This is a genomic window from Enterobacter sp. kpr-6, from assembly GCF_900116015.1.
GTDB lineage: Bacteria > Pseudomonadota > Gammaproteobacteria > Enterobacterales > Enterobacteriaceae > Enterobacter_D.
In genome coordinates, this window is sequence record NZ_FOYH01000002.1 from 351,807 (window position 1) to 409,477 (window position 57,671).

51 protein-coding genes, 1 tRNA gene and 1 pseudogene (1 of these 53 only partly in view) are annotated in these 57,671 nt (G+C 56.7%); 17 read left to right on the plus strand and 36 right to left on the minus strand.

The window, feature by feature from the left end; translation table 11 throughout:
* The 14 genes from BM373_RS06375 to mngA form a co-directional block, all read right to left on the minus strand.
* Positions 1–76 (minus strand) — tRNA-Lys (locus tag BM373_RS06375).
* Positions 77–240: 164 nt separating this feature from the next.
* Positions 241–1,026: a cell division protein CpoB gene (gene cpoB / locus BM373_RS06380; RefSeq protein ID WP_090460598.1), complete on the minus strand. Its 786-nt coding sequence runs from the start codon at positions 1,024–1,026 to the stop codon at positions 241–243.
* A gap of 9 nt (positions 1,027–1,035) precedes the next feature.
* Positions 1,036–1,554 (minus strand): peptidoglycan-associated lipoprotein Pal, encoded by a 519-nt coding sequence (gene pal / locus BM373_RS06385; protein WP_090460599.1) that lies wholly within the window; start codon positions 1,552–1,554, stop codon positions 1,036–1,038.
* A gap of 34 nt (positions 1,555–1,588) precedes the next feature.
* The gene (tolB, locus tag BM373_RS06390; RefSeq protein ID WP_090460600.1) at positions 1,589–2,881 is read right to left on the minus strand and encodes a Tol-Pal system beta propeller repeat protein TolB; all 1,293 of its coding nucleotides are present in this window, start codon (positions 2,879–2,881) and stop codon (positions 1,589–1,591) included.
* Positions 2,882–3,009: 128 nt separating this feature from the next.
* A complete protein-coding gene (gene tolA, locus BM373_RS06395; RefSeq protein WP_090460601.1) occupies positions 3,010–4,293 on the minus strand; it encodes a cell envelope integrity protein TolA in 1,284 nt (427 codons plus the stop codon).
* 39 nt (positions 4,294–4,332) lie between these two features.
* Positions 4,333–4,761 (minus strand): colicin uptake protein TolR, encoded by a 429-nt coding sequence (gene tolR / locus BM373_RS06400; RefSeq protein ID WP_090460602.1) that lies wholly within the window; start codon positions 4,759–4,761, stop codon positions 4,333–4,335.
* Positions 4,762–4,764: 3 nt separating this feature from the next.
* The gene (tolQ, locus tag BM373_RS06405; protein ID WP_090460603.1) at positions 4,765–5,457 is read right to left on the minus strand and encodes a Tol-Pal system protein TolQ; all 693 of its coding nucleotides are present in this window, start codon (positions 5,455–5,457) and stop codon (positions 4,765–4,767) included.
* On the minus strand, positions 5,454–5,858 hold the full coding sequence (gene ybgC / locus BM373_RS06410) for a tol-pal system-associated acyl-CoA thioesterase (protein WP_090460604.1): 405 nt from the start codon (positions 5,856–5,858) through the stop codon (positions 5,454–5,456). The genes tolQ and ybgC overlap by 4 nt, the downstream gene beginning before the upstream one ends.
* A gap of 148 nt (positions 5,859–6,006) precedes the next feature.
* The gene (ybgE, locus tag BM373_RS06415) at positions 6,007–6,300 is read right to left on the minus strand and encodes a cyd operon protein YbgE (protein ID WP_090460605.1); all 294 of its coding nucleotides are present in this window, start codon (positions 6,298–6,300) and stop codon (positions 6,007–6,009) included.
* Positions 6,300–6,413 carry a cytochrome bd-I oxidase subunit CydX gene (gene cydX, locus BM373_RS06420; RefSeq protein ID WP_090460606.1) on the minus strand — a complete coding sequence of 38 codons (114 nt, stop codon included), beginning with the start codon at positions 6,411–6,413 and terminating at the stop codon, positions 6,300–6,302. Before cydX ends, ybgE begins: the two co-directional genes overlap by 1 nt.
* 14 nt (positions 6,414–6,427) lie before the next feature.
* A complete protein-coding gene (cydB, locus tag BM373_RS06425; protein WP_090460607.1) occupies positions 6,428–7,567 on the minus strand; it encodes a cytochrome d ubiquinol oxidase subunit II in 1,140 nt (379 codons plus the stop codon).
* A 15-nt stretch (positions 7,568–7,582) separates the two neighbouring features.
* Entirely contained in the window at positions 7,583–9,187 is a 1,605-nt protein-coding gene (cydA, locus tag BM373_RS06430; RefSeq protein WP_090460608.1) for a cytochrome ubiquinol oxidase subunit I, read from the minus strand.
* A 671-nt stretch (positions 9,188–9,858) separates the two neighbouring features.
* Positions 9,859–12,477, minus strand: a complete 2,619-nt coding sequence (gene mngB, locus BM373_RS06435) for a mannosylglycerate hydrolase (RefSeq protein ID WP_090460609.1) — start codon at positions 12,475–12,477, stop codon at positions 9,859–9,861.
* A 16-nt stretch (positions 12,478–12,493) separates the two neighbouring features.
* Complete coding sequence (gene mngA, locus BM373_RS06440) at positions 12,494–14,410, minus strand: PTS 2-O-a-mannosyl-D-glycerate transporter subunit IIABC (RefSeq protein WP_090460610.1); 1,917 nt, start codon at positions 14,408–14,410, stop codon at positions 12,494–12,496.
* A 169-nt stretch (positions 14,411–14,579) separates the two neighbouring features.
* Here mngA and BM373_RS06445 point away from each other — a divergent pair, with 169 nt between their 5' ends.
* On the plus strand, positions 14,580–15,296 hold the full coding sequence (locus BM373_RS06445; RefSeq protein WP_090460611.1) for a GntR family transcriptional regulator: 717 nt from the start codon (positions 14,580–14,582) through the stop codon (positions 15,294–15,296).
* A 71-nt stretch (positions 15,297–15,367) separates the two neighbouring features.
* Here BM373_RS06445 and sucD read toward each other — a convergent pair whose 3' ends face one another.
* From sucD to sdhC, 8 genes and pseudogenes are all read right to left on the minus strand, one after another.
* Complete coding sequence (sucD, locus tag BM373_RS06450) at positions 15,368–16,237, minus strand: succinate--CoA ligase subunit alpha (protein ID WP_090460612.1); 870 nt, start codon at positions 16,235–16,237, stop codon at positions 15,368–15,370.
* Positions 16,237–17,403 (minus strand): ADP-forming succinate--CoA ligase subunit beta, encoded by a 1,167-nt coding sequence (sucC, locus tag BM373_RS06455; RefSeq protein WP_090460613.1) that lies wholly within the window; start codon positions 17,401–17,403, stop codon positions 16,237–16,239. The genes sucD and sucC overlap by 1 nt, the downstream gene beginning before the upstream one ends.
* An 84-nt stretch (positions 17,404–17,487) precedes the next feature.
* Complete coding sequence (gene odhB / locus BM373_RS06460) at positions 17,488–18,717, minus strand: 2-oxoglutarate dehydrogenase complex dihydrolipoyllysine-residue succinyltransferase (RefSeq protein WP_090460614.1); 1,230 nt, start codon at positions 18,715–18,717, stop codon at positions 17,488–17,490.
* 14 nt (positions 18,718–18,731) lie between these two features.
* Positions 18,732–21,539, minus strand: coding sequence for a 2-oxoglutarate dehydrogenase E1 component (gene sucA / locus BM373_RS06465; protein ID WP_090460615.1), 2,808 nt, complete (start codon positions 21,537–21,539; stop codon positions 18,732–18,734).
* 267 nt (positions 21,540–21,806) lie between these two features.
* Positions 21,807–22,523 carry a succinate dehydrogenase iron-sulfur subunit gene (locus tag BM373_RS06470; RefSeq protein ID WP_090460616.1) on the minus strand — a complete coding sequence of 239 codons (717 nt, stop codon included), beginning with the start codon at positions 22,521–22,523 and terminating at the stop codon, positions 21,807–21,809.
* A 15-nt stretch (positions 22,524–22,538) separates the two neighbouring features.
* Positions 22,539–24,305, minus strand: coding sequence for a succinate dehydrogenase flavoprotein subunit (sdhA, locus tag BM373_RS06475; RefSeq protein ID WP_090460617.1), 1,767 nt, complete (start codon positions 24,303–24,305; stop codon positions 22,539–22,541).
* Positions 24,305–24,652, minus strand: coding sequence for a succinate dehydrogenase membrane anchor subunit (gene sdhD / locus BM373_RS06480; RefSeq protein ID WP_090460618.1), 348 nt, complete (start codon positions 24,650–24,652; stop codon positions 24,305–24,307). Before sdhD ends, sdhA begins: the two co-directional genes overlap by 1 nt.
* Positions 24,646–25,049: pseudogene (gene sdhC / locus BM373_RS06485) on the minus strand (succinate dehydrogenase cytochrome b556 subunit). Before sdhC ends, sdhD begins: the two are co-directional and overlap by 7 nt.
* 634 nt (positions 25,050–25,683) lie before the next feature.
* On the opposite strand from sdhC, the gene BM373_RS06495 reads away from it, so the two are divergent.
* From BM373_RS06495 to BM373_RS06515, 5 genes are all read left to right on the plus strand, one after another.
* The gene (locus BM373_RS06495) at positions 25,684–26,970 is read left to right on the plus strand and encodes a citrate synthase (RefSeq protein ID WP_090460620.1); all 1,287 of its coding nucleotides are present in this window, start codon (positions 25,684–25,686) and stop codon (positions 26,968–26,970) included.
* 195 nt (positions 26,971–27,165) lie between these two features.
* The gene (locus BM373_RS06500) at positions 27,166–27,690 is read left to right on the plus strand and encodes a fimbrial protein (RefSeq protein ID WP_090460621.1); all 525 of its coding nucleotides are present in this window, start codon (positions 27,166–27,168) and stop codon (positions 27,688–27,690) included.
* A gap of 78 nt (positions 27,691–27,768) precedes the next feature.
* On the plus strand, positions 27,769–28,464 hold the full coding sequence (locus BM373_RS06505; protein ID WP_090460622.1) for a fimbrial biogenesis chaperone: 696 nt from the start codon (positions 27,769–27,771) through the stop codon (positions 28,462–28,464).
* Between the two features lie 3 nt (positions 28,465–28,467).
* Positions 28,468–30,894 carry a fimbria/pilus outer membrane usher protein gene (locus BM373_RS06510; protein ID WP_090460623.1) on the plus strand — a complete coding sequence of 809 codons (2,427 nt, stop codon included), beginning with the start codon at positions 28,468–28,470 and terminating at the stop codon, positions 30,892–30,894.
* A 6-nt stretch (positions 30,895–30,900) separates the two neighbouring features.
* Positions 30,901–31,878 (plus strand): fimbrial protein, encoded by a 978-nt coding sequence (locus tag BM373_RS06515; RefSeq protein ID WP_090460624.1) that lies wholly within the window; start codon positions 30,901–30,903, stop codon positions 31,876–31,878.
* Positions 31,879–32,076: 198 nt separating this feature from the next.
* Here the strand turns inward: BM373_RS06515 and nei are convergent, their stop codons facing one another.
* The 11 genes from nei to BM373_RS06570 form a co-directional block, all read right to left on the minus strand.
* On the minus strand, positions 32,077–32,868 hold the full coding sequence (gene nei, locus BM373_RS06520) for an endonuclease VIII (RefSeq protein ID WP_090460625.1): 792 nt from the start codon (positions 32,866–32,868) through the stop codon (positions 32,077–32,079).
* A gap of 14 nt (positions 32,869–32,882) precedes the next feature.
* Positions 32,883–33,527: a pyroglutamyl-peptidase I gene (gene pcp / locus BM373_RS06525; RefSeq protein ID WP_090460626.1), complete on the minus strand. Its 645-nt coding sequence runs from the start codon at positions 33,525–33,527 to the stop codon at positions 32,883–32,885.
* An 8-nt stretch (positions 33,528–33,535) separates the two neighbouring features.
* Entirely contained in the window at positions 33,536–34,543 is a 1,008-nt protein-coding gene (locus tag BM373_RS06530) for a DUF979 domain-containing protein (protein ID WP_090460627.1), read from the minus strand.
* Complete coding sequence (locus BM373_RS06535; protein WP_090460628.1) at positions 34,543–35,265, minus strand: DUF969 domain-containing protein; 723 nt, start codon at positions 35,263–35,265, stop codon at positions 34,543–34,545. The genes BM373_RS06530 and BM373_RS06535 overlap by 1 nt, the downstream gene beginning before the upstream one ends.
* A 53-nt stretch (positions 35,266–35,318) precedes the next feature.
* On the minus strand, positions 35,319–36,053 hold the full coding sequence (pxpA, locus tag BM373_RS06540) for a 5-oxoprolinase subunit PxpA (protein ID WP_090460629.1): 735 nt from the start codon (positions 36,051–36,053) through the stop codon (positions 35,319–35,321).
* Positions 36,043–36,975: a 5-oxoprolinase subunit PxpC gene (gene pxpC, locus BM373_RS06545; RefSeq protein WP_090460630.1), complete on the minus strand. Its 933-nt coding sequence runs from the start codon at positions 36,973–36,975 to the stop codon at positions 36,043–36,045. The genes pxpA and pxpC overlap by 11 nt, the downstream gene beginning before the upstream one ends.
* Positions 36,969–37,625 carry a 5-oxoprolinase subunit PxpB gene (gene pxpB / locus BM373_RS06550; protein WP_090460631.1) on the minus strand — a complete coding sequence of 219 codons (657 nt, stop codon included), beginning with the start codon at positions 37,623–37,625 and terminating at the stop codon, positions 36,969–36,971. The genes pxpC and pxpB overlap by 7 nt, the downstream gene beginning before the upstream one ends.
* A gap of 14 nt (positions 37,626–37,639) precedes the next feature.
* Positions 37,640–38,383, minus strand: a complete 744-nt coding sequence (locus BM373_RS06555) for a type 2 GTP cyclohydrolase I (RefSeq protein ID WP_090460632.1) — start codon at positions 38,381–38,383, stop codon at positions 37,640–37,642.
* Between the two features lie 12 nt (positions 38,384–38,395).
* Positions 38,396–39,814, minus strand: coding sequence for a deoxyribodipyrimidine photo-lyase (gene phrB / locus BM373_RS06560; protein WP_090460633.1), 1,419 nt, complete (start codon positions 39,812–39,814; stop codon positions 38,396–38,398).
* Positions 39,815–39,826: 12 nt separating this feature from the next.
* Positions 39,827–40,783, minus strand: coding sequence for a YbgA family protein (locus tag BM373_RS06565; protein ID WP_090460634.1), 957 nt, complete (start codon positions 40,781–40,783; stop codon positions 39,827–39,829).
* Positions 40,784–41,091: 308 nt separating this feature from the next.
* Positions 41,092–41,298 (minus strand): YbfA family protein, encoded by a 207-nt coding sequence (locus BM373_RS06570; protein ID WP_090460635.1) that lies wholly within the window; start codon positions 41,296–41,298, stop codon positions 41,092–41,094.
* Positions 41,299–41,604: 306 nt separating this feature from the next.
* Between BM373_RS06570 and kdpF the strand changes: the two genes are divergently transcribed.
* From kdpF to speF, 7 genes are all read left to right on the plus strand, one after another.
* Positions 41,605–41,694: a K(+)-transporting ATPase subunit F gene (gene kdpF / locus BM373_RS06575; protein WP_042392117.1), complete on the plus strand. Its 90-nt coding sequence runs from the start codon at positions 41,605–41,607 to the stop codon at positions 41,692–41,694.
* Positions 41,694–43,373 (plus strand): potassium-transporting ATPase subunit KdpA, encoded by a 1,680-nt coding sequence (gene kdpA / locus BM373_RS06580; RefSeq protein WP_090460636.1) that lies wholly within the window; start codon positions 41,694–41,696, stop codon positions 43,371–43,373. Before kdpF ends, kdpA begins: the two co-directional genes overlap by 1 nt.
* A 10-nt stretch (positions 43,374–43,383) precedes the next feature.
* On the plus strand, positions 43,384–45,432 hold the full coding sequence (gene kdpB, locus BM373_RS06585) for a potassium-transporting ATPase subunit KdpB (protein ID WP_090460637.1): 2,049 nt from the start codon (positions 43,384–43,386) through the stop codon (positions 45,430–45,432).
* A 13-nt stretch (positions 45,433–45,445) separates the two neighbouring features.
* Positions 45,446–46,024, plus strand: coding sequence for a potassium-transporting ATPase subunit KdpC (kdpC, locus tag BM373_RS06590; protein ID WP_090460638.1), 579 nt, complete (start codon positions 45,446–45,448; stop codon positions 46,022–46,024).
* Positions 46,025–48,712, plus strand: a complete 2,688-nt coding sequence (gene kdpD, locus BM373_RS06595; RefSeq protein ID WP_090460639.1) for a two-component system sensor histidine kinase KdpD — start codon at positions 46,025–46,027, stop codon at positions 48,710–48,712.
* A complete protein-coding gene (gene kdpE, locus BM373_RS06600; RefSeq protein ID WP_090460640.1) occupies positions 48,709–49,386 on the plus strand; it encodes a two-component system response regulator KdpE in 678 nt (225 codons plus the stop codon). Before kdpD ends, kdpE begins: the two co-directional genes overlap by 4 nt.
* Before the next feature lie 264 nt (positions 49,387–49,650).
* Positions 49,651–51,813 (plus strand): ornithine decarboxylase SpeF, encoded by a 2,163-nt coding sequence (gene speF / locus BM373_RS06605; protein WP_090460641.1) that lies wholly within the window; start codon positions 49,651–49,653, stop codon positions 51,811–51,813.
* Between the two features lie 60 nt (positions 51,814–51,873).
* Here speF and pgm read toward each other — a convergent pair whose 3' ends face one another.
* Positions 51,874–53,514, minus strand: a complete 1,641-nt coding sequence (pgm, locus tag BM373_RS06610; protein ID WP_090460642.1) for a phosphoglucomutase (alpha-D-glucose-1,6-bisphosphate-dependent) — start codon at positions 53,512–53,514, stop codon at positions 51,874–51,876.
* A gap of 24 nt (positions 53,515–53,538) precedes the next feature.
* Positions 53,539–54,072 carry a replication initiation negative regulator SeqA gene (seqA, locus tag BM373_RS06615; protein ID WP_090460643.1) on the minus strand — a complete coding sequence of 178 codons (534 nt, stop codon included), beginning with the start codon at positions 54,070–54,072 and terminating at the stop codon, positions 53,539–53,541.
* A gap of 185 nt (positions 54,073–54,257) precedes the next feature.
* Here seqA and ybfF point away from each other — a divergent pair, with 185 nt between their 5' ends.
* The 4 genes from ybfF (at position 54,258) to fur (ending at position 56,879) form a co-directional block, all read left to right on the plus strand.
* On the plus strand, positions 54,258–55,031 hold the full coding sequence (ybfF, locus tag BM373_RS06620) for an esterase (RefSeq protein WP_090460644.1): 774 nt from the start codon (positions 54,258–54,260) through the stop codon (positions 55,029–55,031).
* Positions 55,032–55,164: 133 nt separating this feature from the next.
* Positions 55,165–55,458, plus strand: coding sequence for a LexA regulated protein (gene ybfE, locus BM373_RS06625; protein ID WP_090461075.1), 294 nt, complete (start codon positions 55,165–55,167; stop codon positions 55,456–55,458).
* Between the two features lie 150 nt (positions 55,459–55,608).
* On the plus strand, positions 55,609–56,139 hold the full coding sequence (gene fldA / locus BM373_RS06630; RefSeq protein WP_177220123.1) for a flavodoxin FldA: 531 nt from the start codon (positions 55,609–55,611) through the stop codon (positions 56,137–56,139).
* 290 nt (positions 56,140–56,429) lie between these two features.
* Positions 56,430–56,879 carry a ferric iron uptake transcriptional regulator gene (gene fur / locus BM373_RS06635; RefSeq protein WP_090460646.1) on the plus strand — a complete coding sequence of 150 codons (450 nt, stop codon included), beginning with the start codon at positions 56,430–56,432 and terminating at the stop codon, positions 56,877–56,879.
* Between the two features lie 70 nt (positions 56,880–56,949).
* On the opposite strand, the gene BM373_RS06640 is transcribed toward fur, so the two are convergent.
* Positions 56,950–57,671 carry the 3' portion of an acrylyl-CoA reductase (NADPH) gene (locus BM373_RS06640; protein ID WP_090460647.1) on the minus strand. It continues 265 nt past the right edge of the window, so the window shows 722 of its 987 coding nt (coding positions 266–987); the start codon falls outside the window, past its right edge; its stop codon occupies positions 56,950–56,952.

The following is a 57,671-nucleotide window of genomic DNA, read 5'->3' on the forward strand; positions in this document are numbered from 1 at the left end:
TGGTGGGTCGTGCAGGATTCGAACCTGCGACCAATTGATTAAAAGTCAACTGCTCTACCAACTGAGCTAACGACCCACTTTTTTGCAGCTTTCGGGATGGTTGATATCCCTTGGCAACGGCGGCATATATTACTGATTTAAGAATTCAGCGCAACTAAAATTTCGATATAGATCACTTAACTGCTTATCATTCATGCGACAAGACCAGAAATACATCGATTTCTGGTCGAGCAGCATTCATTACATCGCACTGAGTCGTTTTTGCGCCTGTTTTGCGCCTTCGGTGCCGGGATATTTGCTAATCACCTGCTGATAAACTGCTTTGGCTTTCGCACTGTCCCCTTTGTCCTGCATGATGACGCCGACCTTGAACATCGCATCCGGCGCTTTAGGTGATTTCGGGTAATTTTTTACCACGGAGGCAAAATAGAACGCCGCATCATCCTTTTTCCCCTTGTTGTAATTCAACTGTCCCAGCCAGTAATTGGCATTTGGCTGGTAAGTAGAATCAGGGTACTTCTTGATAAAGCTCGCAAAAGCATTAATCGCTTCATCCTGACGGGATTTATCCTGCACCAACGCAATTGCCGCATTGTAATCGGTATTTGCATCACCGCTTTGCACAGGTGCCGCCGGAGCCTGAGCCCCCGCGTCCGGCGTGGCGGTAGCGTCGCCGCTTTGATCGCCTGCTGCAGGTTGCGCCGCAGCCGCTCCCCCGCTTCCCAGACTATCAATCTGAAGCAGGATTTGCTTCTGACGTTCGACAACCTGATTAAGCTGGTACTGGCTTTCCTGAATCTGACCACGCAAAGAATCAATATCTGCCTGGTTATCAGTAAGCTGCTGCTGGAGTTGAGTTAAAAGCTGGCTGTGAGCGTTAGAAATACGCTCAAGTTGAGTGACGCGGTCTTCGACCGAGCCTGAGCCGACACTACTGATTGGCGCCTGAGCAAAAGCGGCCCAGGGGGCCGCTATGCCAACCAGTAACGACAGACTCAACAGATGATGTCTGAAGTTACTGCTCATGCAATTCTCTTAGTAAACCAGTACGGCGCGACGGTTTTTAGCGTAAGCTGATTCGTCGTGACCCAGTACGGCAGGTTTTTCTTTACCGTAAGAAACGATAGAGATCTGGTCAGCAGTAACGCCTTTACCTTGCAGGTACATTTTAACAGCGTTAGCACGACGCTCACCCAGGGAGATGTTGTATTCCGGGGTACCACGTTCGTCAGCGTGACCTTCTACGGTGACTTTGTAAGACGGGTTGCTACGCAGGAAGTTAGCGTGAGCATCCAGCATCGCAGCGAAGTCAGAACGGATATCGAATTTGTCCAGATCGAAGTAAACGATGTTGTTCTGCTGCAGCTGTTGCATCTGCAGACGTGCCTGCTCTTCAGAAGACATGTTGCCGCTGCCATTCGCATCCATACCAGTGCCGGCACCCAGCATGCCTTCGCTGCCGTCATTGCTGGCGTTCTTGTTAGAAGAACATGCCGCAATTGCCATAACAGGCAGAGCAATCATCAGCCCTTTCAGCACTTTGTTCAGTTGCATTTCTTTGATTCCTTTATTAATCAATTATTTATTATCACAGATACGGCGACCAGGCAGGTGATTTTACCTGTCCGTCGGTTGCCGGAAGACGCGCTTTGAAACGCCCATCTGTAGAAACCAGGTTCAGCACGGATCCCATCCCCTGAGAAGAGCTGTAGATAACCATAGTGCCGTTAGGTGCCAGACTTGGCGTTTCATCCAGGAACGTTGACGACAGAACTTGTGTGCCACCCGCTACCAGATCTTGTTTGGCAATGTGCTGCTGACCACCATTGGAGGACACCATTACCATAAATTTACCGTCAGAGCTGACGTCAGCATCCTGGTTCTGAGAACCTTCCCAGGAAATACGCTGCGCTGCACCGCCGTTGATGTTCACTTTGTACACCTGAGGACGACCCGCCTGATCGGAAGTAAACGCCAGGTTCTGGCTATCAGGGAACCAGGTAGGTTCGGTGTTATTGCTACGTCCGTCGGTCACCTGACGCATTTGACCCGAGCCCAGATCCATCACATAGATATGCAGGCTACCGGTTTTAGACAGGGCAAATGCCAGCTTCGTACCATCAGGAGAGAACGCCGGTGCCCCGTTGTGACGCGGGAAGGACGCAATCTGACGCGTTGCGGTGCTGGCCAGGTTCTGTACGACCAGCGCTGAACGACCGCTTTCGAAGGTGACGTAAGCCAGTTGGTTACCATCCGGCGACCAGGCAGGAGACATCAGCGGCTGCGGTGATTTGTGTACGACAAACTGGTTGTAGCCATCGTAATCAGAAACGCGGATTTCATACGGGAACTGGCCACCGTTGGTCTGTACCACATAGGCCAGACGCGTACGGAACGCCCCTTTAATACCGGTCAGTTTTTCGAAGACTTCATCACTGGCGGTGTGAGCGCCAAGGCGCAACCACTGTTTGGTCACTTTAAAGGTGTTCTGTGACAGTACGGTACCAGGTGCCGCACCCGTGTCAACGAGCTGATACGCGACGCTGTAGCTGCCGTCCGGGTTAGGTGAAACCTGGCCGACGACGACTGCATCAATACCCAGCGCAGACCAGGCAGCAGGCTGAACTTCCTGTGCGGAGTTCGGCTGCTGCGGCAGGCGCTGTTTGTCTAATGGGTTAAACTTACCGCTGTTACGTAAGTCAGCGGCAACGATACCACCGATATCTTCAGGCGCAGCGCCCGGGCCTGCCCAATGGAACGGAACGACACCAATCGGGCGCGCCGAATCCACCCCCTGGGTGATTTCAATGCGCACTTCTGCATGCAGCACCGCTGCCCACAGCACAAGAAAACCAAACACTACACGTAATGCCTGCTTCATCATATCTCCCTTATCCGGGCTGAAAACCCACGATAATTTAGCAGAAGGTTAACAAACTCAAATAGTCAAAACTACCCAAACGCTGTCACAACAGTAGACTGTATTTCCCCACTTTTGCAGGGAACTTGTTACAGTTTAAAGTCCAGTTTGGCATCTTTTACTTGTTCGTAAACAGCCTTGCTGGGCGGTTTAGGAATTTTAGCCGTTTTTGCCGCCGTCAATGCGGCCTGGCAAAGAGCAGGATCGCCCCCCTCTTCCGAGATATCCAGCAGCAAACCATCCGGTGCGAGCTTAATGTGCAGCACACAGGATTTACCGGCATAGAGGTCAGCACCATATAAGCGGCTCTCAATTGCCACTTTAATCTGGCTAGCATAAGCACTGATATCAGCGCCAGATGCTCCGCCATTCGCACCGCTTGTACCACTATCTTTAGACGGTTGCCCGCTTCCTTTCACTCCACCACCTGCTTTCGGCGCATTCTTACCGTCGCTTAAGTCGCCGAAAAGATCATCGACGTCAGAGGCAGCGGCTTTTTCCGCAGCGGCTTTTTTGGCGGCAGCCGCTTTCGCAGCGGCGGCTTTATCAGCAGCGGCTTTCTTATCAGCCGCAGCTTTGTCGGCGGCAGCTTTCTTATCTGCAGCAGCCTTCTCAGCGGCAGCGGCTTTGGCAGCAGCCGCTTTTTCAGCCGCGGCTTTCTCGGCTGCAGCAGCTTTTGCGGCGGCGGCTTTTTCGGCGGCAGCGGCTTTTTTCGCAGCCTCAGCCTGGGCTTTCTTCTCAGCGTCCTGTTGGGCTTTTTTCGCCGCTTCCGCTTCCGCTTTTTTCGCAGCATCAGCGGCAGCTTTTGCGGCTTCAGCTTCTGCTTTCTTCGCGGCAGCGGCAGCCAGTTTCGCTGCGTCGGCTTCTGCTTTTTTCGCGGCGTCAGCGGCGGCTTTTGCCTGAGCATCTGCCTGCGCTTTGGCATCAGCGGCAGCTTTCGCCGCAGCTTCTTCAGCCTGTTTCTGCTGCTCCTGCGCTTTCTTCGCGGCTTCTTCCGCCTGCTTCTGCGCTTCGGCCTGTTCGCGGGCGTTTTCCTGCGCCTGCAAACGCTCTTTCTCCAGCTGCTTCAGACGCTCCTGCTCTGCGGCCTGCTTCTCACGAAGCTCTTCCGCCTGCTGTTGCGCCTGTTTTTCTCGCTGTTCTTCTGCGCGTTTAGCGCTAGCCTGCTGGGCCTGCTCACGGTTGTACTGTTGTACCACCGCGCCAGGATCAACCATGACCGCCTCAATGGACGAACCACCGCCGCCGCCAGAAGCGTCTATATGCTCATCGAACGAACTCCAGATCAGTGCTGCAAATAATATTACATGCAGCACGGCTGAAATAATTATCGCTCGTTTAAGCTTGTCGTTTTGCTCGGTTGCCTTTGACACTCTCGGTTCCCAAAAACTGTGTGCCTGTTAAACAGATGATTAAATAGGCTGCGTCATTAAGCCAACCGACTTCACACCTGCGCTGTGTAACAGGTTCAGCGCTTTAATTATTTCATCGTACGGCACGTCTTTCGCGCCACCGATTAAGAAGACCGTTTTCGGGTTGGACTGCAAGCGACGCTGCGCTTCTGCAACGACCTGCTCAGGAGGCAGTTGATCCTGACGATCTTTTTCAACCACCACGCTGTACTGTCCAACGCCGGAAACTTCAATAATGACCGGAGGATCATCATTGGTGCTCACGCTTTGTGAGTCTGTCGCATCCGGCAAATCAACCTCCACGCTCTGGGTGATGATCGGTGCTGTTGCCATAAATATGAGCAACAGCACGAGCAGCACGTCAAGCAGAGGTACGATGTTGATTTCGGACTTTAGTTCGCGACGACCTCGTCCATGCTTTCTGGCCATGGTTTACCCCTTGTTGCTCTCGCTGCTGGTAAACGCCTGACGGTGCAGAATCGCGGTGAACTCTTCCATAAAGTTGTCGTAATTCAGTTCCAGTTTATTAACGCGCTGGTTCAGACGGTTATACGCCATTACCGCCGGGATCGCCGCGAACAAACCGATAGCCGTTGCGATAAGCGCTTCCGCGATGCCTGGTGCAACCATTTGCAGCGTGGCCTGTTTCACCGCGCCAAGTGCGATAAAGGCATGCATGATCCCCCAGACGGTACCAAACAGACCAATATACGGGCTGATGGAGCCCACAGTGCCGAGGAAAGGAATGTGCGTTTCCAGTGTTTCCAGTTCGCGGTTCATGGAGATGCGCATTGCACGGGAAGCCCCTTCAACAACGGCTTCCGGCGCATGATTATTAGCGCGGTGTAAACGGGCAAACTCTTTGAATCCGCTGTAGAAAATTTGCTCCGAGCCGGTTAGCGTTTCACGGCGTCCCTGGCTTTCCTGATACAGGCGGGAGAGTTCAATGCCGGACCAGAATTTATCTTCAAAGGTTTCTGCCTCACGCCCCGCCGCGTTAAGAATACGCGTACGTTGAATAATGATGGCCCAGGATGCGATTGAAAAACCAATCAAAATCAACATGATAAGTTTGACCAGAAGGCTAGCCTTCAGGAACAAATCAAGGATGTTCATGTCAGTCACTGCTTAAACTCCGCGACAATAGACTTGGGAAGCGCACGAGGCTTCATTAAGAGTGGATCAACGCAAACAATCAGTACTTCAGCTTCGTTCAGCACGATGTTTTCTGCATTGACGATCCGCTGCGTGAAAACCAGAGAGGTTCCGCGCATTGATGTAATTTCCGTTTGGACTTCGAGCATATCGTCGAGTCTGGCGGGGGCAAAATAATCCAGCGTCATTTTACGCACCACAAAAGCGACCCGTTCTGCCAACAAAACCTGCTGGCTAAAGTGATGATGACGCAGCATTTCTGTGCGAGCTCGTTCATAAAATGCGACGTAGCTGGCATGGTAAACCACCCCACCGGCATCCGTATCTTCGTAATAAACCCGAACCGGCCATCTAAACAGCGTTGTATTCACTTTACATCCCGGTAATGCAAGAAAGGTTAGAGCTTTAAAACGTTGCTACTATACGCGCGGGGAAGGTGCTTTGGAATGGGTTCAGGTAAACGGAGAGTAAAAATTTATGGGCTTTTGCAAGCCCATATCGTTAACGGACAGTTCTTATTCAAAAGAAGAAATAAAATAGCGCGGTCGCCAGCACAATGTCGGCGATCAGCGGGCAAAATACGCCCTGCCAGTGAATCGCTTTAGGCCGGAATCCTACGCCGTGGATCACGCCTGCACAGACGGCCCACATCATCAGAAAACCGTGCCAGATTTCAAACTCGCTGGTCTTCGCCGCAAAGCGGGTGGGATCCCAGAACATGCAGCCGGCGAGCAGTAATGCCATCACTAAGGAAAGGGCCCGAAGCGGGCCCTTATCCATTACCGCATACATCTTAGCGATAATGGCGTTCATTAGTGTTCTTCTTTACCGGCTTTAGTTGCTTCAACATGCTCGAACGCCAGCGCGGTGATGATGCCAAATGCACAGGCAAGAAGCGTTCCTAAAATCCATGCGAAATACCACATTGTTTGCTCCTTACTTAGTACAGAGAATGAGTGTTGCTTTCGATGTCTTGTTTGGTGATGCGTCCAAACATCTTCCAGTAACACCAGGTGGTGTAGAGAAGAATAATCGGCACAAACACCAGAGCAACATAAGTCATCAGGTTCAGCGTCATCTGGCTGGAGGTCGCATCCCACACGGTCAGGCTCGCATTCATCATTGTGCTGGACGGCATAATGAACGGGAACATGGCGATACCAGCGGTCAGAATGATGCACGCCAGTGTCAGTGAAGAGAAGACGAACGCAAACGCCGGTTTCTCTAAACGAGACATCAGGGTGGTCACCAGCGGCAGCACAACGCCCAGCGCCGGGATCAGCCACAGAATCGGGGTGTTGTTAAAGTTAACCATCCAGGCACCCGCCTGAAGCGCCACTTCTTTGCTCAGCGGATTAGACGCCGCGTGGTGGTCAATCACAGACGTCACCACATAGCCATCAATACCGTAGACCACCCAGACGCCTGCCAGCGCGAAGCACACCATCGTGACCAGCGCGGCAATCTGCGCGGTGCTGCGCGAACGCAGATGCAGTTCACCAGCGGTACGCATTTGCAGGTAAGTCGCGCCCTGGGTGATGATCATTGCCACGCTGACAATACCGGCCAGCAGACCAAACGGGTTCAGCAACTGGAAGAAGTTACCGGTGTAGAACAGACGCATGTACTCATCCATGTGGAAAGGTACGCCCTGCAACAGGTTACCGAACGCCACACCGATGACCAGCGGCGGCACAAAGCTACCGATGAAAATGCCCCAGTCCCACATGTTGCGCCAGCGGTTGTCTTCAATCTTCGAGCGGTAATCAAACCCGACCGGACGGAAGAACAATGACGCCAGCACCAGGATCATCGCCACATAGAAGCCGGAGAACGCAGCCGCGTAGACCATCGGCCAGGCCGCGAACAGCGCGCCGCCTGCGGTGATGAGCCACACCTGGTTACCGTCCCAGTGCGGGGCGATGGTGTTAATCATCACACGACGCTCTGTGTCGCTGCGACCCAGCACGCGGGTTAACATCCCCACGCCCATGTCGAACCCGTCGGTGACCGCAAAACCGATCAGCAGAATGCCAACCAGCAGCCACCAGATAAAACGTAATACTTCATAATCGATCATTTAATGACTCCTGTCTTAACGTGCTGGCTGAGAAGACACGGTAGACTGCTCATAGCGTTCTGACTGAGACGGTACATTAGACTGCTCATAGTGATAGCGACCCGTCTTCAGGCTGCTCGGCCCAAGGCGAGCAAATTTGAACATCAGGAACACTTCCGCCACCATAAACAGCGTATACAGACCGCAAATCAGAATCATCGAGAACAGCAGATCGCCAACGGTTAATGATGAGTTAGCCACCGCGGTCGGCAGCACTTCACCAATCGCCCACGGTTGACGGCCATATTCAGCCACAAACCAACCGGCTTCGATCGCAATCCACGGCAACGGCATACCGTACAGCGCAGCGCGCAACAGCCAGGATTTCGACCCAATGCGGTTACGGCAAACGGTCCAGAAGGACGCCCCGATAATCAGCAGCATCAGGATGCCGCTACCCACCATGATACGGAAGGCGAAGTACAGCGGCGCAACACGCGGGATAGAATCTTTGGTCGCCTGTTGGATCTGCTCTTCAGTCGCATCAGTCACGTTCGGGGTGTAGCGTTTGAGCAGCATCCCGTAGCCGAGATCTTTCTTCATGCTGTTGAACTGGTCGCGTACGCTCTGATCGGCCGTACCCGCACGCAGTTCTTCTAACAGCTGATACGCTTTCATACCGTTACGGATACGCTCTTCATGCTGCACCATCAGGTCTTTCAGACCGATAACCGGGGTGTCAACAGAACGCGTGGCGATGATGCCCAGTGCGTAAGGGATCTGAATGGCGAAATTGTTTTCTTGCGTATCCTGGTCAGGAAGACCAAATAGGGTGAACGCGGCCGGAGCCGGTTGCGTTTCCCACTCGGCTTCAATCGCTGCCAGTTTGGTTTTTTGCACGTCGCCCATTTCGTAGCCGGATTCGTCACCCAGTACGATAACAGACAGAATTGCCGCCATGCCGAAGCTGGCTGCAATAGCAAAGGAGCGTTTAGCAAAGGCGACATCGCGACCGCGCAGCAGGTAGTAGGCGCTGATACCCAGAATGAACATCGCACCACAGGTGTAACCGGAGGCCACAGTGTGAACGAATTTCACCTGTGCAACAGGGTTAAGCACCAGCTCGGAGAAGCTCACCATTTCCATACGCATGGTTTCGTAGTTGAAATCCGAAGCGATCGGGTTTTGCATCCAGCCGTTAGCAACAAGGATCCACAATGCAGAAAGGTTCGAGCCGAGCGCCACCAGCCAGGTAACGGCCATATGCTGCACTTTGCTCAAACGATCCCAACCGAAGAAGAACAGACCTACAAAGGTGGATTCGAGGAAGAAGGCCATCAGACCTTCAATGGCCAGCGGCGCACCGAAAATATCACCCACATAGTGAGAGTAATAAGACCAGTTAGTCCCGAACTGGAACTCCATGGTCAGACCGGTCGCCACACCCAGCGCAAAGTTGATACCAAACAACTTGCCCCAGAATTTGGTCATATCTTTATAAATCTGTTTGCCGGAAAGGACGTAGACCGTTTCCATAATGGCCAGCAGGAACGCCATACCCAGCGTCAGCGGCACAAAAAGGAAGTGGTACATCGCGGTCAAGGCAAACTGCAAGCGCGACAGTTCGACTATATCTAACATTATGACTCCTTGCTCATCGCATGAAGACTCCGGGAGTAAACCTCGTTAGCGAAGGTTCACACACATGCCCCAAAACAAATGATTCTGACTTTTCTTTGTTAGTGCGGTTATGAATAACAGTAACGTGGCAAAGTAAAGTTACAGATACGTTAATAAAACCCTAAATTGATCTCGCAGTATATTACGCCGCAATTCCCTTACAATAAACAGGTTTTTATTGAACCTCTTTTACGTTTTTCGACAGGGATCAATTTATGAGCATTGTACGACTTTTTGACCAATTTGATCGCGAACAATTTAACGCTTTTTATGGTCTTTTTCCACGAATTAAATATTGATTTAAATCAATTTTCTCAAGTTATGTTAATTTTGTATCCGCATGGTCGCGATGGTAAAAATTATGTTAACAGCTTGTATTAACTATGGTCCTGATAGTTAATATGCCCGCATTAAATATTCATTAAGGTGATTTTATTTAACCCGGCTGGCGTATGAATTTACAAAAGTGTTTTAAAAATAAAGGAAGCAAGCGCAATGACAGCATGAAAAAAAAGCGGCGGCAGTGATTATTATCACAAATAATTCACTTTTGAATTTAAACCTTTTAACACTGAAATTTATTCAGAAAGTAAAAAGCCACGCGAACGTGGCTTAAGGTAAATCTAATAAGGTTATTTAAATGTAACGCACAGGGTTTGTGACTGGCATGGCCGTAACATTCCCGATCGGTTTTTTTCCGCCGTTAGTCGTTGTTCATCCATACCCACTTCCGTAACCTCAGTCAGCCGGTTAAACGTCACCGTGGCATCACAGGCAGAGGCGAGCGACGGGTTGAACAGACGCACAATCAGCGCATCCTTATCCTCCGCCTTTTTCAGAACGCTGAGCGGGCAACTCGCCGGGGATATCGTCAACAGGCTGTAGCGCAGCGGTGTGGTGATCGCCGCCGGATTCAGTTTCATCGCATTCCACGGAATTTTGTTATAGCACTGCACCGGCGTCAGCCAGCTCCGGGCCTGTTGCGCCACCCCTGCCCCTTCCGGTGTTCCGCTAAACGCAAACAGACTAAAGCGGCAGGAGCACTTGCCACGCATCTGCGAATCCGGCACCGGCATTTTAATGCCCGACGGCCTGCCGGGACGCAGGAGCAGATCTTCTTTACCCAGCACGCCCACACCGCGCAGCAGCGTCAGGGCGAAGGTTTTCTCTTTCTCACCGATGATTTCAAATTCGCGCAGCCCTTCGGTGAACAGTGCCATGCCGTGCCGTCCCTCCTGCAATGCCGCATAGTTAAGCAGATTCCACACCGGCACCGGCGCTTCCTTCCAGCCCTCTTCCTGCCAGCCTGCCATGGCGCTGTCACGCACCGGACGCGTAATCGCGCCAAACTGGGTATCCGCCAGCACCTCATCGGTAACAAACGGCGTGGGAATGCGCACCCGCACGCGATGGTCGTCGGCCTGATTATCCAGCCGCACCTCAATATCGATGCGGCGACTGTGGTGCGCCAGCGTGATTTCCATCTCTACGCCAAGCGTGCCGCTGGTTTTCCCCGCCGCCCGTTCCGCCAGGTCGCGCGGCACCGCGAGGCGGTAGCGGATCAGCGCCCTGCTCTGCCAGGCCTCGTGGATTATTTCCCGGGACGGTGTTACCCCGGCGGAGGTGAGCACCCACTCCTCACGCGCCGGAGAGTAATCATACTCGTCGCCGTCGTCCGAACCCTCTTCCAGCTCCAGCACCCGGTCATAGATCAGTCCGCGCTCTTTATCCCGCAGCCGCAGCGTGCCGTCATGATTGATATCAATCTGCCAGAAAGCGTTCTCCAGCCCGTTTTGCGTGGCGTTCACCGCCTGCTGTTGGCCTGCCACGCCCGGCTCGATAAACAGCGTGCTGAAGCCCATCGCGGGTAGCGTCTGATTAAGCTGGATATCGTATTCCATAAACGGCTCGTAATTGCCATAGTGCACAATCTGGCGGTCAATCAGACCCGGATCGATTTCCCGCTGACTGCGGATGAAAAACGGCACGTCACGCCCTTCGCCGTCGCACACGCGAAACTGGCTGGCGCGCAGCCGCACGGTGGTATTTACCACCTCTTCACGGGGAAACGGCATCAGGTTAAAAAGCACCAGCTTATCCGCCTCGCTGTGCGGCATGTTGTCGGTGATTTTGCGCAGATAAAAACGCGTCAGATTGTCGGCCATGTCCTCCGCCAGCGCAAAGCGCGACATAATTTCCCGGTGGACCTGATCGCTACAGCAGCAGCCGATGCTGTCGTGGGCGTGATTTTTTAAGATCTCCTTCCACATTTTTTCCAGCAGGCCGTGGTGGTACTCAAAGCCCAGCGTCCAGGCGATAGCGGCCAGCGGCTCCAGCAGGTTAACTATTTTATTCTCGATGCGGGCATGGGCGATTTTGATATCCATCCGCGTAGACCCGATGGTGCGGTGCACGCGCATATATTTACCGTCAATGAACTCGCCTTTTAGCGTGGCGAGCTTCCCGCGCTGCGCCTCGATGCGCTCAAAGACCTCTTCAAAGCGGCTCATGAGAAACTCGCGCTGCGGGTAGATTTTGCGCAGCATCGCCATCACCGCAAAAATATTTTGCTGGAGCGGCATCTGGTCATGGCCATTGGGCAGCAAAATGTCTCCGGTGAGCGAGGCTTTTTCCAGCACGGTAAAATAGTCATCAAGGCGCTTACGCAGCCCCGCCTCGTCCTCCGGTAAGTACTTACCAATCGCGTAGCCCAGCGGCAGCACCTGCGCGGTCACTTCGCTGCCATCTGTGCTTTGCCAGAGAAATTCGGTTTTGTTAGTGCCATGACGCTCAGAACAGCCGCGCCAGAACATCGTGCGGGTGATGCCAAAACCGTTATAGATGTGCGGCAGTTGCGCCGACATGCCGAACGAATCCGGCAGATAGCCGATTTTCATCGGCTCGCCAAAGGCCAGGCAATCGCGCATACCGTACAGCAAATTACGCACGATCGATTCGCCCGCCACGATGGTGGTATCGGTCTGGGTATACCAGGGGCCGATAATCAGTTTTCCGGCGGCAACCAGCGCTTTTACACGCGGTCTGCTTTCCGGCTTCACCGCAAAATAATCCTCCAGTACCGCCGTCTGGCCGTCGAGCACGTAATATTTGTAATCGGCGTCCTGCTCAAGGCGCGTCAGGATCTCTTCCATATTGTTGACCAGCAAAATGCGCGACTCTTCGGTGGTGAAATACCACTCCCGATCCCAGTGCATATGCGGCGTGATGTGAACACGGGATACAGCTTTCATCGTCGTTTCCTCATCGTTACGGTAAAAGGGTTTCGATAACGTATTTGCCTTTTTTCACGGCAACACCACGCCAGAGGATCAATATGCAGGTGGAAATGGCCGTGCCAATTAACGCCGCGCCAAACCAGCTACCCGCCGCCAGCAGGCCGCCGAGTCCGTTATCGTGCAGTAAAAAGAGGGAGAAAATCCCCGCGCCCGGCGTCGACAGACCAATGCCCGCCGCGCCAACGAGGGCCCCCGTGACCAGCGAGCCAAGCACAAAAGAGCCAATCACCCGCAGCGGATCTTCAATCGCCATGGGAATCGCGCCCTCTGTGATCCCCGCCAGCCCCAGCAGCCAGGTTGATTTGCCGGTTTCGATTTCAAACTCTTTGAAGTAGCGCGGCGCGATCAGCGTCGAGGCGGTGACGGTAAAAGCCGAGACCATTTTGACCGAGGCGAAAATGGCGTAAGGGCCGTAAACGCCGTTAGCCATCGCGCCGAGACAAAACGCATAGGCGGCTTTATTCACCGGGCCGCCCAGATCAAACGAACACATAAAACCGAGAATTGCGCCGAGCAGCAGCGCATTCGCGCCGGACAGACCGTTAAGCCACGCTGTCAGGCTGTTGTTGATCCACGCCACCGGTTCACCCACCACAAACAGCATCAGACTGCCCGCGCCGAGCGTGCCGATGACCGGGTAGAGGTAAAAGGTCAGAAAACCGTTAAACCGGCTGCTCAAACGCAGATGACTTTTTACCCAGCGCATCAGATACCCGGCGATTAACCCGCCCGCAATTGCCCCCAGAAAGCCGGAACCAATCATGTTAGCGGCAAGACCCGCCGCAAAACCGGGGGCCAGCGCGGGTTTATCCGCCAGCGAATACGCGGTGTAGGCCGCCAGCACCGGCACCATCAGCGTGCCGAGCATCCCGCCGCCCAGTTTGCGGTAGAGCCACAGCCAGGAGTTTTCCATATCAAACAGATGCTGAAGGCCGAAAATTTGCGCCAGCAGCACCGCGACCGCCAGCACCGTGCCCCCGGCGACAATCAGCGGCACGGCAAAAGAAATGCCGCTTAACAGCGCCTGTTTTAATTCGGCTTTAACGCTTTTGGGCGCATCTTCCTGACTCTGTGCCGCGCGTTCGGCGGTCACCGGCGGCAGCGCCAGCGCACGGGTGATCAAACTTTCCGCATGACGAAGCGGTTCCGCCACCGGAACACGCAGCGTGGGCAGGCCCGCAAAACGGTCGGCGTCTTTAATCGCCACGTCGGCGGCAAAGATACAGGCCCGGGCACGGTGAAGCTGTTCGGCGGTTAAACGCCCTTCAATGCCATTCGCGCCCTGCTTTTCCACTGCCACCTGCACACCGAGTTTTTGCCCGGCTTTTTCTAAGTATTCCGCCGCCATGTAAGTATGCGCGATGCCCGCAGGACAGGCGGTGACACAGACGACCAGCGGCGCGTCGGCGGCCAGTTCCGTCTGGTGACCCATCCGGTCACCCGCGAGGATCGCCAGCAGCGCGTCGGGGGTTTCTGCCGCCATCACCGCCGCCCGCACGCTATCGTCGACCAGCGCAGAGGTAAGTTCCGTCAGCAACTGCATATGCGTGGAACCGGCCTCGGCGTGCGGGATCGCCAGTAAAAAGATCAGCGAGACCGCTTCCGGGCCATCCACGCCCTGCCAGCTTAACGGCTCGCGTAAGGTCGCCACCGCAAACGCCGCCTCGTTTACCGCCGATGATTTGCCGTGCGGCACCGCCAGCCCTTCACCGAGCGCGGTGGGGCCAGCAGCTTCCCGGTCATACACGTCCTGTAAAAAAATCTCGATATCACTCAGCTTGCCCTGCGCCTTCAGCCGTTCCGCCAGCGCACGAATGGCATCAGTGCGGCTGGTAAAACAGGTCTGAATCAGGCAGGCATCCGGGTGGGTTAACGCCGTCAGCTTCATCACGTCCTCACAGTGTCAGTCAATTTACAGCGCATTGTGCCTGACGGAGTAATACCATTACGTGATCAATTTCACTTATAGCGATTATTTGTATTTGATTTGTATTATTTACAATGGCGCTGTGACGGGCATAATCGGCTTAATTTGTGTGATACAAACGCAGGCCGCTATGACCAATAAACCGATGTACCGCCAGATAGCCGACACCCTCCGCCTGCAAGTGCAGAGTGGTGAACTCAAACCCGGCGACGCGCTGCCCACCGAATCCGCATTACAGGCGCAGTTTGGCGTCAGCCGCGTCACCGTGCGCCAGGCGTTAAAACAGCTCACTGCCGAAGCCATTATCGAAAGCATCCAGGGCAGCGGCTCATATGTGAAAGCGGAGCGGGTGAATTACGACATTTATCAGCTCACCAGCTTTTATGAAAAACTGGCCGATCGTGAAGTCGAGACGCACAGCGAGGTGCAGGTTTTTGAGGTGATCAGTGCCGATGAAACGCTGGCCGAACGACTGGCGCTGAAAGCGGATGACAAAGCCTGGCATGTGAAGCGGATACGCTTTATCAAACAAAAAGCGGTGACGCTGGAAGAAACCTGGATGCCGCTGGCGCTGTTTCCCGATCTCACCTGGGAAGTGATGGAAAATTCCAAATACCAGTTTATCGAGCAGGTCAAAAAGATGGTGATCGATCGCAGCGAACAGGAAATTGTCCCGGTGATGCCGGGCGCAGAAGTGATCGCCGCCCTGGCAGTCGATCCGGCGCAGCCGGTGCTGGAGAAAATCTCACGCGGATTTTTGCAGGATGGTCGGGTGTTTGAGTACAGCCGCAACACCTTTCGCAGCGACGACTATAAATTCACCCTCGTGGCGAAACGACGCCATTAAAAAAGGCCATCGTATGATGGCCAACCATGTCAAGACTCATTTATTATTGCGCCCCTTTCAGGGCGCAGTACTTATTTAATGATGCTTTTCAGCGCTTCGCCGATGTCTGCCAGGCTGCGAACGGTTTTCACGCCTGCGGCTTCAAGGGCAGCGAATTTCTCATCCGCCGTGCCTTTACCACCCGCGATGATTGCGCCCGCATGACCCATACGTTTGCCTTTCGGCGCGGTCACACCTGCGATGTAACCCACAACCGGCTTGGTGACGTGCTCTTTGATGTACGCCGCCGCTTCTTCTTCCGCGCTGCCGCCGATCTCACCGATCATTACGATCGCTTCGGTCTGCGGATCTTCCTGGAACAGTTTCAGGATGTCGATGAAGTTGGAGCCAGGGATCGGGTCCCCGCCGATGCCCACACAGGTGGACTGGCCGAAGCCGTAATCGGTGGTCTGCTTAACCGCTTCATAGGTCAGCGTACCGGAGCGGGAAACGATGCCCACTTTGCCCGGCTGGTGAATGTGGCCCGGCATGATGCCGATTTTGCATTCGCCCGGGGTGATCACACCTGGGCAGTTCGGGCCGATCATGCGCACGCCCGCTTCGTCGAGCTTCACTTTCACAGTCAGCATATCCAGCGTCGGGATGCCTTCGGTGATGGTGATAATCAGCTTAATGCCCGCGTCAATCGCTTCCAGAATGGAGTCTTTGCAGAACGGAGCCGGAACGTAAATCACGGTTGCCGTCGCGCCCGTCGCTTCCACGGCTTCGCGCACGGTGTTGAATACCGGCAGGCCGAGATGGGTGGTGCCGCCTTTGCCCGGCGTTACGCCGCCGACCATTTGCGTACCGTAGGCGATCGCCTGCTCAGAGTGGAACGTCCCCTGACTGCCGGTGAAACCCTGGCAGATCACTTTGGTGTTTTTATCGATTAAAACAGACATTATTTCCCCTCCACTGCGGCAACAACCTGCTGTGCTGCGTCCGTCAGACTTTTCGCTGCAATAATATTCAGGCCGCTATCAGCCAGTTTCTTCGCGCCCAGCTCGGCGTTGTTCCCTTCCAGACGCACCACTACCGGCACGTTAACACCCACTTCTTCCACAGCACCGATAATGCCGTCAGCGATCAGGTCGCAACGTACGATACCGCCGAAAATGTTCACCAGTACGGCTTTCACATTGTCGTCAGAGAGGATGATTTTGAACGCTTCGGTTACGCGCTCTTTGGTCGCGCCGCCGCCCACGTCAAGGAAGTTTGCCGGTTCGCCGCCATGCAGCTTAACGATGTCCATGGTGCCCATTGCCAGGCCCGCACCGTTAACCATGCAGCCGATATTACCATCGAGCGCCACGTAGTTCAGTTCCCACTGTGCCGCCTGAGCTTCACGCGGATCTTCTTGAGACTGATCGCGCATCTCACGCAGATCCGGCTGGCGGAACAGCGCGTTGCCATCAGCGCCCAGTTTGCCGTCGAGACAAATCAGATCGCCCTGTTTGGTGATGACCAGCGGGTTGATTTCAATCAGCGCCAGATCGCGCTCAAGGAAAATGTTCGCGAGGCCCATAAAGATTTTGGTGAACTGCTGAACCTGTTTACCTTCCAGCCCCAGTTTGAACGCCAGTTCGCGACCCTGGTACGGCATCGGGCCTGCCAGCGGATCGAGCGCCACTTTGTGGATCAGGTGCGGGGTTTCTTCCGCCACTTTCTCGATTTCCACGCCGCCTTCGGTGGAGGCCATGAATACAACGCGACGGGAGCTACGATCGACGACCGCGCCCAGGTACAGCTCTTTATCGATATCGGTCGCGGATTCGACCAGAATCTGATTTACCGGCTGACCGTTTGCGTCCGTCTGGTAGGTCACCAGGCGCTTACCAAGCCAGTGTTCTGCAAAGGCGCGAATTTCTTCTTTGCTGTTAACCACTTTCACGCCGCCTGCTTTACCACGGCCACCCGCGTGTACCTGACATTTCACTACCCACGGGCCAGCACCAATTTTGGATGCCGCTTCTTCAGCTTCGCGCGGGGTGTTACAGGCGTAACCTACCGGCGCTGGCAAACCATAGCGGGCAAACAATTGTTTGGCCTGATATTCATGTAAGTTCATGTGTTCTATCCATCCTTCAGGTAATCGTTAGGTCATGCTTTTGTAGGCCCGGCAAACTGTGCTGCCGGGCATTACAACCAAAAACTACACGTCCAGCAGCAGACGGGTCGGATCTTCAAGCAGCTCTTTAATGGCCACGAGGAAGCTCACGGATTCACGACCGTCGATCAGACGGTGATCGTAGGAGAGCGCCAGATACATCATCGGCAGGATCTCAACCTTGCCGTCCACCGCCATCGGACGATCTTTAATGGCATGCATGCCGAGGATCGCGCTCTGCGGCGGGTTGATGATCGGGGTGGACATCAGCGATCCGAAGACGCCGCCGTTGGTGATGGTGAAGTTACCGCCGGTCAGATCGTCAACGGTCAGCTTGCCGTCGCGCCCTTTCACCGCCAGCTCTTTGATACGTTTTTCGATGTCGGCCATGCCCAGCGCATCAACGTCACGCAGCACTGGCGTTACCAGGCCACGCGGCGTGGAAACCGCCATGCTGACGTCGAAGTAGTTGTGGTACACCACATCATCGCCATCGATGGACGCGTTCACTTCCGGGAAGCGTTTGAGTGCTTCAACCACCGCTTTCACGTAGAACGACATAAAGCCCAGACGGATGCCGTGACGTTTTTCAAACGCGTCACCGTACTGCTTACGCAGATCCATGATTGGCTTCATGTTGACTTCATTGAACGTGGTCAGCATGGCAGTGGAGTTTTTCGCTTCCAGCAGACGCTCGGCCACGCGCTTACGCAGACGGGTCATCGGCACGCGTTTTTCAGAACGGTTGCCAAGCGCAGGTGCAGACTGAGCCGGTTGAGCCTGCGGCGCTGGCGCTTTCTGCTCGCCCTGAGCAGGCGCTTTCGCCAGATGCTTGTCCACATCTTCACGGGTCAGACGACCGCCCACACCGGTGCCTTTGATGGCGCTGGCGTCAAGATTGTGTTCAGCCAGCAGGCGACGGATCGCCGGGCTTAACGCGTCATTGTTTTGCTCTTCCAGCGACGCCTGCTGGCGCTGCGCCGGCGTAGAGTCTTTTTCTTCGGACTTCACGCTGCTCTCTTTGCCCGCGCTGTTACCTTCGCGCAGGCGGCCAAGGATCTGGCGAGAGGTGACGGTCGTCCCTTCATCTTCCAGCACTGCATCCAGAATGCCGTCCGCTGAGGCCGGTACTTCCAGTACCACTTTGTCAGTTTCGATTTCTACCAGCACTTCATCGCGTTGCACGCTATCGCCTGGTTTTTTGTGCCAGGTCGCGACAGTCGCATCAGCAACGGACTCAGGCAGGTCGGGAACAAGAATATCTACGCTACTCATTATTTATCCTTTATTTAATCGACGTTCAGCGCGTCATTAACCAGATCTTGTTGCTGTTTCTGGTGAACGGACAGATATCCTACCGCCGGAGAGGCGGAGGCCGGGCGACCTGCATAACGCAGAGCAGACCCAAACGGAATCACTTCACGGAAATGATGCTGACTGCAATACCATGCGCCCTGGTTAAGCGGCTCTTCCTGGCACCAGACAAAATCATGTACGTGGGCATACGGTTTTAACGCTTCCTGCATCGCCTGATGCGGGAACGGATAAAGCTGTTCGATACGCACAATGGCGACATCTTTCTGGTCATTCTTACGGCGCTGTTCGAGCAGGTCGTAATAAACCTTACCAGAACACATGACTACGCGCTTAACCCCTTGCGGATCAATGTCATCAATCTCACCGATAGCGGGCATGAATGTACCGTTAGCCAGTTCATCAAGCGTAGACACTGCCAGCGGATGACGCAGCAACGATTTTGGTGACATGACGATCAGCGGGCGACGCATACCGCGCAGCGCCTGACGGCGGATCATGTGATACACCTGCGCCGGGGTGGACGGTACGCACACCTGCATGTTCTGTTCAGCACACAGTTGCAGGTAACGCTCCAGACGCGCGGAGGAGTGCTCCGGGCCCTGACCTTCGTAGCCGTGCGGCAGCAGCATTACCAGGCCACACATCCGGCCCCATTTCTGCTCGCCGGAGGAGATGAACTGGTCGATCACCACCTGCGCGCCGTTAGCAAAGTCACCGAACTGTGCTTCCCAGATGGTCAGCGTGCGCGGCTCGGCGGTGGCGTAACCGTATTCAAACGCCAGTACCGCTTCTTCCGACAGCACGGAGTCCCAGACCTTGAACGGGCCCTGAGAATTGTGCACGTGGTGCAGCGGCGTATATGTTGAACCGTTAGCCTGGTTGTGGATCACTGCATGACGGTGGAAGAAGGTACCGCGCCCGGAGTCTTCACCGGAAAGACGCACGGAAATGCCTTCGTCAACCAGGGTGGCGTAAGCGAGGTTTTCCGCGCCGCCCCAGTCAAACAGTTTCTCGCCTGCGGCCATCGCCTGACGGTCGCCGTAGATTTTCGCCACGCGGGACTGCATCTCAATGGCGTCCGGCACCGTGCTGATGCGCTTCGCCAGTTCCACCAGGCGCTTCATTTCCACTTTGTTCGGGTAGCTTTCGTCCCACTCGTGGTTGAGGTACGGCGACCAGGTGAACGAATGCATGTTCATTGGGCGGAACTCTTTCACCACGCACTGCCCTTCGTCGAGCATGTCGCGGTACAGATTCACCATTTCGGTGGCATCTTCCAGAGTGGCGATTTTTTCCTGCTCCAGACGGTCAGCGTAGATTTTACGCGGCGTCGGGTGCTTTTTGATTTTCTGATACATCAGCGGCTGGGTTGCACTCGGCTCGTCGGCTTCGTTATGCCCATGACGGCGGTAGCAGACCAGGTCGATAAACACGTCGCGTTTAAAGGTGTTGCGGAATTCCAGCGCAATGCGGGTGACAAAAGCCACAGCTTCCGGATCATCAGCGTTAACGTGGAAAATCGGGGCCTGTACCATTTTGCCGATGTCGGTGCAGTACGGCGTCGAGCGTGCATCCAGAGGGTTCGATGTGGTGAAGCCCACCTGGTTGTTGATCACGATGCGCACGGTACCGCCCACTTCGTAACCACGGGCTTTCGACATGTTCAGGGTTTCCTGAACCACGCCCTGCCCGGTCACCGCCGCGTCACCGTGAATGGTGATCGGCAGAACTTTATTGCTGCTCGGCTCGTCCAGACGATCCAGACGCGCACGCACAGAACCCATTACCACCGGGCTGACGATTTCAAGGTGCGACGGGTTAAACGCCAGCGCCAGGTGCACGAGGCCGCCTTCGGTTTCCATGTCTGAGGAGAAGCCCATGTGGTATTTCACGTCACCCGTTCCCAGGTGCTCTTTGTGTTTACCGGCAAACTCATCAAACAGGTCCTGGGTTTTCTTGCCCAGCACGTTAATCAGCACGTTTAAGCGGCCGCGGTGCGCCATACCCAGCACCACTTCACGGGTGCCGTTTTTACCGGCGTGGCGAATCATCTCTTTGAGCATCGGCACCAGCGCGTCGCCGCCTTCCAGCGAGAAGCGTTTTGCACCAGGGAATTTCGCGCCCAGATAGCGCTCCATGCCTTCCGCCGCCGTCAGTTCACTGAGGAAGCGTTTTTTCTCTTTCGCGGTAAACGAAGGACGACCCGCCACGGATTCGATGCGCTGCTGGATCCAGCGTTTCTCTTCCGTTGAGGTGATATGCATGTACTCAGCGCCGATGGAGCCGCAGTAAGTTTGCTTGAGGGCGTCCAGCAGATCGCCGAGCTTCATGGTGTCTTTGCCGATGGCAAATGACCCCACGTTATACGTTTCCTGGAGATCCGCTTCGGTCAGATCGTGGTAATCCAGATCGAGATCGGCGACGCGCTCCTGTTTCCACAGTCCCAGCGGATCGAGATTCGCATGCTGGTGACCACGGAAGCGGTAAGCGTTGATCAGTTGCAGGACTTTAACCTGCTTCACATTGGTATCGGGATCGGAAACGGAGGAGGTATAACGCGAAGCATCTTTCGCCAGACGCCGGAAATAATCACGCGTTTTAGAGTGGAATTGATCCGGTTTCACACCGGTCACCGGTAGCTGCTGGAACATAGAGCGCCAGTTCGCATCTACCGAATCAGGATCGGTTAAGAAGTCTTCATAGAGCTGTTCTATCCAGCTCTGATTCGACCCAGAGAGGTAAGAAGAGTCCAGCCAGGCTTTCATTGCGCCGTTCTGCATCGTGATCCCTTAAGCATTTATCTGCTTATTCGCCGTGGATAACTACACCGTACACCGTGAGGAGCACGTACCAGGGTTCACTTGCGAGCTCTTTTCGTTGAGTTGGCCCGCGAAGGAACCTTTAAAAACTGTCAACACATCAGGGCAGTTTTTAGAGGTTTCCTGCGATTCATTTCATCTTTACCCTCACCCTAACCCTCTCCCTGAGGGAGAGGGAATTTTCCCCCCTCTCCCATGGGGAGAGGGCCGGGGTGAGGGGTAACTTACTTAAGCACTGCGCTGCAACAACATCGACTTAATATGGCCGATGGCGCGCGTCGGGTTCAGCCCTTTCGGACACACACTGACGCAGTTCATGATGCTATGGCAGCGGAATACGCTGAAAGCATCGCTCAACCCTTCCAGACGGTTATCGGTTTCCGTATCGCGGCTGTCGATCAGGAAGCGATAGGCGGCGAGCAGACCCGCCGGGCCGATAAACTTATCCGGGTTCCACCAGAATGACGGGCAGGACGTCGAGCAGCAGGCGCACAGAATACATTCGTACAGGCCGTCGAGTTTTTCACGCTGCTCGGGCGACTGCAAATGCTCGCGAGCGGGTGGATTTTGCCCATTATTCAACAGGTAAGGCTTGATCTTCTCATATTGGGCATAGAATTGCCCCATGTCCACCACCAGATCGCGCACTACCGGCAGGCCTGGCAGCGGACGGATAACGATTTTCTTCGTTCCGTTGCCGAGTGCGGAGATCGGCGTGATACAGGCCAGACCATTTTTGCCGTTCATGTTCAGGCCGTCGGAGCCGCAAACCCCTTCGCGGCACGAGCGGCGAAACGCCAGCGTCGGATCTTTTTCTTTGAGCTGCATCAGGGCATCCAGCAGCATCATGTCGCGCCCTTCTTCGCCTTCCAGGGTGTAATCCTGCATGCGCGGAGCGTCGTCGACATCCGGGTTATAACGATAAATCGAAAATTCGAGTTTCATTTTCCTGTCTCCGCATTAGTAAGTACGAATCTTCGGCGGGAATGCCGGACGCAGTTTCGGTTCCATATTGACACTACGGCGCGTCATGGACTCCGATTCAGGCAGATACAGGGAATGGCACAGCCAGTTTTCGTCGTCACGATCCGGGAAGTCAAAGCGACTGTGCGCTCCACGGCTTTCGGTACGGAAATTCGCCGAAACCGCCGTGGCGTACGCCGTTTCCATCAGGTTATCCAGCTCCAGGCACTCGACACGCTGGGTATTGAAGTCGCTGGAGGTGTCATCCAGACGGGCATTTTTCAGACGCTCGCGGATCACCTTCAGTTGCTCCAGCCCTTTCGCCATCGCATCCCCTTCACGGAACACCGAGAAGTTATGCTGCATACATTCCTGAAGCGCTTTACGGATGGTCACCGGATCTTCACCGCTGCGGGTGTTGTTCCAGCGATTCACGCGTGTCAGTGACGCTTCAAGGTCGGACTCGCTGGCATCACGCAGCGGACCCTGTTCAGCGATAGATTCCTGCAAGTGCAGACCCGCCGCGCGGCCAAATACCACCAGGTCGAGCAGCGAGTTGCCGCCGAGACGGTTGGCACCGTGCACCGATACGCAGGCGATTTCGCCCACTGCGAACAGGCCCGGGATCACCACATCTTCGCCCTGCGCGTTCACCGTCAGCGCCTGGCCGGTCACTTTGGTCGGAATGCCGCCCATCATGTAGTGACAGGTTGGGATCACCGGAATCGGCTCTTTCACCGGGTCAACGTGAGCGAAGGTGCGGGAGAGTTCCAGAATGCCCGGCAGACGGGATTCAAGAACGTCTTTACCCAGATGGTCGAGTTTCAGTTTCGCGTGCGGACCCCATGGGCCGTCGCAGCCGCGACCTTCACGGATTTCGATCATGATGGAACGCGCCACCACATCACGACCCGCGAGGTCTTTCGCATTCGGCGCGTAACGCTCCATAAAGCGCTCGCCGTGTTTGTTCAGCAGATAACCGCCTTCACCACGGCAGCCTTCGGTCACCAGCACGCCTGCGCCTGCGATGCCCGTCGGGTGGAACTGCCACATTTCCATATCCTGCACCGGTACGCCTGCGCGCAGCGCCATACCGACACCGTCGCCGGTGTTGATGTGGGCGTTAGTGGTGGACTGGTAAATACGGCCTGCCCCGCCGGTCGCCAGCACGGTTGCGCGGGCTTTGAAGTAGACCATCTCGCCGGTTTCAATACACAGCGCGGTGCAACCGACGACAGCGCCATCCTGGTTTTTCACCAGATCGAGCGCATACCATTCGGAGAAGATGGTGGTTTTGTTTTTCAGGTTCTGCTGATAAAGGGTGTGCAGCAGGGCATGGCCGGTACGGTCAGCCGCTGCCGCCGTGCGTGCCGCCTGCTCGCCGCCGAAGTTTTTCGACTGGCCGCCAAACGGACGCTGATAAATTTTGCCATCGTCCAGACGGGAGAACGGCAGGCCCATATGCTCCAGCTCCAGAATCGCTTCCGGGCCGGTTTTACACATATATTCGATCGCGTCCTGGTCACCGATGTAATCGGAACCTTTCACGGTGTCGTACATGTGCCATTCCCAGTTATCTTCGTGGGTATTGCCCAGTGCGACGGTAATACCGCCCTGTGCTGACACGGTGTGGGAACGGGTAGGGAAAACTTTAGAGAGCAGCGCACAGGTCTGGCCGCTCTGGGAAATTTGCAGCGCCGCGCGCATACCTGCGCCGCCAGCACCGATTACGACAGCATCAAACTCTCTGACTGGTAAATTCATCACACACCCCACACCACAACAAATCCATAAATAACGTAAACCAGCAGCGCAACCACAATCAGCAGTTGCAGGCCAAGACGCGCGGCCACCGGTTTAACGTAGTCGGTCAGTACCTGCCACATGCCAATCCAGGCATGGATCAATGTCGAGAACAGCGCCAGCAGGGTAAAGACTTTGGTAAAGGCGGAAGAGAAGAAAGCCGTCCAGCTTTGATACGTCAAATCACTACTAATGGCGAAGAAACCCACCATATAGATGATGTACAGCGTCAGAACGATGGCGGTCGCACGAACCAGAATGAAGTCATGTACGCCGTTGCGTCCGAATGCGGAGGCGTTGCTTACCATACGAGGACTCCTGCGAGAAGTGAAAGCACGACAGTGATTGCAATTGAAATCCAGGCGGAACGTTTTCCGGCTGCAAAGGTTTCTTCAAGATAGCCCACATCCATCAATGCGTGGCGAATACCACCGACTGCGTGATAAGCCAGCGCCGTCAGAATGCCCCACATAATGAATTTGGCGAAGAAGCCGCCCATGATCGCGGATGCGCTGGCGAACCCTTCTTCAGATGACAGCGACAGCCCCAGCAGCCACAGCAGGAGCCCGATCGCCACAAAAGTAATGACGCCAGACACACGGTGGAGGATGGACGCAACAGCCGTAACAGGAAACTGGATCGTTGTCAGATCCAGATTGACAGGTCTTTGTTTTTTAGCATTTTTTATCATTAATACGCCCACATGCTGTTCTTATTGTTTCCTTCCTCCGGGCTGCGTGCGGGTCAGACAGCGTCCTTTTCTATAACTGCGCGTCATGCAAATTACATTGCTTCCAGATGCGAAACGACACGTTACAACGCTGGTTGGCTCGGGACTGCAGGGTATTCCGGAGACCTGGCGGCAGTATAGGATGTTCACAAAATCATTACAATTAACCTACATATAGTTTGTCGGGTTTTATGCTGAACAGTGACCCACATCACGATAACAACATATTTTTAAAATTTAACCATCGGATTTGACAAAAGTTAAACATTATTGTTACAAACAACATCCGAAAAGGCATATAATTCGTAAAAGTTATGGGGTCTCTCTTTCACCTGAGATTTAGTTATGTAACAGTGTGAGTGATTGACCGACGTTATCAGGACAGTTATTAGTGATATACAGGTTTGACAAATTCGGACTGCTAAAACCCTGATTTGCTGTTATTTCAATGGTTTTCAATGTTTGCCCGCAAGCGCCCATCGCTCTGTACCCTGGTTCTTCTTTTTCACAGAGCCGCGAGCCAAATAACAAACCGGTAACATTGATTTTCACTATGAATGCAAATCCGGCTTCCGGCAGTCTTAAGCTAAGGCGCTAAGGAGACCGTAAATGGCTGATAAGAAAGCAACCATCACCTACAATGGTGACGATGCTATTGAACTGGATGTGCTAAAAGGCACGCTCGGTCAGGATGTTATTGATATCCGTAGTTTGGGTTCAAAAGGGGTATTTACTTTTGACCCTGGTTTTACCTCCACCGCTTCCTGTGAATCTAAAATCACCTTTATCGACGGTGACGAAGGTATCCTGCTCCATCGCGGTTTCCCCATCGATCAGTTAGCCACTGAGTCTAACTACCTGGAAGTGTGCTACATCCTGCTGTACGGCGAAAAGCCAAGCCAGGAAGAATACGACGATTTCAAAGTTATCGTGACCCGCCACACCATGATCCACGAGCAGATCACCCGTCTGTTCCACGGTTTCCGTCGTGACTCTCACCCGATGGCCGTGCTGTGCGGTGTGACTGGCGCGCTGGCGGCGTTCTACCATGACTCGCTGGACGTGAATAACCCGCGTCACCGTGACATTGCCGCCTTCCGTCTGCTGTCGAAAATGCCGACCGTTGCCGCGATGTGTTACAAATATTCCATTGGTCAGCCGTTCGTTTATCCGCGTAACGACCTCTCCTATGCGGGCAACTTCCTGCATATGATGTTCTCCACGCCGTGCGAGCCGTATGAAGTGAACCCGGTGCTGGAACGCGCCATGGATCGCATCCTGGTACTGCACGCCGATCACGAACAGAACGCCTCCACCTCGACCGTGCGTACCGCCGGCTCGTCTGGCGCTAACCCGTTCGCCTGTATCGCTGCGGGTATCGCTTCCCTGTGGGGACCGGCCCACGGCGGCGCGAACGAAGCTGCGCTGAAAATGCTGGAAGAAATCAGTTCCGTTGAGCACATTCCTGAATTTGTGCGTCGCGCGAAAGACAAAAACGACTCTTTCCGTCTGATGGGCTTCGGTCACCGTGTTTACAAAAACTACGACCCGCGCGCCACCGTGATGCGTGAAACCTGTCATGAAGTGTTAAAAGAGCTGGGCACCAAAGACGATCTGCTGGAAGTGGCGATGGAGCTTGAGCACATCGCGCTGCACGACCCGTACTTCATCGAGCGCAAACTCTACCCGAACGTCGATTTCTACTCCGGCATCATCCTGAAAGCGATGGGCATTCCGTCCTCCATGTTTACCGTGATCTTCGCGATGGCGCGTACCGTGGGCTGGATTGCACACTGGAACGAAATGCACGACGACGGCATCAAAATCGCCCGTCCTCGCCAGCTGTATACCGGCTACGAGCAGCGTGATTTTAAATCCGAATTAAGCAAGCACTGATTATTGCCTGCTGAATAAAAAGTCCTGGCCCCAGCCGGGACTTTTTTTATTTCACGCCCTCACAATCTCTCTTTTCACCTCATTTCCCGCCGCTGATTATTATTGATTACCCCTTAAAGCCGCCTCCTGATTATTATCGGGCTCGCTCTCTGTGAGCAGATCATGTTTAAGGAACGCTTTTAAAAGGAATATGTAATGGATAATACACTCAAGGCCACGCTTATTGCGGGCGCGTCACTTTTCTGTTTTCACCCGGTCGCGCAGGCGGCTGACGGCACGATTAATTTCACCGGCGAGATTATCGCCTCCGGTTGTGATGTGAATGGCGGCCCGGCTCCGACCATTAACGTTAATTTAGGGCGCGTCGCGGCCTCAACGTTTCACGCCGTAGGCGATACCGCCTCTCCCACCCCGTTTACCATTTCGCTGACCGACTGCCCACCGGCACTGACCAGCGCCTCGGTAAAATTTGATGGCAACGTTGATTCGGTAAACAGCGATCTGCTGGCTATCACCGGCACTGCCACCGGCGTCGGCGTGCTGATTGCCGACGATCGCGCCGTTAAGATCCCGGTTTTTGGCGAATCACACACTTATGCGATCGACGCCGAATCGCACAGCGTGGATATGAACTTTACCGCCCGGTTAGAATCCACCGATGCGGCCGTCGGGGAAGGTCTGATCACCGCCGTTTCTCAATTTACGATTAACTACCAGTAAGCCGCTATTTCTCTTGCGCTGACAGGACGTTATTAACGCGGGCAAGGATGCCCATCATAAATAGATAAAGAGGGAAATATGTCTGGCCGGGTAAAATATATTTACACCATTATTCTGTTATTAATGATCGCCACGTCTGCCCGTGCAGGCGTGGTGACTCAGGCCATCCGGGTTATTTATTACAGTAATAACCGGGAAGAAGCCGTCTTATTAAAAAACACCGATCAACGCGAGCCGTTTCTGGTGCAATCCTGGGTCGATAATAAAGGCGCGGACGGCACAGAAAAAGAACTCTCAAAGCCACCGTTTGTCGTCACGCCGCCGTTATTTCGCCTCAATCCCGAAGCGGAAAACAGTTTGCGCCTCGTCTATACCGGCGCGGCATTACCCACTGATCGCGAGTCGGTGTTCTGGCTGAATGTCAAAGCCATTCCCCGCGCGGTGGAGGGCGAGCAAAACCTGCTCCAGGTGGCGGTAAAAAGCCGCATCAAGCTGTTCTGGCGGCCCGAAGCGCTGCGCAATGTGCCAGAATCTGTCCCCGCCTTTCAGCGTGACGGGCAGATGCTGAAAGTCACTAACCCCGGCCCACGCTTTATCACCTTTCAGCATCTGGATATCGGCGGCGTCAGTGTGGACACCACCAATCAGATGGTGCCGCCGTTTGGTTCGGCGCGCTACGCGCTGCACGGCGACGTAGCCGGGGGGGAACTGCACTGGAAAACCATCAATGATTCCGGCGGGGCAACCGCCATGCAGACCGCGACCCTGCGCTAAACCATGTCCGGATACCCTTACGCCGCAGCGGGGCTGATGATCGCCCTGCTGCTCGCCCATGACAGCAGCCGGGCCGCCGATCGGTTTAACGCGGCGGCGCTGGAGATCGACAACCCGCAGGACACCGGGGTCGATTTATCCGCCTTCAGCCAGCCGGACAGCCAGGCGGCGGGCGTCTATCGCGTGGACATTGAAATCAACGGCACGCTGCGCGGGCATGAAGACGTGCGCTTTGCCCGCAGCCAGAGCGGTGCGCTCCAGCCGCAGTTCAGCGTGGAAAAATGGCAGGCGCTGGGCCTCAACACCGCGCTCATTCCCGGCCTGCACGATCGCGCCGCGACGGAGATCCTCACCGAACCGCAGCAGGATCTGCCGGGGGTGATCCCGACGTTTGATTTTGCCCGCCAGCGCCTGTGCATCACCATCCCGCAGGCGCTGATCGATTTCGCTGCCAGAGGATCGGTCGATCCGGCCTTGTGGGACGATGGCATCCCCGCCCTGCTGCTCAATTACGCCATGAGCGGCACCCGCACCCGCTACACGCGCGGCGGAACGGAGGACAATCACTTTCTGGCGTTGCGCAGCGGAGCCAACCTCGGCGGCTGGCGCTTGCGCAACGCCAGCACCCTGAGTGACACCACGGCAGGCAGGGATTTCTCCACCAGCTACAGCTACGTGCAGCATGACGTGCGCGCGCTGCGCGGGCAGTTTATCGCGGGCGACAGCAGCACGCCGTCCGAAGTGTTCGACAGCGTGCCGCTGCGCGGGGTGCAGCTTGCTTCCGATGACACCATGCTGCCGGAAAGTTTGCGCGGCTATGCGCCGACGATTCGCGGCATCGCCCGCACCAGCGCTACCGTCACCGTGCGCCAGCACGGAAACCTGATTTATCAGACCTCAGTGCCGCCCGGCGCGTTTGTGATCGACGATCTCTATCCCACCTCCGCCTCCGGCGATCTGGCGGTGACGATTGCCGAAAGCAACGGTGAGTCGCGCACCTTCAGCCAGCCGTTTTCCGCAGTGCCGGTGATGCAGCGGGAAAAGCGCCTGAAATACGCCTTCAGCGCCGGGAAATACCACGGCCAGACCTTAGACGCGCCGACGCTGGCGCAGGGCACCCTGATTTACGGTCTGCCGCACGGGATGACGATTTTCGGCGGCAGCCAGACGAGCGCACTGTATCAGGCGCTGGATCTCGGCGTCGGCGCGATGCTCGGCGCGCCCGGATCCGTCTCCTTCGATGCCACCTGGGCGCACGCGCAGACAGCGCAGGGGCAGCAGTTCCGGCTGCAATACGCCAAAACCCTGGCGACCACCGGCACCACCTTTAGCGCCGGGGCGAGCCTCTACGGAGGCGATTTTTACAGCTTCACCGACGATCGCGAGACGGACGCCGACGCGCCGACGGCGAAGAAAAGCCAGGTGCGGATGAGCCTGACGCAAAGCCTGAACGACGGCCAGGCGGGAAACCTGTCGCTGGCCGGATATCAGTCGCGCTACCGGAACGCCAGCAACGATGAGCGCACGTGGAGCCTGAGTTATAACCTGAGCCTGCATGACATTAGTTACGCCCTGACCCTCAGCGACAGCCGTTCGCAGGAGAGCGGCGATGACCGGCAACTGGCGCTCTCCGTCAGCATTCCGCTTGCGCCGTTCCTGCCCGACGCCTGGGCGACGATGAGCACCAGCGGCGCACAGTACCAGGCGGGGATCAGCGGCAGTCTGCTTAGCGATAACAACCTTTCCTACAGCCTGACCGAAGGCAACAGCGCCGATGGTCAGGGCAGGAGCGGCAACCTCAACGCAACCTGGCTGAACAGCGCCGGGCAACTGGGCGGCGGCTACAACTATTCGCGGGATAACCGCCAGGTGAACTACAGCCTGCAGGGTTCGCTGCTCGCGCACGCCGATGGCATCACCGCGGGCCAGCCGCTGCCGGGCGAGATGTCGGCGCTGGCGCTGGTAAAAGCCCCCGGCGCGGCGGGCGTTAAAGTCGCCAACAGCACGGGCCTTTATACCGACCGCAACGGCTATGCGCTGGTGCGCTATCTCAGCCCCTATCAGGCCGGGCAGGTGGCGCTGGACACCACCACCCTTGCCAGCAATGTCGATCTCACCAGCAGCGTGACGTCGGTGGTGCCGTCAGCCGGATCGGTGGTGCTGGCGACGTTTGACACCCACACGGGGGGACGGATGCTGGCGACGCTGCGCACCTCCGGCAGCACGGTGCCCTTTGGCGCGCTGGCAACGCTTGCTGGCCGCCCGGACATCAGCGGCATGGTGGATGAACAAAGTCAGGTGTACTTAAGCGGCCTGCCCGCGAAGGGACAATTACGCGTAACCTGGGAGCAAGGCGAGTGCATCGCGCCCTTTGCCCTCCCGGTTGCAGAGAATAACCGCGTGGTGCAGCTCACCGCGCTCTGTCAGTGAACAATCATGTTAATCAGAATGCTTTTTAGCGCCGCGCTGCTCCTGCTGGCGTCCGGTGCGCAGGCCGCCTGCTCGTCCACCCCACCCACGCCGCAGACCTGGGATTTTGGCATGCTGGAAGTGACCACCGCCCTGCCGGTCGGCAGCGTGATCCCCGGTTCGGAGCATACGTTCAGCTTTAACGGCCAGTGTGACAGCGACGGCCAGGAGAAGCCGGGCGATGTGATTACCGCCTGTTTTTATGGCCTGGGGGCGGAGATATCCACGATGCCCGGCGTCTATGCCACCGGCATCAGAGGCGTGGGCATCACCCTGACCAACAGTGCAGGAATGCGGGTGCGCGGGCATTTTCAGCAATGCGACAGCCGGGCAACGCCACTCACCAGCTTAAATGATGCCGAAGCCTTTCAGTTTTCCTTAACCTTGTCGCTGATTAAAACAGACACAAGAGTTCGCGGAGGCACACTCAATCCCAACCAGGCCCGGTATGGCCTGATGGTGTACCGAAAATCGGGGATCGGCGGCACCAGCCCGTATGTCTCTTATCAGGCCAGCATTAAGGAGCACATTACCGGCTGCGATGTGAACACGCGTAATCTCGACGTGAAGCTCGGACAACATCCGCTGCAACATTTCAGCAGCCGCGCCAAAGGCGGCGTGACGCCCGCCGTGCCGTTTACTATTGATTTGAACTGCGAGGAAGGCGCGAAGGTGTCGCTCTCGCTGAACGGGACGGAAGATCCGTCGCTCACGCCCGGCGTCCTGGCGCTCACCGACGGCGCAACCCGCGCAGACGGCGTGGGGGTTCAACTGGTGACGCCGCAGATGCAGCCCGTCCCGCTGAATACGATGCAGACCGTCATCCCCGCCGCCCACGAAGGGCTGGTCACCCTGCCCTTTTTTGCGCGCTATTATCTGACCAGCGCAACGCCCGGTCCCGGCCCCGCCAATGCGACAGCGACTTTTACGGTGGTGTATGAGTGAGGCGTTTTGACCCTCACCCCGGCCCTCTCCCTGAGGGAGAGGGAGAAAGGCCAGTCCGCGCTCGATCTGTTCCCTCTCCCTCAGGGAGAGGGTTAGGGTGAGGGTGCTCCAAATCCCCTCTCCCTCAGGGAGAGGGTCGGGGTGAGGGTGCTCCAAATCCCCCTCTCCCTCAGGGAGAGGGTCGGGGTGAGGGTGAACCTAAAGCTGACACCCCGGACACCAGTAAAACGGCCTCGACGACAGCGTGGTTTTCTCAATCACCCCGCCGCAGCGTTCGCATTTCTTGCCCGCGCGGTGAAATACCTGAAACCGGAACAGCGCCCCGTGGTGTTTCCTGTCATCCACCTTCCCGCGCGTCTGATACGACAACCGCGGGATCGCCAGCAGCGTGTCTGCCAGTGCATCAAGCTGCTCGTCGCTCAGATCCACCGCTTTATGCGACGGCGCAAGCCCGGTGTGCCAGAGGATCTCCACGCGCAGGTAATTCCCCAGCCCCGCCAGAAACGCCTGGTCGAGCAGCAAGCCGGAAAACTGGCGGCGGCAGAAGGCTTTTGAACACAGCCGCGCTTTCACATCCGCAGCAGTAAGCCGCATATCCAGCACGTCCGGGCCGACGCGCTGCAAAAACGGATGTACGGCGAGCTGTTCCGGCGTCAGCAGTTCAATGTCGGACGCGCTGTAAAGCAGGATCGCTTTCTCCGCCGTCTGCAAACGCACGCGCAGCACGCGGGTGGTTTGCGGCGTTTCATCCGCCTCCACTATCCGCCAGACGCCGTAAAGCTGATTGTGGCTGTAGAGCGTCATGCCGCCGGAAAAATGGGTCAGCAGCGCTTTGCCGCGCGTCTCCATCTGCGTGACGTGCTGACCGACCAGCCCCGCCGCCCACGGCTTCAGGGCGTCAAAAGCAAACCAGACGTCGGTTAGCATTTTGTTGGCGATGGCCGCTTCCAGGCTATCCGCCGCGCGGCGGATTTCCGGGCCTTCAGGCATCAAAACCTCCCTGTTTAGTGGGTTGCGCCACCCGTCACCCGGATGTCATTGTCCACCCGCAGCGCGGTGACGATGGCGGTTTCCAGCGCGTGCAGGACGGTGTCCGCCGCCATGCTCGGTGCGCCGGGGTGCGCCGCTGCCTGCTCCGGCAGATACGGAATGTGAATAAAGCCGCCCTTCACGTCGGTGGCGCGACCCAGTTTATTGAGCAGGCCGTACATGACGTGGTTGCAGACAAAGGTGCCTGCGGTTTGCGACACCGACGCCGGAATGCCCGCCTCGCGGATAGCAGCGACCATCGCTTTCACCGGCAGCGTACTGAACCACGCCGCCGGGCCGCCTTCGATAACCGGCGCATCTACCGGCTGCTGGCCGCTGTTATCGGGAATCCGCGCGTCATCGACGTTAATCGCCACGCGCTCTACGGTAATGTCGCTCCGCCCTCCCGCCTGTCCTACCGCCAGCACCAGCACCGGGTGCAGGGCGTCAATGGCGGCGTTAAGCACGGTGAGCGACTCGCCAAACACGCAGGGCAACTCGTGCGCCACCACGCGGCAGTCGTCAATAATGGCGTTATCGAGGCGTTTGACCACCTCCCAGGAGGGATTGACGCTTTCGCCGCCGAACGGCTCAAAACCGGTAACTAAAATCGTGCGCATCGATCCTCCTACAGGAACATCAGGAAATAGAGCAGGAATACGTTGGTGATCAGCAGCAGCACGCCGGTCGGCACCTGCGCTTTAATCACCGCGTTTTTATCCGGCAACTCCAGCAGCGCCGCAGGAACGATGTTGAAGTTCGCCGCCATCGGGGTCATCAGCGTGCCGCAGTAGCCGGAGAACATGCCGATCGCTGCCATCACCGCCGGGTTGCCGCCGTGCTGCATCACCAGAATCGGAATGCCGATCCCGGCTGTGACAATCGGGAATGCGGCAAAGGCGTTGCCCATCACCATGGTTAACAGCGCCATGCCGACGGCATAGACCAGTGAAGCGATGAAGCGGCTGTCCACCGCCAGGTACTCCTGGGTCAGATACGAAATGCCGCTGCCGACGCCTGCGGCGGTAAACAACAGGCCGAGGGTGGCGAGGATCTGCGGCAGAATAAACGCCCAGCCAATGGAATCGAGCAGGCGACGCGCCTCCTGCAACGGCTGGTGGATTTTCTCATGGGTCATTTTGACCGCCATCGCCAGGCCAATCAGCGTGCCGACGGTCATCGAAAACAGCGTCACCAGCGTGGAATGGTTGCCCGGCCCGAACAGCGCGGTTTGCATCCCCGGTACGTTATTGAACAGCAGCACGCCAATCACGGTAACCACCGGGATCGCCAGCGCCGGTAAGAACAGGCGGTTGCCTAAGCGGGTCGCGCTCTCCTGGCGTTGTTCCGGGGTGCGCTGCGAGTAACTGCCCAGACGCACGCCGCCAAAGCCCGCGATCAGCGCCAGCAGGACCACTGCGCCACCGACGGCGATATTGACCGTGCGCTTGCCGTCCACCGCGTCGGCAAACAGCGCGTACGTCCAGTCGCCGAGTAAAAACAGCACGCCGTACACGCCCCAGAACAGGCCGGTAGTCAGGCGGCGCGGGTTGGCTTTATCGCGCCAGGACATGATGGCGACGACGATTAACACCAGGCCTGCCAGCCAGTAGAGATAGCTTTGCTGGAAGTTCATTATTTGCCCCCTTTTGCCGCAGCCACGTTGATTTTGTTCAGCTCGCGGTCAAGGTGGCGATCCAGACGCCACAGGCGACAGCCGTGGATCACAAAGGCGCACAGCGCGGTTGGAATGCCCCACAGCGCAATGTGCAGCGGCTCGGTCTGAATGCCGCCGGATTCCAGCATAAAGTTATGCATAAAGATGATCGCACCAAAGGCGACGAAGATATCTTCCCCAAAGAACAGCCCGACGTTATCGGTCGCCGCCGACATCGCGCGCAGGCGATAACGCACCGCGCCCGGCAGTTCGCCGTAGTTTTTCTCGGCGGCCCCTTCCGCCATCGGTGCCAGCAACGGGCGCACCATCTGCGGATGCCCGCCGAGGCTGGTTAATCCCAGCGCGGCGGTGGCTTCACGGACAAACAGATAGACGATCAGCAGTCGTCCGGCGGTGGCGCTGTGGATTTTGGCGATCCACGCCTGCGCCCGCTCCTTCAGGCCATGACGCTCAAGCAGGCCGATTACCGCCAGCGGGATCAGCAGAATAAACGGCAGGTTGCGGGTGTTAAGGAACCCTTCGCCGAGCTTTTCGAGGATCGTCACGATCGGCATGTGCGCCGCCAGCCCGGTGACGATCCCGGCGGCAATCACCACCAGCACCGGGTTAAACCGCAGTAAAAATCCGGCCACAATGACGGCTATACCCATCAGTGGCCACAGTGAAATCGCCTGTTCCATTGTCTCTTCCCATCGGTGTTGTGTTTACGGTCTTATAATTTAATGTACTTATTTCATGCAGTTACGGCGATATGTCTCTCTTCAAACGAGGCCCGTAGACGGTGGGCAAACGCCAGCGCGTGTTCTCCGTCTCCGTGCAGGCAGACGGTCTGCGCGTTCACGCTCACCCAGTTGCCATGGACGCTTTTCACCCGCCCGGCAATCACCATCTCCAGCGTTTGCGCCAGCGCCTCTTCTTCGTCTGCAATTAATGCGCCAGGCTGGGTACGCGGCACCAGGCTACCGTCGTTCTGATAGCCCCGGTCGGCAAAGACCTCTTCACGGGTGGTGAGCCCGTAATGCTGCCCGGCGCGGATCAGATCGCTTCCGGCAAGGCCAACCAGCATCAGTTCAGGATCAAAATCATGCACCGCGCGGGCGATAGCATCCGCCAGCACCGGATCTTTCGCCGCCTGGTTGTAGAGCATCCCGTGCGGTTTGACGTGCTGCATCTTTCCGCCCAGCGCCTGGGTCATCGCCGCAATCGCACCAATTTGATACAGCATTTGCGCGTAGATCGTCTCCGGCGGCAGGTACATCGCCGTGCGGCCAAAGTTTTCCCGATCGAGGAAGCTCGGGTGTGCGCCAACCGCCACGCCATTTTTTAGCGCCTCAGAGATACAGGCGTGCATGGTCAGCGCGTCGCCGGCGTGAAAACCGCAGGCGATGTTGGCAGAAGAAACCAGTTTCAGCAGTTCAGCATCGCTGCCGAAGCCTTCGCCAAGATCGGCGTTTAAATCAATGTTCATCACGTAGCCCTCTGCTCAGTTGATCCAGGAATAGCCGCTGCTCGCGTCGCGCTTTCAGCGCCTCTTCCAGCGTGCACTGAACAAAGTGCACCGGATCGCCTAAGCGGATTTGCGCCAGATGGTACATATCCGCTTCAATAATGCAGGCGATGCGCGGATAACCGCCCGTCGTCTGCGCGTCATTCATCAGCACAATCGGCTGACCGTTATGCGGGACCTGGATCACGCCCGGCAGTAAACCGTGCGACAGCATCTCGCGGTTTTCTTTGCGCGTCAGTTGCGGCCCCTGTAAACGGTAGCCCATACGGTTACTCTGTGGGTTAAGCTGCCACGGTAAACGCCAGAAAGATTCCTGCGAAGCGCGCTCAAAGGACTGGTATTCCGGCCCCGGCAGTGCGCGGATCCGGTTGCCCCACAGCAGTTGTTTCACCCCCTGCGGGCCGCTAAAAGAGCGGGTGGCGGCGCAGATCGGTAAGTTATCGCCATCTTTTAACAAGCGCCCTTCAAACCCACCGATGCCGACTTTGATATCGGTGCTGCGCGAACCCATGACGATCGGCACGTCGAAGCCGCCCGCCACCGCCAGATAGCTGCGCATCCCGTGCAGCGGGCGCTTGAGCACCAGCCGCTGTCCGGCGCTAACCGCGTGACGCCAGCCGGTCCAGACCGCTTTCCCGTCAAGCTGCGCGTCGCATCCGGCCCCGGTCAGGGCGAACCAGCCGTCCTGGTCAAATTCAAATTCACACTGGCCGAGGGTGATTTCCAGCGCGGCAGCGTCGGCGGCATTGCCCACCAGCGCGTTGGCGATCTCAAGCGCGGGCGCATCGAGCGCGCCGCAGTAGCTGATCCCGGACTGGCGCAACCCAACGCGTTTGCCCCCCTGCACCGAGGTGTGCATCCCCGCGCGAATAATCTTTAGCATACGCCCTCCTTTTGCGGCACGAAGCGTACCGTGTCACCCGGCCGCAACAGCACCGGGTCGGCGTTTTTCGGATCGAACAGGGCCAGATCGGTGCGGCCAATTAACTGCCAGCCGCCCGGCGTCGCCAGCGGGTACACCCCGGTCTGCGCGCCACCGATGCCCACCGATCCGGCAGGCACCATCAGGCGCGGTTCGGCGCGACGCGGCGTCACCAGTTGTTCCGGCAGCCCGCCGAAATAAGGGAACCCCGGCTGGAAGCCGAGGAACCACACCACGTAATCCACCGATGAATGCAGCTCAACGACCTGCTTTTCGCTCAGCCCGCAGTGGCTGGCGACCACGCCCAGATCCGGCCCGGCCTCTTTACCATAGACCACCGGGATCGTAATTGAGCGGGCGTCCGGCTCCAGCGCATCGCTCTCCTCCCACCAGCGCTGGAGTCGCTCAATGGCGTCCAGCGCTTTGGCCTGCGGATCGCGCAGGACGACGGTGACATTATTCATACCCGGAATGACTTCCACGACGTCAGGCACGTCCACCACTCGCTGGGCCAGCCGCCAGATTCGCTTCTGGCTTGCCAGCGTGACCGGCGGTTCAAGCTCCAGTACCACCGCCGTTTCGCCTAACAGATAACAACGCGCTCTCTGCACTTTCTTCCCTCGCATCAGGCTGGATTTGGAATATCAATAAAGGTCACATCAAGATCGGTATTTTCAGTGAGCCACTCGCTCAGGGCGCGAATGCCGCCGCGCTCGGTGGCGTGGTGGCCCGCCGAGTAAAAATGCAGCCCCTGCTCGCGGGCGGAGTGAATGGTTTGCTCGGAGACTTCGCCGGTAATAAAGGCATCAACGCCAAAACGGGCGGCGTTATCAATAAAGCCCTGACCGCCACCGGTGCACCAGGCCACGCGTTTCACCACATCCGGTCCGGTATCGCCGCACCACAGCGGGCGGCGGCCCAGGCGTGCTTCAATCCACGACGCCAGCTCTAAACCCGGCACCGGGATCGCCAGTTCGCCCCACGGCACCAGCTCTTCCACTTCGCCCATCACCGTGATGCCGAGCAGTTTTGCCAGTTGCACGTTGTTGCCCAGTTCCGGGTGCGCGTCGAGCGGCAAGTGCCAGCCGTAGAGGTTAATGTCGTTCGCCAGCAGGGTTTTTAAGCGATTACGCTTCATGCCTTTGATGACCGGCGATTCGTTTTTCCAGAAATAGCCGTGGTGTACGATGACCGCATCGGCCTGCTGGCGCACGGCTTCATCGAGCAGCGCCTGGCTTGCGGTGACGCCGGTGATAATCTTTTTAACCGTATCGCGCCCCTCAACCTGCAATCCGTTCGGGCCGTAGTCTTTGAAGGCCGCGCTGTTGAGTTTTTCGTTAATCAGGCTTTCCAGTTCGGTATTTTTCATCATCACTCTCTTCTACGCTTGTCGGGCGGCTTCGTACGCCGCCAGCGTGGCGGCGCGTGCCTGTTTGTGATCGACAACCGGGCGTGGATAGTCCAGTTTTTCGCCCCGCTTGTCGGCCCAGGTCCAGGGTTCGTGCAGGGATTTCACCGGCACGCTGGCCAGTTCCGGCAGCCAGCGGCGGATAAACTCACCCGTGTGGTCAAACTTTTCCCCCTGGGTGGTGGGGTTAAAAATGCGAAAGTACGGCGCAGCATCGTTGCCCGTTGAGGCGGCCCACTGCCAGCCGCCGTTGTTGGCCGCCAGATCGCCGTCAATCAACTGAGAAATAAAATAACGTTCTCCGGCGCGCCAGTCGATAAGTAAGTCCTTCACCAGAAAACTGGCGGTGATCATCCGCAGGCGGTTATGCATCCAGCCGGTTGCGTTAAGCTGGCGCATCGCCGCATCCACAATAGGGTAGCCGGTATTGCCCTGCTGCCAGGCCTGCATATGCGCGGCGTTATCCTGCCACTGCACGCGTTCCGTCCAGGAAATAAACGGGCGATGCTTACAAAGTTCCGGGTGATACGTCATCAGGTGACGGTAAAACTCGCGCCAGATCAGCTCGTTAAGCCATACCGCCCCCGCGCCGCCGTTCAGCGCATCAGGTTGCTCTCTGAGCAGGCGATGCAGGCACTGGCGCGGCGACAGCGCACCGATGGCAAGACATCCGGATAAACGGCTGGTGCCATCAATGGCCGGGAAATCACGCTTTTCCTCATATTCACCCGCCTGCTGCTGACAGAACGCCCGCAGCCGCGCAATGGCCGCTTTTTCATCGGCGGGGAATAACTCAGCATCAAAATCCTGCTGCGGATAATTGAAAGTAATGGTGGCAGGCGAATCGGTCAGCGCCCCGCTCTCCCGAACGGCGGGCGCGGTTACGCACTCAGGCAGATCCTCACGCAGACGGCGCAAATAGGCGTTTTTATAGGGCGTAAAGACTTTATACATCTGCTGATTGCCGGTCATGATGCTGCCGGGGGCGAGCATCACGCTGTCGTCAAAGCCCTGGAACGCCACGTCCGGCAGCGCGTTTTCCACCGCGCGATCGCGCTGGCGCTCGTTGATTTCATACTGATAGTTGTAAAAAAGATGGCTCACCTGATGAGCGGCGCAGACCTCTTTTACCGCCTCAACGCTGGCGGCAAAATCGTCCACTTCTTTGAAAATTAACGGGATGCCGAGCTGCGCCAGTGACCGTTGCAGCCCGTTGAGATGGGCGGCGATGTAAGCGGCCTGGCGCGGAGCCATTTGATGGGATGCCCACTGCGCTGGCGTGGCAATATAAAGTGCTAAAACCGTGGCGTGACGGTCGCGGCAGGCCGCCGCGAGCGCAAGATTATCGTTCACGCGTAAATCGGCGCGAAACCAGACCAGATGCGTGGTCATAACTCTCCTGAATTAATGCCCGTAGCGCAGACGCAGGGTTTCCGGCCACGGATCAAAATAGCGTTGCCCGGATAAATAAGCGTCCGGGTATTCAGCCATATAATGTTTCAGTAATGTTACGGGCGCAAGCAACGGCTGATTTCCCTGGCGGTAACGGTCGATCAGCGAGGCGAGTTCTTCGCGCTGACGGGCGTTAAGCTGTTTGCGGAAATAGCCCTGCACGTGCATCAGGACGTTGGTGTGATTGCGCCGCGTCGCCTGGTGGGAGAGGAGATCCATCAGACGCAGGCGGTATTCAACAAACCACTCCTCAAGGGATTCCCATTCATGGATGGCGGCGACAAAGCGGCCCAGTTCGCGGTATTTAGGCTGTGAATGTGCCAGCAGCAGGAGTTTGTAGCGGCTGTGGTAAGCGATCAGTTCGCCGCGCGTCAGACCGCGCTCGCGCACGCCGTTAAGTTCATGCAGGGCGTAGATACGCTCGACGAAGTTCTCACGGATCAGCGGATCGTGCAGCCGTCCGTCTTCCTCGACCGGCAGCCAGGGGTAGGTTTGCATCAGTATTTCGGTGTATATCCCGCGCCCGGCTTTGCGGTTGTTGTTGCTGCCTTCGTCGTAGATCCGCACGCGCTCCATGCCGCAACTGGGCGATTTGGCGCAAACGATGTAGCCACACAGGTGTTCGAAAGCGGCGATGCGCTTATGCGAGAACGCGGTCATGTCCTCGGTCAGATCGCCTTCGCTCTGGTTGCTAAAGCGCAGCGCAGTGTCCCCTACTTCCGTTTTCACCAGTCGCAATGCGGGACGCGGAACGGGTAATCCAATGGCCATTTCCGGGCAAACGGGTTCAAAACGCACCCACGGTGAGAGCTCCTCAACGGCAAAAGTCAGCCGCTTATGCCCCCCGTCAAAACGGACTTGTTCCCCCAACAGACAGGCACTGATACCAACCGGGATTTTCTCACTCATAGCGACTCCTTATCATCTTCGGGATAAGTGTAGCCTGCGGGAGGGGTAAATAGCGATGGGAAGACCCCTCACCCCGGCCCTCTCCCCTGGGGAGAGGGAGAAAAGCGGGCACCGTGCCAATCCCCCCTCTCCCTCAGGGAGAGGGTCGGGGTGAGGGTCTGGTTTCCCTCTCTCCCTCAGGAAGAGGGTTAGGGTGAGGGTCTGGTTTCCCCCTCTCCCTCAGGGAGAGGGCCGGGGTGAGGGTAAAAAAAAGCCGCCAAATCAGATTTGGCGGCTTTTTCACTTCTTGCTGTGCGTGCTTTGTTTTTTTAGTAGAAATCGCAGGTCGCTTTTTCGGCCTGATCCATCCACACCGGCTTATCGCTGGTCTTCGCCCAGACGCGGTGCAGATAGCTGTAAAAACGTGCCCGATCTTTCCAGAACAACATCACTGGCAGGGCAACAATGCCGACAACAATAGCAAATGCACGGCGGGCAAGGACCACATGTGCAGGAAAATCTGTATATAAAGACATAAGCTCCCCCTTTTAGATTGGCTGGCAATATTCGCCGGAAATATGAATTTGTTAACTGGTCAAAATAATACCGTTTTGTTTGTAATTTTACTACTCATCCGACCACTATTTTCTATTCATTTAGTGAATATTTACACTTCCCGCGTAATTAAGTTACAAAACGGTTAAATAAATACTAACCACCAGTTAAATTAGGGATTTAGCATTTTTATACTTTTTTTACGCCCGCCCTCCTGATTTTTGCAAAATCTTTGCGCCTGAAAATCTACCTTCACTGCATATCAAAATGACACCTGGAGGTGGAGTGTGAGTGCAGGCGTAATAACCGGTGTGGTACTGGTTTTCCTGTTGTTGGGCTATCTGGTTTATGCCCTGATCAACGCGGAGGCCTTCTGATGGCGGCCCAGGCTTTTTTACTGATTGCATCTTTTATGCTGGTGCTGCTGGCGCTGGCGCGGCCCACTGGCGCACTGCTGGCAAAACTGATTACGGGCGCACCCTTGCCCGTGGTAGGCGGCGTCGAGCGCCTTATCTGGCGCGGACTGGGAATAGAAACTCAGGCGATGAACTGGCGGCAGTATTTGCTGGCGCTGTTGTACCTGAACCTGTTCGGGCTGGCCGTTTTATTCATCATATTAATGATTCAGGGCATCCTGCCGTTCAACCCGCAGCAGTTGCCGGGGCTCTCCTGGCACATGGCGCTGAATACCGCCGTCAGTTTTGTCACTAACACCAACTGGCAGTCCTATGGCGGTGAAAGCACGATGAGCTATTTCAGCCAGATGGTCGGGCTGACGGTGCAAAACTTCCTCTCTGCCGCCACTGGTATTGCGGTGATTTGCGCGCTGATCCGCGCCTTTGCTCAGCACAGCCTCAATACGCTCGGCAACGCGTGGGTGGATTTGACGCGCATTACGCTGTGGGTGCTGCTCCCCCTCTCCCTGCTGCTGGCGCTGTTTTTCATCCAGCAGGGCGTGCTGCAAAACCTCTCGCCGTACCAGCCGTTCACGTCCCTTGAAGGGGTGAAAAACCTGTTGCCGATGGGCCCGGTCGCCTCGCAGGAAGCGATTAAAATGCTCGGCACTAACGGCGGCGGCTTCTTTAACGCCAACTCGTCGCATCCGTTCGAAAACCCCACCGCCCTGACCAACTTTGTGCAGATGCTGGCGATTTTCCTTATTCCCACCGCGCTGGTGTTTGCCTTTGGTGAGGCCGTGAGCGATCGCCGTCAGGGACACACCATCCTCTGGGCGATGTCGATCATCTTTATCGTGTGCGTGAGCCTTGTGATGTGGGCCGAAGTGAGCGGTAACGTCCAGTTCACCCTGCTCGGCGCAGACAGCACGCTGAATATGGAAGGTAAAGAGAGTCGCTTCGGCATTCTGGCGAGCAGCCTGTTTTCGGTGGTGACGACGGCGGCTTCGTGCGGCGCGGTCAACGCCATGCATGACTCCTTCACCGCGCTCGGCGGGATGATACCGATGTGGCTGATGCAGATTGGCGAAGTGGTGTTCGGCGGCGTCGGTTCGGGGCTGTACGGGATGCTGCTGTTCGTGCTGCTGGCGGTGTTTATCGCCGGGCTGATGATTGGCCGCACACCGGAATACCTCGGCAAAAAAATCGATGTCCGGGAGATGAAAATGACCGCGCTGGCGATCCTCGTCACCCCTGCGCTGGTGCTGCTCGGTACCGCGCTGGCGATGATGACCGACGCCGGGCGCGCGGGGATGTTAAACCCCGGTCCGCACGGATTCAGCGAAGTGCTGTACGCCGTGTCGTCAGCCGCGAACAACAACGGCAGCGCCTTCGCGGGCCTCAGCGCCAATACCCCGTTCTGGAACTGCCTGCTGGCGGTGTGCATGTTCGTCGGGCGCTTCGGCGTAATCATCCCGGTGATGGCAATTGCCGGTTCACTGGTGGTGAAAAAACGCCAGCCCGCAAGCAGCGGCACCCTGCCGACCCACGGCGCGCTGTTCGTCGGTTTGCTGATTGGCACCGTGCTGTTAGTGGGTGCGTTGACCTTTATTCCCGCGCTGGCGTTAGGCCCGGTCGCAGAACATCTTTCATTACGTTAAGGCGCACATGATGAGTCGCAAACAACATGCCCTGTTCGAGCCTGCGCTGGTTCGCCAGGCACTTTTAGCCTCACTGCAAAAATTAAGCCCGCGCGTGCAGTGGCGTAACCCGGTGATGTTTATCGTCTGGGCGGGCAGCGTGCTGACCACCCTGCTCACGCTGGCGATGGCATTTGGTTCTTTGCCTGGCAGCGCCGGATTTACCGGGGCGATCAGCGTCTGGCTGTGGTTTACCGTGCTGTTCGCCAATTTCGCCGAAGCCCTGGCGGAAGGCCGCAGCAAAGCCCAGGCCAACAGCCTGAAAGGGGTGACCAAAACCGCCTATGCCCGCAAGCTGCATGCGCCGAAACACGATGCCGCCTTCGACCGCGTTCCGGCGGGCGATCTGCGCAAAGGCGATATCGTGCTGGTGCAGGCGGGGGACATTATCCCCTGCGACGGCGAAGTGATTGAGGGCGGCGCGTCGGTGGATGAGAGCGCCATTACCGGGGAATCCGCGCCGGTTATTCGTGAATCCGGCGGCGATTTCGCCTCGGTCACCGGCGGCACGCGCATTCTGTCGGACTGGCTGGTGATCCAGTGCAGCGTCAATCCGGGTGAAACTTTCCTCGACCGGATGATCGCCATGGTTGAAGGCGCGCAGCGACGCAAAACGCCGAACGAAATCGCCCTGACCATTCTGCTGGTGGCGCTGACCATTGTGTTTCTGCTGGCAACGGCGACCCTGTGGCCGTTCTCGGCTTACGGCGGCGCGGCGGTCAGCGTGACGGTGCTGGTGGCGTTACTCGTCTGTTTGATCCCGACCACCATTGGCGGCCTGCTGTCTGCGATTGGCGTGGCGGGCATGAGCCGGATGCTGGGGGCGAATGTGATCGCCACCAGCGGGCGGGCGGTGGAAGCGGCGGGTGATGTGGACGTGCTGCTGCTGGATAAAACCGGCACTATCACCCTCGGCAACCGCCAGGCGTCGGACTTCCTGCCCGCGAACGGTGTGGATGAAAAAACGCTGGCCGATGCCGCACAGCTCTCGTCGCTGGCGGATGAAACCCCGGAAGGTCGCAGCATTGTGATCCTCGCCAAGCAGCGTTTTAACCTGCGCGAACGCGATGTGCAAAGCCTCAATGCCACCTTTGTCCCCTTCACCGCGCAAACCCGGATGAGCGGCATCAACATTCAGGATCGGATGATCCGCAAAGGGTCGGTGGATGCGTTGCGTCGCCATATTGAAGCCAATGGCGGCCAGTTCCCGGCAGAGGTCGAGGCCATTGTTGAGCGCGTTGCCAACCTTGGCAGCACGCCGCTGGTGGTAGCGGAAGGGGCGAAAGTGCTTGGGGTGATTGCCCTCAAAGACATCGTGAAAGGCGGCATTAAAGAGCGTTTTGCTCAGTTGCGCAAAATGGGCATTAAAACGGTGATGATCACCGGCGATAACCGGCTGACCGCCGCCGCCATTGCCGCCGAAGCGGGCGTGGATGATTTTCTCGCAGAAGCGACGCCGGAAGCGAAGCTGGCGCTGATCCGTCAGTACCAGGCCGAAGGACGGCTGGTGGCGATGACCGGCGACGGCACCAACGACGCCCCGGCGCTGGCCCAGGCGGACGTGGCGGTGGCGATGAACTCCGGCACCCAGGCGGCAAAAGAGGCGGGGAATATGGTCGATCTCGACTCCAACCCCACCAAGCTGATTGAAGTGGTGCACATCGGCAAACAGATGCTGATGACGCGCGGTTCGCTCACTACGTTCAGTATCGCCAACGACGTCGCCAAGTATTTCGCCATTATTCCGGCGGCCTTTGCTGCGACCTACCCGCAGCTTAACGCCCTGAACGTGATGCACCTGCACTCCCCCGCGTCGGCAATTTTAAGCGCGGTAATTTTTAACGCGCTGATCATCGTGGTGTTGATCCCGCTGGCGCTTAAAGGCGTGAGCTATAAACCGCTGACCGCTGCCGCCATGCTGCGCCGCAACCTGTGGCTGTATGGATTAGGCGGGCTGCTGGTGCCGTTTGTCGGCATCAAACTTATCGATCTGCTATTAACCCTGCTGGCTCTGGTTTAAGAGGAAGTTAAAGATGGCACTGTTACGCCCTGCTTTTATATTGCTGATATTTCTAACGTTAATCACCGGCGGGCTGTATCCGCTGCTCACCACTGCGCTGGGTCAGGCGCTGTTTCACGACCAGGCTAACGGCTCGCTGATCCGCATTGAAGACGCGGTGCGCGGCTCGCGGTTAATCGGCCAGGACTTTACCGCCCCAGGATATTTTCACGGTCGACCGTCCGCGACTTCAGATTCGCCTTATAATCCCATGGCATCCGGCGGCAGTAATCTGGCGGGTAGTAACCCGGCGCTGAGTGACGCTGTGCGCACGCGGGTAGCCGATCTGCGCGCCGCCAACCCGCAGGCCAGCCGTGAAGTCCCGGTTGAACTGGTCACGGCGTCCGCCAGCGGGCTGGATAATGCGCTGTCGCCTGCCGCCGCTGCCTGGCAAATCCCGCGCGTGGCGCAGGCCCGCGGGCTTTCCACCACCGAGGTCTCCCGGCTGGTGGCAGAACACACCGCCTCGCCGCTGATTAATTTTACCGGCGAGCCGGGAGTGAATATTGTTGAGCTTAATCTCGCGCTGGATGCGCTACAGGATCATCCCTAAATGACAGACGAGCCGTTGCGCCCCGATCCCGATCGCCTGCTGGCGCACACTGCCCAGGCCCAACGCGGCAAGCTGAAAGTGTTTTTTGGTGCCTGTGCGGGCGTCGGCAAAACCTTTGCGATGCTGACCGAAGCGCAACGGCTGCGGGCGCAAGGGCTGGATACCTTAATTGGCGTGGTGGAAACCCACGGGCGCAAGGAGACGGCGGCGCTGCTGGCGGGGCTTGAGACGCTCCCCGCCCGGCGCATCGCCCATCGCGGGCGGCATCTGGAGGAGTTCGATCTGGATGCGGCCCTGGCACGGCGTCCGGCGCTGATCCTGATGGACGAACTGGCGCACAGCAACGCGCCCGGTTCGCGCCACCCAAAACGCTGGCAGGACGTTGCCGAACTGCTCGACGCCGGGATCGACGTGTTCACTACCGTTAACGTCCAGCATCTGGAAAGCCTGAACGATGTGGTGAGCGGCGTGACCGGCATTCCGGTGCGGGAAACCGTGCCGGACCCGTTTTTTGACGCCGCCGACGAAGTGGTGCTTGTGGATCTCCCCCCGGACGATCTGCGTCAGCGGTTACACGAAGGCAAAGTCTACATTGGCGGCCAGGCTGAGCGGGCAATTGAGCATTTTTTCCGTAAGGGCAACCTCATCGCCCTGCGCGAACTGGCGCTGCGCCGTACCGCCGACCGGGTGGATTCGCAAATGCGCGCCTTTCGCGATCTCAAAGGCGAGGAAAAAGTCTGGCACACCAGGGACGGCATTTTGTTGTGCATCGGGCACGGCGGCGGCAATGAAAAACTGGTGCGCACCGCCGCCCGCCTCGCCGCGAAGCTCGACAGCGTCTGGCACGCGGTGTATGTCGAAACCCCCACCCTGCATAAACTCCCGGAAACACAGCGCCGCGCCATTCTGCGCGCCCTGCGTTTCGCCCAGGAACTGGGCGCGGAAACTGCCACCCTTGCCGATCCGGCAGAAGATAAAGCCATTACCCGCTACGCCCGCGAGCACAACCTCGGCAAAATTATTATTGGTCGCCGGGAGCGGCGGCGCGGATGGCTGAGCGGATCGTTCGCTGACCGTCTCGCCCGCCGCGCGCCGGATCTCGATCTGCTGGTGGTCGCGCTGGAGGATAAACCTGCAACGGAGACCGCGCGCACTACTGACGACAGGCCGCTGAAAGAAAAATGGCGCGTGCAGTTTCAGGGCTGCCTGGTGGCGGCCGTGCTGTGCGCGCTGATCACGCTTGTTGCACAGCACTGGCTGGTGGCGTTTGATACTGCCAACCTGGTGATGATTTATCTGCTCGGCGTGGTGATTGTGGCGCTGTTTTACGGGCGCTGGCCGTCGGCATTTGCCACGGTGATCAATGTCGTCAGTTTTGATCTCTTTTTTATCGCCCCGCGCGGCACGCTGGCAGTTTCCGACGTGCAGTATTTGCTGACGTTTGGCGTGATGTTAAGCGTCGGGCTGTTGATCGGCAATCTGACGGCGGGCGTGCGCTATCAGGCGCGGGTGGCCCGTTACCGCGAGCAGCGCACCCGCCATCTGTATGAGATGTCGAAAGCGCTGGCGGTCGGGCGCAGCGAGCTGGATATCGCCCGGACCAGCGAGGCGTTTATCCACTCCACTTTCCAGGCCAAAAGCCAGTTACTGCTGCCCGATGCCTCCGGCAAACTCGCCGCGCTGACCCGCGCGCCGGGTATGACGCCGTGGGATGACGCCATCGCCCAGTGGAGTTTTAACAAGGGCCTGCCCGCCGGTGCAGGGACCGACACGCTGCCCGGCGTGCCCTATCTGATTTTGCCGCTAAAAAGTGCCGATACCACCCACGGGCTGATGATTGTGGAACCCGCGAACCTGCGCCAGCTTATGATCCCGGAACAGCAACGGCTGCTGGAAACCTTTACCTTACTGGTGGCGAGTGCGCTGGCGCGGCTGGCGCTCACCACCCGCGAGCAGCAATCCCGCCTCGCCCACGAGCGTGAAAGCCTGCGTAACGCCCTGCTCTCCGCGCTTTCCCACGATTTGCGCACGCCGCTGACGGTGCTGTTTGGGCAGGCGGAAATTTTGACGCTGGATCTGGCAAGCGAGGGATCAAAACACGCGCCTCAGGCCAGCGAAATTCGCCAGCACGTGCTGAACACCACCCGGCTGGTGAATAATTTGCTCGATATGGCGCGCATTCAGTCCGGCGGATTTAATCTCAATAAAGAGTGGCTCACGGCGGAAGAAGTGATCGGCAGCGCGCTGCGGATGCTGGAGTCGGTGCCGGGCGCGCGGCAAATCGCCCTCGATCTGCCCGATCCCCTGCTGCTCATGCACGTTGACGGCCCGCTGTTCGAACGCGTGCTGATCAACCTGCTGGAGAATGCGCTGAAGTATGGCGGCCCGGCGGCAAAAATCGGCCTCAGCGTGAAAATGCACGCCAGTCAGCTACAACTCACGGTGTGGGATAACGGCCCCGGCATTCCGCAAGGCGAGGAGACGCGCATTTTCGATAAGTTTGCGCGCGGGCATAAAGAATCCGCCATCCCCGGCGTCGGGCTGGGGCTGGCGATTTGCCAGGCGATTGTTGAGGTGCACGGCGGCACGATCGCCGCCGCCAACCGCCCGGAAGGCGGGGCCTGTTTCTGTGTTACACTACCGCCGGAATCGCCCCCGCAACTGGCTGAAATGCCGGAGGAATTGTGATTAGCGTACTGATTATTGAAGATGAACAGGCCATTGTGCGCTTTTTACGCACCGCGCTGGAGGCTGACGGCCTGCGGGTATATGACGCGGGCACGCTCAGTCGCGGGCTGCTGGACGCCGCCACCCGTAAACCCGATCTGGTGATCCTCGATCTCGGTTTGCCGGACGGTGACGGCATTGATTTTATCCGCGATTTTCGCCAGTGGAGCCAGGTGCCGGTGATTGTGCTGTCGGCCCGCAGCGAGGAGTTTGACAAAATTGCCGCCCTCGATGCAGGCGCAGATGATTATCTCAGTAAGCCTTTTGGCATCGGTGAATTGCAGGCGCGTTTGCGGGTGGCGCTGCGCCGTCACGCCAGCGACAGCCCTGCCGATCCGGTGGTGACCTTTTCTGATATCCGCGTCGATCTGGCCGCACGCCGCATCACGCGCGGCACTGAAGAGATCCACCTCACGCCGATTGAGTTTCGCCTGCTGGCGGTGCTGCTCAATAATCACGGCAAAGTGCTAACCCAGCGCCAGTTGTTAAGCCAGGTGTGGGGACCGAATGCGGTCGAGCACAGCCACTATTTGCGCATTTATATGGGCCACCTGCGGCAGAAACTGGAAAACGACCCGGCGCGTCCGCGTCATTTATTAACTGAAACCGGTATTGGTTATCGCTTTATGCTGTAAATAATATAGCTAACTTGCACGATAAATTATTTCCCGATTTATTTAAAAACCTCACCCAATATATTCCACCGGATAATTCCATGAGGTAATTCTATGGAATAATACCGCTCAGTTTTAATTTAATTATTTGTTTTTATCTGAATCCATTTCACAGAAAAGCCCTTTTCCGGCGTTAGAATAGCGCTGCACTGAAGCACTTAAATTTCGTTATTTTTAAACAGGCAGCATGCCTACGGGCGACTATTGCCTGAAAGAGAGAGAATTATGAAAAAATTAAAAATTGCCATCGGCAATGGATGCCCACGCCCTTTTTTCACCGACCGTGAATTCGTTAATATTGATCACACCGATTTTGTCGATGTGGCGGCCATTGTTATTAACGCCATGGAATTAAACGATGGGGTATTAGAGCGTATTAACGCCACCGGTTTTGCGATTCCTTTATTTGTGACCGTCACCGGGGAACAGTGCGTTGAGGAAGTTTATTTACCGGCAATTACCGCCATATTCGATCTCAATGAATCCAGTGCGGAGTTTCACCAGCGCCAGCTTGAAACTGCCGCCCAGAAATATGAAAGCCAGCTCCTGCCGCCGTTTTTTCATGCGCTGGTGGATTACGTGGAACAGGGCAACAGCGCGTTTGACTGCCCCGGTCATCAGGGCGGGCAATTTTTCCGTCGCCACCCGGCGGGGAATCAGTTTGTAGAGTATTTTGGCGAGGCGCTGTTTCGCTCGGATCTGTGTAATGCCGATGTGGCGATGGGCGATCTGTTAATTCATGAAGGCGCGCCCTGCACCGCGCAACAGCACGCCGCGAAAGTCTTTAACGCCGATAAAACGTACTTTGTGCTGAACGGCACTTCGTCCTCAAATAAAGTGGTGCTTAACGCCCTGCTGACGCCAGGCGATCTGGTGCTTTTCGATCGTAATAACCATAAATCGAACCACCACGGTGCGTTATTACAGGCCGGGGCAACGCCGGTTTATCTGGAAACCACGCGCAATCCTTACGGCTTTATTGGCGGCATTGATGCGCACTGTTTTAATGAAGCGTACCTGCGGGAATTAATTGCTGAAGTCGCACCGGGACGGGCAAAAGATAAACGCCCTTTCCGTCTGGCGGTGATCCAGTTGGGCACCTATGACGGCACGATTTATAACGCCCGTCAGGTTGTCGATAAAATCGGCGCGCTGTGCGATTACATTCTGTTTGATTCGGCATGGGTCGGCTATGAGCAGTTTATTCCGATGATGGCGGATTGCTCCCCGCTGCTGCTGGAACTGAACGAAAACGATCCGGGTATTCTGGTGACGCAATCGGTGCATAAACAGCAGGCCGGTTTCTCGCAGACCTCGCAGATCCATAAAAAAGACAGCCATATTAAAGGCCAGGATCGCTATGTGCCGCACAAGCGGCTGAATAACGCCTTTATGATGCACGCCTCCACCAGCCCGTTCTATCCGCTGTTTGCCGCACTGGATATCAACGCCCAGATGCATAAAGGGCAAAGCGGGCAAAAGATGTGGATGGAGTGCGTCAAAAACGGCATTGAGGCGCGCAAACTGATCTTAAGTCAGTGCCGCCATATTCGTCCGTTTGTGCCGCACACCGTAAATGGCAAAGCCTGGGAAAGCTGGGACACCGAAACGCTGGCAGGCGACCGCCAGTTCTTCCACTTTGTGCCGGGCGAGCGCTGGCATGCGTTTGAGGGCTACGCCGAGCATCAGTATTTTGTCGATCCCTGCAAGCTGCTGCTGACCACGCCGGGCATTGATCCGCAGAGCGGCGAGTATGAGAGTTTTGGCGTTCCGGCTACCATTCTGGCGAACTTCCTGCGTGAAAATCATGTGGTGCCGGAAAAATGCGATCTGAACTCGATTCTGTTCCTGCTCACTCCTGCGGAAGATATGCCGAAGCTGCAACAACTGGTGGCGTTGCTGGCACGTTTTGAACGCTTACTGGAAGCCGATGCGCCGCTGGCCGAAGTGCTGCCGTCGCTCTATAAACAGCATCAGCAACGCTATGCCGGATACAGCCTGCGTCAGTTGTGCCAGGAGATGCACGATCTGTATGCGCGTAACAACGTCAAACAACTGCAAAAAGAGATGTTCCGTAAAGCGCATCTGCCGAAGGTGGTGATGAGCCCGCAAGAGGCGAATTACGCCTATCTGCGTGGACAGGTGGAGCTGGTTTCACTGCGCGATGCCGAAGGGCGGGTGGCGGCCGAGGGCGCGCTACCGTATCCACCGGGCGTGCTGTGCGTGGTGCCGGGCGAAACCTGGGGCGGCGCGGTGCTGGACTATTTTGCCGCGCTTGAGGAGGGGATCAATCTGCTGCCGGGCTTCGCCCCGGAATTACAGGGGGTCTATATCCAGGAGCACGACGGACGCAAACAGGTGTGGTGTTATGTGATTAAGCAGGGGTAATTGCGTAAAAAAATGCCCGGCAAGCCTGCGCCGCCGGGCATTTTCAACGCGTTCAGACTATCAGGCGTTTTTCAGCACTTCGCTGACAATCTCTACCGCTTCTTTCTCAATCAGCTTACGGTGTTCTTCGCCGAGGAAACTTTCACAGTAAATCTTGTAGGCGTCTTCCGTGCCTGACGGACGCGCGGCGAACCAGCCGTTGTCGGTCATCACTTTCAGACCGCCGATGGATGCGCCGTTACCCGGTGCAGCCGTCAGACGTGCGGTGATAGCGTCGCCAGCCAGCGTACTGGCGCTGACCATTTCCGGGGAGAGCTTCGACAGCGCTGCTTTCTGCGCGGACGTTGCGCTCGCCTGCAGGCGGTTATAGCTCGGCGCGCCAAAGCGCTCAGCCAGTTCGTCGTAATGCTGCTGCGGGTTTTTCCCGGTCACAGCGGTGATTTCAGCGGCCAGCAGGCACATGATGATGCCATCTTTATCCGTTGACCACGGCGTACCATCGAAGCGCAGGAAGGATGCCCCGGCGCTCTCTTCGCCGCCGAAACCAAAGCTGCCGTCATACAGACCGTCAACAAACCATTTGAAGCCAACCGGGACTTCTACCAGTTTGCGGCCCAGCGCGTCGACCACGCGGTCAATCATCGCAGACGACACCAGGGTTTTACCCACGGCAACGTCCTGGCCCCACTGCGGGCGATGCTGGAACAGATAGTTAATCGCCACCGCCAGATAGTGGTTCGGGTTCATCAGCCCCGCCGGGGTGACGATGCCGTGACGGTCGTAATCCGGGTCGTTGGCGAAGGCCAGATCGAACTTGTCGCGCAGTGCCAGCAAGCCCGCCATCGCACATTCGGAGGAGCAATCCATGCGGATCGCGCCGTCTTTATCGAGGTGCATAAAGCGGAAGGTCTGATCGACGTGATCGTTAACGATGGTCAGATCGAGTTTGTAATGATCGGCGATACGCTTCCAGTATTCGATGCCGGAACCACCCAGCGGATCCACGCCGAGCTTCAGGCCTGCTTTCTGAATCGCCGCCATATCGACGATTTCTGCCAGCCCTTCGATGAACGGCTGCACCAGATCCTGCTCTGTAATATGACCAGAGGCATAGGCTTCATCGAGAGAAAGACGCTTCACGTCTTTAAGGCCGCCTGCGAGCAACTGGTTGGCGCGATCTTCCACCACTTTGGTGACGTTGGTATCAGCCGGGCCACCGTTTGGCGGGTTGTATTTGATGCCGCCATCTTCCGGCGGGTTATGCGACGGGGTGATCACAATCCCGTCAGCCTGCGCGCCGCCTTTTTTGTTGAATTCAAGAATGGCGTTAGACACGGCGGGCGTCGGGGTGTAGCCATTGTTTTCCTGCACAATGATATCAACGCCGTTGGCGGCCAGCACTTCCAGCACGGAGATAAATGCCGGTTCGGACAGGGCATGGGTATCTTTACCCACGTAGCACGGACCGGTGATGCCGTTCTTCGCACGCTCTTCAGCAATTGCCTGGGCGATTGCCAGAATGTGCGGCTCGTTAAAGCTATGACGGCCCGCACTGCCACGGTGGCCTGATGTGCCGAATTTGACCGCGTGTTCTGCATTGCCGGATTCTGGCTTCAGAACATAATACTGTGAGGTAAGCTGGGCGACGTTAATCAGATCGCTTTGCTGTGCAGGTTGCCCCGCGCGTGGATGGTTAGCCATTGCCTGGTCCTTCTTATGCAAGGATTAAATTGTGCCGCAAACCTTTTCAATCAATTCCGCCGGGAATTGCATCGACTGCATGATGTGTTCGATCATGCCGCATTTACGACCCGTGTTGGTATTCGTGATCACCCAGTAAGGCGTGCCTGGCACTTCTTTGGGTTTAGTCTGGTTACCGCTTTGCAGCAGCGTTTTTTCATCATTTGCAAAGTAGACGCGCGTGCGGCCATGCAACGACTCGGTTGCATCGGCGAAGGCTTTCGCGTCCAGTGAATAAAGTGTAGACAGAACCAGCATGAAACGATTGACCGCTCTTTTCTGATCGGCGTATTCGTCAGACAGCAGCAGCTCACGCATCGCGCGAACGTTATCTTTTGCAGGATTCACCGGTTTGAGATCGGGCGCGGCGCTAACGACTCGCGTTTCTTTGGGCGCGGATTGGGAGGCGGCGGAAAACTTCAACATGCGCCGTAAAATGTCTGATGCGCTCTCACCGATGTGTTTCGTGTGGCTGGCAATATAGCTATAGAGTTCATCATCAACTTCGATCGTTTTCATTTTAATCCAGTGAAGTATCTTAGTCTTAATACAAGTTGTTGGGATTATAGGTTCAAATCTCAACAGCGGATAGCGTCAGGCCTGAAGGACAGCAAAAGTCGGACATTCCCTTACCTCTTGCAGCCGGGCGGCAGAATGGTCAACATGATACCCTAACCCGACAGAGCGAAAAAAAGAACTTTGCCATGAAATTGAATACCCGCGCGCAATCTGCACAACATCCGCACAACAATTCTCCCATTGTCCTGGTTCACGGTCTGTTTGGCAGTCTGGATAACCTCGGCGTGCTGGCACGCGATCTCACCCGCGACCACGATATTATTCAGGTTGATATGCGTAACCACGGGGTTTCTCCCCGCTCGCCGGAAATGAACTACCCGGCGATGGCGCAGGATCTGCTGGATACGCTGGACGCACATCAGCTACCAAAAGCGACTTTTATCGGGCATTCCATGGGCGGTAAAGCGGTGATGGCACTGACTGCGCTGGCCCCTGAGCGCATCGATCAACTGGTCGCCATTGATATCGCGCCGGTGGATTATCAGGTGCGCCGCCACGATGAAATTTTTGCCGCGATTAATGCCGTTAATGAGGCGCGGGTTGCCACGCGACAGCAGGCGGCAGCGGTGATGCGCGAGTTAATTGATGAAGAAGGCGTGATCCAGTTTTTGCTGAAATCTTTTGTCGACGGCGAGTGGCGTTTCAACGTGCCGGTGCTGTGGGATCAGTATGAGCATATCGTTGGCTGGTCACCCGTTCCGGCGTGGGATAAACCGGCGCTGTTCGTGCGCGGTGGTAATTCTCCTTATGTGACCGAAGCGTACCGCGACGCCCTGCTGACGCAATTTCCGCAGGCGCGGGCGCATGTCATTGCCGGTGCCGGACACTGGGTACATGCCGAAAAACCCGATGCGGTGCTGCGTGCGATCCGTCGCTATCTGACTGATAGCGCCAGTTGATTAAAAACCCGGCGACCGAGCGTCACGACGCGCCCGGTCGTTGGCGTCCCCCGCGCCCTGATGTATGATGGCGCGCTGATTGTGCGGGGCTACGCCCGCACAGCGTGTTTTATCCCCGACGTCACTCAAAATCATGGCTAAAGAACAAACGGACCGCACGACACTCGATCTGTTCGCGAACGAGCGTCGGCCTGGACGACCGAAAACGAACCCGCTTACGCGTGACGAACAATTACGCATCAATAAGCGTAATCAGCTAAAACGCGATAAAGTTCGTGGCCTTAAACGCGTCGAACTGAAGCTGAATGCTGATGCCGTTGATGCGCTCAATGAAATGGCAGATGCCCGCGAGATAAGCCGCAGCGAGCTGATTGAAGAGTTATTGCTTGCCGCGCTTAACGCTAAGTGCGGCCAGGGGATCGTCTGAAAATCCCTGCTATTCTCACAAACATGTAGCACAGAGTGCAGTCCTGGGCGATTGCAGTTTCCGCGTACTTCTCTGTTCTGCTATTATTGCCCTTATCCGTGGGCATTGCGCCACCACCATATCATTAAGTTTCAAGAGGTTATTTTACTCATGGCAATCACAGGCATTTTCTTCGGCAGCGACACCGGTAATACCGAAAATATCGCGAAAATGATTCAAAAGCAGCTTGGTAAAGAAATTGCCGACGTGCATGACATTGCCAAAAGCAGCAAAGAAGACCTCGAAGGCTACGACATTCTGCTGCTCGGCATCCCGACCTGGTATTATGGTGAAGCACAGTGCGACTGGGATGATTTTTTCCCGACGCTGGAAGAAGTCGATTTTAACGGCAAGCTGGTGGCGCTGTTTGGCTGCGGCGATCAGGAAGATTACGCGGAATATTTCTGCGATGCGCTGGGTACGATCCGCGACATCATTGAGCCGCACGGCGCGACTATCGTAGGCCACTGGCCAACCGCCGGTTACCACTTCGAAGCGTCTAAGGGTCTCGCTGATGACGACCACTTTGTCGGTCTGGCCATTGACGAAGATCGCCAGCCTGAACTGACCGCCGAGCGCGTGGAAAAATGGGTAAAACAGATTTCTGAAGAATTACATTTAGATGAAATCGTAAACGCCTGATTTTTGTGCGGCGTAGCCTTCAGGATGCGCCGCATTGATAGTTATTATCAATGAAAATAATTGCTACAATTTTTTAACTTTTTCTTCCATACCTGTACAATATCCCCTGATTAGACGTATGGCGCTCGACAGGTTTGTTGGCGGCCCCACGTTTTATACGCATACTTTACTTGAGGACTTGCAGTTTTCATTTATACATGGCAGTTCTATAATGAGACGCATTAACTCAAGGTCATTCTCATTAACTTCCAATCGGGAAGTGAATCGTTTAGCAACAGGACAGATTCCGCATGACTGACAATAACACCGCACTAAAAAAGGCTGGCCTGAAAGTCACGCTTCCTCGGTTAAAAATTCTGGAAGTACTTCAGGGCCCGGACAACCATCATGTCAGTGCGGAAGATTTATACAAACGACTGATCGACATGGGTGAAGAAATTGGTCTGGCGACCGTGTACCGCGTGCTCAACCAGTTTGATGATGCGGGCATCGTAACCCGTCATAATTTTGAAGGCGGCAAATCCGTTTTCGAATTGACCCAGCAGCATCACCACGACCATCTGATCTGTCTCGACTGTGGCAAGGTCATTGAATTCAGCGATGATTCGATTGAATTGCGCCAGCGCGAAATCGCTTCACAACACGGTATTCGTCTGACGAACCACAGCCTCTACCTTTACGGCCACTGCGCTGAAGGTGATTGCCGCGAAGACGACACCGCACACGATATTGCAAAATAATTGCGAATTGAAATGAAAAGCCAGCCTTCGGGCTGGCTTTTTTATTGCGCGAATTCTGCTGGCAGAAATCTTACGCTTTGCAGGCAATGACCGCGCGGCCACGGATTTTACCGTCGAGCAGCTTTTCCGCCACGGTGATGGCGTCGGTCAGCGGGTATTCTTCGCTCAGTTTGCTTAAGACCTCTGGCGTCAGATACTGGCAGGCTTTTTCCCAGATAGCCGGGCGCTTAGCGCTGTTAACCATCACGCTGTCGATACCACGCAGCGTCACGCCGCGCAAAATAAACGGCGCGACGGTAGCAGGCAGATCCATGCCCTGCGCCATGCCACAAGCGGCAACAATCCCGTCGTAACGTACAGAGGCGCAGACATTGCTGAGGGTGTGGCTGCCGACGGTATCAACCGCTGCGGCCCAGCGCTCTTTTTGCAGCGGTTTGCCCGGCGCGCTTAATTCTTCACGGTTAATGATTTCACTCACGCCCAGTTGGTCGCGCATCCAGTCAGCTTCCTGCGGACGCCCCGTGGAAGCGGTCACCTGATAGCCCAGCGTTGCGAGAATAATCGCCGCGCAACTGCCGACGCCACCGCCCGCGCCCGTCACCAGCACCGGGCCATCTTCCGGCTTCACGCCGTGATCGAGCACTGCCTGCACGCACAGCATCGCGGTAAAGCCCGCGGTGCCGATCGCCATTACCTGTTTTGCATCCGCATTGGCAGGGATTTTAGTCAGCCACTCAGCTTTGACACGAGCTTTTCCGGCCAGACCGCCCCAGTGACGCTCACCCACGCCCC

Excerpts from the sequence above, each read along its gene's own strand:
- cpoB (WP_090460598.1), bottom strand. The coding sequence starts at position 1,026 with ATGAGCAGTAACTTCAGACATCATCTGTTGAGTCTGTCGTTACTGGTT.
- pal (WP_090460599.1), bottom strand. The coding sequence starts at position 1,554 with ATGCAACTGAACAAAGTGCTGAAAGGGCTGATGATTGCTCTGCCTGTT.
- tolB (WP_090460600.1), bottom strand. The coding sequence starts at position 2,881 with ATGAAGCAGGCATTACGTGTAGTGTTTGGTTTTCTTGTGCTGTGGGCA.
- tolR (WP_090460602.1), bottom strand. The coding sequence starts at position 4,761 with ATGGCCAGAAAGCATGGACGAGGTCGTCGCGAACTAAAGTCCGAAATC.
- ybgE (WP_090460605.1), bottom strand. The coding sequence starts at position 6,300 with ATGAACGCCATTATCGCTAAGATGTATGCGGTAATGGATAAGGGCCCG.
- cydX (WP_090460606.1), bottom strand. The coding sequence starts at position 6,413 with ATGTGGTATTTCGCATGGATTTTAGGAACGCTTCTTGCCTGTGCATTT.
- cydB (WP_090460607.1), bottom strand. The coding sequence starts at position 7,567 with ATGATCGATTATGAAGTATTACGTTTTATCTGGTGGCTGCTGGTTGGC.
- cydA (WP_090460608.1), bottom strand. The coding sequence starts at position 9,187 with ATGTTAGATATAGTCGAACTGTCGCGCTTGCAGTTTGCCTTGACCGCG.
- mngB (WP_090460609.1), bottom strand. The coding sequence starts at position 12,477 with ATGAAAGCTGTATCCCGTGTTCACATCACGCCGCATATGCACTGGGAT.
- mngA (WP_090460610.1), bottom strand. The coding sequence starts at position 14,410 with ATGAAGCTGACGGCGTTAACCCACCCGGATGCCTGCCTGATTCAGACC.
- BM373_RS06445 (WP_090460611.1), top strand. The coding sequence starts at position 14,580 with ATGACCAATAAACCGATGTACCGCCAGATAGCCGACACCCTCCGCCTG.
- sucD (WP_090460612.1), bottom strand. The coding sequence starts at position 16,237 with ATGTCTGTTTTAATCGATAAAAACACCAAAGTGATCTGCCAGGGTTTC.
- sucC (WP_090460613.1), bottom strand. The coding sequence starts at position 17,403 with ATGAACTTACATGAATATCAGGCCAAACAATTGTTTGCCCGCTATGGT.
- odhB (WP_090460614.1), bottom strand. The coding sequence starts at position 18,717 with ATGAGTAGCGTAGATATTCTTGTTCCCGACCTGCCTGAGTCCGTTGCT.
- sucA (WP_090460615.1), bottom strand. The coding sequence starts at position 21,539 with ATGCAGAACGGCGCAATGAAAGCCTGGCTGGACTCTTCTTACCTCTCT.
- BM373_RS06470 (WP_090460616.1), bottom strand. The coding sequence starts at position 22,523 with ATGAAACTCGAATTTTCGATTTATCGTTATAACCCGGATGTCGACGAC.
- sdhA (WP_090460617.1), bottom strand. The coding sequence starts at position 24,305 with ATGAATTTACCAGTCAGAGAGTTTGATGCTGTCGTAATCGGTGCTGGC.
- sdhD (WP_090460618.1), bottom strand. The coding sequence starts at position 24,652 with ATGGTAAGCAACGCCTCCGCATTCGGACGCAACGGCGTACATGACTTC.
- BM373_RS06495 (WP_090460620.1), top strand. The coding sequence starts at position 25,684 with ATGGCTGATAAGAAAGCAACCATCACCTACAATGGTGACGATGCTATT.
- BM373_RS06500 (WP_090460621.1), top strand. The coding sequence starts at position 27,166 with ATGGATAATACACTCAAGGCCACGCTTATTGCGGGCGCGTCACTTTTC.
- BM373_RS06505 (WP_090460622.1), top strand. The coding sequence starts at position 27,769 with ATGTCTGGCCGGGTAAAATATATTTACACCATTATTCTGTTATTAATG.
- BM373_RS06510 (WP_090460623.1), top strand. The coding sequence starts at position 28,468 with ATGTCCGGATACCCTTACGCCGCAGCGGGGCTGATGATCGCCCTGCTG.
- BM373_RS06515 (WP_090460624.1), top strand. The coding sequence starts at position 30,901 with ATGTTAATCAGAATGCTTTTTAGCGCCGCGCTGCTCCTGCTGGCGTCC.
- nei (WP_090460625.1), bottom strand. The coding sequence starts at position 32,868 with ATGCCTGAAGGCCCGGAAATCCGCCGCGCGGCGGATAGCCTGGAAGCG.
- pcp (WP_090460626.1), bottom strand. The coding sequence starts at position 33,527 with ATGCGCACGATTTTAGTTACCGGTTTTGAGCCGTTCGGCGGCGAAAGC.
- BM373_RS06530 (WP_090460627.1), bottom strand. The coding sequence starts at position 34,543 with ATGAACTTCCAGCAAAGCTATCTCTACTGGCTGGCAGGCCTGGTGTTA.
- BM373_RS06535 (WP_090460628.1), bottom strand. The coding sequence starts at position 35,265 with ATGGAACAGGCGATTTCACTGTGGCCACTGATGGGTATAGCCGTCATT.
- pxpA (WP_090460629.1), bottom strand. The coding sequence starts at position 36,053 with ATGAACATTGATTTAAACGCCGATCTTGGCGAAGGCTTCGGCAGCGAT.
- pxpC (WP_090460630.1), bottom strand. The coding sequence starts at position 36,975 with ATGCTAAAGATTATTCGCGCGGGGATGCACACCTCGGTGCAGGGGGGC.
- BM373_RS06555 (WP_090460632.1), bottom strand. The coding sequence starts at position 38,383 with ATGAAAAATACCGAACTGGAAAGCCTGATTAACGAAAAACTCAACAGC.
- phrB (WP_090460633.1), bottom strand. The coding sequence starts at position 39,814 with ATGACCACGCATCTGGTCTGGTTTCGCGCCGATTTACGCGTGAACGAT.
- BM373_RS06565 (WP_090460634.1), bottom strand. The coding sequence starts at position 40,783 with ATGAGTGAGAAAATCCCGGTTGGTATCAGTGCCTGTCTGTTGGGGGAA.
- BM373_RS06570 (WP_090460635.1), bottom strand. The coding sequence starts at position 41,298 with ATGTCTTTATATACAGATTTTCCTGCACATGTGGTCCTTGCCCGCCGT.
- kdpA (WP_090460636.1), top strand. The coding sequence starts at position 41,694 with ATGGCGGCCCAGGCTTTTTTACTGATTGCATCTTTTATGCTGGTGCTG.
- kdpB (WP_090460637.1), top strand. The coding sequence starts at position 43,384 with ATGAGTCGCAAACAACATGCCCTGTTCGAGCCTGCGCTGGTTCGCCAG.
- kdpC (WP_090460638.1), top strand. The coding sequence starts at position 45,446 with ATGGCACTGTTACGCCCTGCTTTTATATTGCTGATATTTCTAACGTTA.
- kdpD (WP_090460639.1), top strand. The coding sequence starts at position 46,025 with ATGACAGACGAGCCGTTGCGCCCCGATCCCGATCGCCTGCTGGCGCAC.
- speF (WP_090460641.1), top strand. The coding sequence starts at position 49,651 with ATGAAAAAATTAAAAATTGCCATCGGCAATGGATGCCCACGCCCTTTT.
- pgm (WP_090460642.1), bottom strand. The coding sequence starts at position 53,514 with ATGGCTAACCATCCACGCGCGGGGCAACCTGCACAGCAAAGCGATCTG.
- seqA (WP_090460643.1), bottom strand. The coding sequence starts at position 54,072 with ATGAAAACGATCGAAGTTGATGATGAACTCTATAGCTATATTGCCAGC.
- ybfF (WP_090460644.1), top strand. The coding sequence starts at position 54,258 with ATGAAATTGAATACCCGCGCGCAATCTGCACAACATCCGCACAACAAT.
- ybfE (WP_090461075.1), top strand. The coding sequence starts at position 55,165 with ATGGCTAAAGAACAAACGGACCGCACGACACTCGATCTGTTCGCGAAC.
- fldA (WP_177220123.1), top strand. The coding sequence starts at position 55,609 with ATGGCAATCACAGGCATTTTCTTCGGCAGCGACACCGGTAATACCGAA.
- fur (WP_090460646.1), top strand. The coding sequence starts at position 56,430 with ATGACTGACAATAACACCGCACTAAAAAAGGCTGGCCTGAAAGTCACG.